General features: G+C 45.8%; 62 protein-coding genes (2 of these 62 running past the window's edge). 45 read left to right on the top strand and 17 right to left on the bottom strand.

Annotated elements, in window-relative coordinates; all coding sequences use genetic code 11:
• The 8 genes from thiO to BDD39_RS14275 all read left to right on the top strand — a co-directional run.
• On the top strand, positions 1-556 hold the 3' end of the coding sequence (gene thiO / locus BDD39_RS14310; RefSeq protein ID WP_208404413.1) for a glycine oxidase ThiO. The gene continues 584 nt to the left of window position 1, outside the view; only the last 556 of its 1,140 coding nucleotides appear in the window; the start codon falls outside the window, past its left edge; it ends in the stop codon at positions 554-556.
• Positions 553-756 carry a sulfur carrier protein ThiS gene (gene thiS, locus BDD39_RS14305; RefSeq protein WP_166911702.1) on the top strand — a complete coding sequence of 68 codons (204 nt, stop codon included), beginning with the start codon at positions 553-555 and terminating at the stop codon, positions 754-756. Before thiO ends, thiS begins: the two co-directional genes overlap by 4 nt.
• A 1-nt stretch (position 757) precedes the next feature.
• Positions 758-1,525, top strand: coding sequence for a thiazole synthase (locus BDD39_RS14300; RefSeq protein ID WP_166911700.1), 768 nt, complete (start codon positions 758-760; stop codon positions 1,523-1,525).
• The gene (locus BDD39_RS14295; RefSeq protein ID WP_166911698.1) at positions 1,522-2,547 is read left to right on the top strand and encodes a thiazole biosynthesis adenylyltransferase ThiF; all 1,026 of its coding nucleotides are present in this window, start codon (positions 1,522-1,524) and stop codon (positions 2,545-2,547) included. The genes BDD39_RS14300 and BDD39_RS14295 overlap by 4 nt, the downstream gene beginning before the upstream one ends.
• A 400-nt stretch (positions 2,548-2,947) precedes the next feature.
• Positions 2,948-4,213 (top strand): hemolysin family protein, encoded by a 1,266-nt coding sequence (locus BDD39_RS14290; RefSeq protein WP_166911696.1) that lies wholly within the window; start codon positions 2,948-2,950, stop codon positions 4,211-4,213.
• A gap of 146 nt (positions 4,214-4,359) precedes the next feature.
• Positions 4,360-5,172 (top strand): amino acid ABC transporter substrate-binding protein, encoded by an 813-nt coding sequence (locus BDD39_RS14285; protein ID WP_166911694.1) that lies wholly within the window; start codon positions 4,360-4,362, stop codon positions 5,170-5,172.
• Complete coding sequence (locus BDD39_RS14280) at positions 5,159-5,860, top strand: amino acid ABC transporter permease (protein WP_166911692.1); 702 nt, start codon at positions 5,159-5,161, stop codon at positions 5,858-5,860. The genes BDD39_RS14285 and BDD39_RS14280 overlap by 14 nt, the downstream gene beginning before the upstream one ends.
• A gap of 18 nt (positions 5,861-5,878) precedes the next feature.
• Positions 5,879-6,613: an amino acid ABC transporter ATP-binding protein gene (locus BDD39_RS14275; protein WP_166911690.1), complete on the top strand. Its 735-nt coding sequence runs from the start codon at positions 5,879-5,881 to the stop codon at positions 6,611-6,613.
• A 60-nt stretch (positions 6,614-6,673) separates the two neighbouring features.
• On the opposite strand, the gene BDD39_RS14270 is transcribed toward BDD39_RS14275, so the two are convergent.
• A complete protein-coding gene (locus BDD39_RS14270) occupies positions 6,674-6,883 on the bottom strand; it encodes an alpha/beta-type small acid-soluble spore protein (protein WP_043903683.1) in 210 nt (69 codons plus the stop codon).
• A gap of 242 nt (positions 6,884-7,125) precedes the next feature.
• Between BDD39_RS14270 and BDD39_RS14265 the strand changes: the two genes are divergently transcribed.
• On the top strand, positions 7,126-7,368 hold the full coding sequence (locus BDD39_RS14265) for a hypothetical protein (RefSeq protein ID WP_166911688.1): 243 nt from the start codon (positions 7,126-7,128) through the stop codon (positions 7,366-7,368).
• 53 nt (positions 7,369-7,421) lie between these two features.
• Here BDD39_RS14265 and BDD39_RS14260 read toward each other — a convergent pair whose 3' ends face one another.
• The 3 genes from BDD39_RS14260 to BDD39_RS14250 form a co-directional block, all read right to left on the bottom strand.
• Complete coding sequence (locus BDD39_RS14260; RefSeq protein ID WP_166911686.1) at positions 7,422-8,534, bottom strand: ABC transporter ATP-binding protein; 1,113 nt, start codon at positions 8,532-8,534, stop codon at positions 7,422-7,424.
• Between the two features lie 170 nt (positions 8,535-8,704).
• Positions 8,705-9,616: a PucR family transcriptional regulator gene (locus BDD39_RS14255; protein WP_166911684.1), complete on the bottom strand. Its 912-nt coding sequence runs from the start codon at positions 9,614-9,616 to the stop codon at positions 8,705-8,707.
• A gap of 93 nt (positions 9,617-9,709) precedes the next feature.
• Entirely contained in the window at positions 9,710-9,895 is a 186-nt protein-coding gene (locus tag BDD39_RS14250) for a hypothetical protein (protein WP_166912432.1), read from the bottom strand.
• Positions 9,896-9,999: 104 nt separating this feature from the next.
• Here BDD39_RS14250 and BDD39_RS14245 point away from each other — a divergent pair, with 104 nt between their 5' ends.
• Positions 10,000-10,401 (top strand): hypothetical protein, encoded by a 402-nt coding sequence (locus BDD39_RS14245; RefSeq protein WP_208404412.1) that lies wholly within the window; start codon positions 10,000-10,002, stop codon positions 10,399-10,401.
• On the opposite strand, the gene BDD39_RS14240 is transcribed toward BDD39_RS14245, so the two are convergent.
• The 4 genes from BDD39_RS14240 to BDD39_RS14225 are packed head-to-tail and all read right to left on the bottom strand — an operon-like array spanning position 10,358 to position 15,038.
• Positions 10,358-11,533, bottom strand: coding sequence for a YheC/YheD family endospore coat-associated protein (locus tag BDD39_RS14240; RefSeq protein WP_166911681.1), 1,176 nt, complete (start codon positions 11,531-11,533; stop codon positions 10,358-10,360). The genes BDD39_RS14245 and BDD39_RS14240 overlap by 44 nt on opposite strands.
• A complete protein-coding gene (locus tag BDD39_RS14235) occupies positions 11,530-12,879 on the bottom strand; it encodes a YheC/YheD family endospore coat-associated protein (protein ID WP_166911679.1) in 1,350 nt (449 codons plus the stop codon). Before BDD39_RS14235 ends, BDD39_RS14240 begins: the two co-directional genes overlap by 4 nt.
• Positions 12,876-13,943 carry a YheC/YheD family endospore coat-associated protein gene (locus tag BDD39_RS14230; protein ID WP_166911677.1) on the bottom strand — a complete coding sequence of 356 codons (1,068 nt, stop codon included), beginning with the start codon at positions 13,941-13,943 and terminating at the stop codon, positions 12,876-12,878. The genes BDD39_RS14235 and BDD39_RS14230 overlap by 4 nt, the downstream gene beginning before the upstream one ends.
• Before the next feature lie 6 nt (positions 13,944-13,949).
• Positions 13,950-15,038: a YheC/YheD family endospore coat-associated protein gene (locus BDD39_RS14225; RefSeq protein ID WP_166911675.1), complete on the bottom strand. Its 1,089-nt coding sequence runs from the start codon at positions 15,036-15,038 to the stop codon at positions 13,950-13,952.
• A 342-nt stretch (positions 15,039-15,380) separates the two neighbouring features.
• Here BDD39_RS14225 and BDD39_RS14220 point away from each other — a divergent pair, with 342 nt between their 5' ends.
• From BDD39_RS14220 to BDD39_RS14210, 3 genes are all read left to right on the top strand, one after another.
• Positions 15,381-15,740, top strand: coding sequence for a YlbF/YmcA family competence regulator (locus tag BDD39_RS14220; protein WP_166911673.1), 360 nt, complete (start codon positions 15,381-15,383; stop codon positions 15,738-15,740).
• A 480-nt stretch (positions 15,741-16,220) separates the two neighbouring features.
• Complete coding sequence (locus BDD39_RS14215) at positions 16,221-17,087, top strand: Cof-type HAD-IIB family hydrolase (protein ID WP_166911671.1); 867 nt, start codon at positions 16,221-16,223, stop codon at positions 17,085-17,087.
• A gap of 94 nt (positions 17,088-17,181) precedes the next feature.
• Entirely contained in the window at positions 17,182-18,687 is a 1,506-nt protein-coding gene (locus tag BDD39_RS14210) for a coproporphyrinogen III oxidase (protein WP_166911669.1), read from the top strand.
• A 99-nt stretch (positions 18,688-18,786) separates the two neighbouring features.
• On the opposite strand, the gene BDD39_RS14205 is transcribed toward BDD39_RS14210, so the two are convergent.
• Both BDD39_RS14205 and BDD39_RS14200 read right to left on the bottom strand, forming a co-directional pair.
• Complete coding sequence (locus BDD39_RS14205; RefSeq protein ID WP_208404411.1) at positions 18,787-19,011, bottom strand: hypothetical protein; 225 nt, start codon at positions 19,009-19,011, stop codon at positions 18,787-18,789.
• Between the two features lie 61 nt (positions 19,012-19,072).
• The gene (locus BDD39_RS14200) at positions 19,073-19,258 is read right to left on the bottom strand and encodes a YhzD family protein (RefSeq protein ID WP_166911665.1); all 186 of its coding nucleotides are present in this window, start codon (positions 19,256-19,258) and stop codon (positions 19,073-19,075) included.
• A gap of 144 nt (positions 19,259-19,402) precedes the next feature.
• On the opposite strand from BDD39_RS14200, the gene BDD39_RS14195 reads away from it, so the two are divergent.
• The 6 genes from BDD39_RS14195 (at position 19,403) to BDD39_RS14170 (ending at position 24,879) form a co-directional block, all read left to right on the top strand.
• The gene (locus BDD39_RS14195; RefSeq protein WP_166911663.1) at positions 19,403-20,302 is read left to right on the top strand and encodes an ABC transporter ATP-binding protein; all 900 of its coding nucleotides are present in this window, start codon (positions 19,403-19,405) and stop codon (positions 20,300-20,302) included.
• Positions 20,295-21,533: an ABC transporter permease gene (locus BDD39_RS14190; RefSeq protein ID WP_166911661.1), complete on the top strand. Its 1,239-nt coding sequence runs from the start codon at positions 20,295-20,297 to the stop codon at positions 21,531-21,533. The genes BDD39_RS14195 and BDD39_RS14190 overlap by 8 nt, the downstream gene beginning before the upstream one ends.
• A 90-nt stretch (positions 21,534-21,623) precedes the next feature.
• Complete coding sequence (gene yhaM / locus BDD39_RS14185) at positions 21,624-22,601, top strand: 3'-5' exoribonuclease YhaM (protein ID WP_166911659.1); 978 nt, start codon at positions 21,624-21,626, stop codon at positions 22,599-22,601.
• Between the two features lie 260 nt (positions 22,602-22,861).
• A complete protein-coding gene (locus BDD39_RS14180; protein ID WP_166911657.1) occupies positions 22,862-23,047 on the top strand; it encodes a sporulation YhaL family protein in 186 nt (61 codons plus the stop codon).
• Positions 23,048-23,156: 109 nt separating this feature from the next.
• The gene (gene serC, locus BDD39_RS14175; protein WP_166911655.1) at positions 23,157-24,239 is read left to right on the top strand and encodes a 3-phosphoserine/phosphohydroxythreonine transaminase; all 1,083 of its coding nucleotides are present in this window, start codon (positions 23,157-23,159) and stop codon (positions 24,237-24,239) included.
• A gap of 115 nt (positions 24,240-24,354) precedes the next feature.
• Positions 24,355-24,879: a tryptophan transporter gene (locus tag BDD39_RS14170; RefSeq protein ID WP_166911653.1), complete on the top strand. Its 525-nt coding sequence runs from the start codon at positions 24,355-24,357 to the stop codon at positions 24,877-24,879.
• Between the two features lie 48 nt (positions 24,880-24,927).
• Here the strand turns inward: BDD39_RS14170 and yhzF are convergent, their stop codons facing one another.
• The gene (yhzF, locus tag BDD39_RS16840) at positions 24,928-25,116 is read right to left on the bottom strand and encodes a membrane protein YhzF (protein ID WP_481886302.1); all 189 of its coding nucleotides are present in this window, start codon (positions 25,114-25,116) and stop codon (positions 24,928-24,930) included.
• Between the two features lie 163 nt (positions 25,117-25,279).
• Here yhzF and BDD39_RS14165 point away from each other — a divergent pair, with 163 nt between their 5' ends.
• Positions 25,280-25,885: an HTH-type transcriptional regulator Hpr gene (locus BDD39_RS14165; RefSeq protein ID WP_208404410.1), complete on the top strand. Its 606-nt coding sequence runs from the start codon at positions 25,280-25,282 to the stop codon at positions 25,883-25,885.
• Here the strand turns inward: BDD39_RS14165 and BDD39_RS14160 are convergent.
• Positions 25,878-26,219 carry a YhaI family protein gene (locus BDD39_RS14160; protein WP_166911649.1) on the bottom strand — a complete coding sequence of 114 codons (342 nt, stop codon included), beginning with the start codon at positions 26,217-26,219 and terminating at the stop codon, positions 25,878-25,880. The genes BDD39_RS14165 and BDD39_RS14160 overlap by 8 nt on opposite strands.
• 193 nt (positions 26,220-26,412) lie before the next feature.
• On the opposite strand from BDD39_RS14160, the gene BDD39_RS16500 reads away from it, so the two are divergent.
• Positions 26,413-26,592 (top strand): hypothetical protein, encoded by a 180-nt coding sequence (locus BDD39_RS16500; protein ID WP_166911647.1) that lies wholly within the window; start codon positions 26,413-26,415, stop codon positions 26,590-26,592.
• 49 nt (positions 26,593-26,641) lie between these two features.
• Here the strand turns inward: BDD39_RS16500 and BDD39_RS14150 are convergent, their stop codons facing one another.
• Positions 26,642-26,728 (bottom strand): YjcZ family sporulation protein, encoded by an 87-nt coding sequence (locus tag BDD39_RS14150; protein WP_099458908.1) that lies wholly within the window; start codon positions 26,726-26,728, stop codon positions 26,642-26,644.
• A gap of 186 nt (positions 26,729-26,914) precedes the next feature.
• On the opposite strand from BDD39_RS14150, the gene BDD39_RS14145 reads away from it, so the two are divergent.
• The gene (locus BDD39_RS14145; RefSeq protein ID WP_166911645.1) at positions 26,915-27,745 is read left to right on the top strand and encodes a peptidylprolyl isomerase; all 831 of its coding nucleotides are present in this window, start codon (positions 26,915-26,917) and stop codon (positions 27,743-27,745) included.
• A 48-nt stretch (positions 27,746-27,793) separates the two neighbouring features.
• Here BDD39_RS14145 and BDD39_RS14140 read toward each other — a convergent pair whose 3' ends face one another.
• Positions 27,794-28,216 (bottom strand): HIT domain-containing protein, encoded by a 423-nt coding sequence (locus BDD39_RS14140; RefSeq protein WP_166911643.1) that lies wholly within the window; start codon positions 28,214-28,216, stop codon positions 27,794-27,796.
• 526 nt (positions 28,217-28,742) lie between these two features.
• Here BDD39_RS14140 and BDD39_RS14135 point away from each other — a divergent pair.
• The 9 genes from BDD39_RS14135 to BDD39_RS14095 all read left to right on the top strand — a co-directional run bounded on the left by BDD39_RS14135 (position 28,743) and on the right by BDD39_RS14095 (position 39,698).
• Positions 28,743-29,480 (top strand): ABC transporter ATP-binding protein, encoded by a 738-nt coding sequence (locus BDD39_RS14135; RefSeq protein ID WP_166911641.1) that lies wholly within the window; start codon positions 28,743-28,745, stop codon positions 29,478-29,480.
• Positions 29,477-30,691, top strand: coding sequence for an ABC transporter permease (locus BDD39_RS14130; protein WP_166911639.1), 1,215 nt, complete (start codon positions 29,477-29,479; stop codon positions 30,689-30,691). Before BDD39_RS14135 ends, BDD39_RS14130 begins: the two co-directional genes overlap by 4 nt.
• Complete coding sequence (locus BDD39_RS14125; protein ID WP_166911637.1) at positions 30,688-31,191, top strand: antibiotic biosynthesis monooxygenase family protein; 504 nt, start codon at positions 30,688-30,690, stop codon at positions 31,189-31,191. Before BDD39_RS14130 ends, BDD39_RS14125 begins: the two co-directional genes overlap by 4 nt.
• Positions 31,192-31,407: 216 nt before the next feature.
• Positions 31,408-32,808: a hypothetical protein gene (locus BDD39_RS14120; protein WP_166911635.1), complete on the top strand. Its 1,401-nt coding sequence runs from the start codon at positions 31,408-31,410 to the stop codon at positions 32,806-32,808.
• 316 nt (positions 32,809-33,124) lie between these two features.
• Complete coding sequence (gene hemE / locus BDD39_RS14115; protein WP_166911633.1) at positions 33,125-34,162, top strand: uroporphyrinogen decarboxylase; 1,038 nt, start codon at positions 33,125-33,127, stop codon at positions 34,160-34,162.
• A gap of 14 nt (positions 34,163-34,176) precedes the next feature.
• On the top strand, positions 34,177-35,109 hold the full coding sequence (gene hemH / locus BDD39_RS14110; protein ID WP_166911631.1) for a ferrochelatase: 933 nt from the start codon (positions 34,177-34,179) through the stop codon (positions 35,107-35,109).
• 18 nt (positions 35,110-35,127) lie between these two features.
• A complete protein-coding gene (gene hemY, locus BDD39_RS14105) occupies positions 35,128-36,552 on the top strand; it encodes a protoporphyrinogen oxidase (protein ID WP_166911629.1) in 1,425 nt (474 codons plus the stop codon).
• 96 nt (positions 36,553-36,648) lie between these two features.
• Complete coding sequence (locus BDD39_RS14100) at positions 36,649-37,221, top strand: TetR/AcrR family transcriptional regulator (RefSeq protein ID WP_166911627.1); 573 nt, start codon at positions 36,649-36,651, stop codon at positions 37,219-37,221.
• Between the two features lie 74 nt (positions 37,222-37,295).
• A complete protein-coding gene (locus BDD39_RS14095) occupies positions 37,296-39,698 on the top strand; it encodes a YhgE/Pip domain-containing protein (RefSeq protein ID WP_166911625.1) in 2,403 nt (800 codons plus the stop codon).
• Between the two features lie 158 nt (positions 39,699-39,856).
• Here the strand turns inward: BDD39_RS14095 and yhfH are convergent, their stop codons facing one another.
• The gene (gene yhfH / locus BDD39_RS14090; protein WP_166911623.1) at positions 39,857-39,994 is read right to left on the bottom strand and encodes a protein YhfH; all 138 of its coding nucleotides are present in this window, start codon (positions 39,992-39,994) and stop codon (positions 39,857-39,859) included.
• A gap of 150 nt (positions 39,995-40,144) precedes the next feature.
• Here yhfH and BDD39_RS14085 point away from each other — a divergent pair, with 150 nt between their 5' ends.
• The 5 genes from BDD39_RS14085 to BDD39_RS14065 all read left to right on the top strand — a co-directional run bounded on the left by BDD39_RS14085 (position 40,145) and on the right by BDD39_RS14065 (position 45,538).
• Positions 40,145-40,882, top strand: a complete 738-nt coding sequence (locus tag BDD39_RS14085; protein WP_166911621.1) for an MBL fold metallo-hydrolase — start codon at positions 40,145-40,147, stop codon at positions 40,880-40,882.
• Positions 40,883-41,055: 173 nt separating this feature from the next.
• Complete coding sequence (locus tag BDD39_RS14080; protein WP_166911619.1) at positions 41,056-42,600, top strand: fatty acid--CoA ligase family protein; 1,545 nt, start codon at positions 41,056-41,058, stop codon at positions 42,598-42,600.
• A gap of 120 nt (positions 42,601-42,720) precedes the next feature.
• Positions 42,721-43,716: an ABC transporter substrate-binding protein gene (locus tag BDD39_RS14075; protein ID WP_166911617.1), complete on the top strand. Its 996-nt coding sequence runs from the start codon at positions 42,721-42,723 to the stop codon at positions 43,714-43,716.
• A 57-nt stretch (positions 43,717-43,773) separates the two neighbouring features.
• On the top strand, positions 43,774-44,778 hold the full coding sequence (locus tag BDD39_RS14070; protein WP_166911615.1) for an ABC transporter permease: 1,005 nt from the start codon (positions 43,774-43,776) through the stop codon (positions 44,776-44,778).
• Positions 44,744-45,538, top strand: a complete 795-nt coding sequence (locus BDD39_RS14065; protein WP_166911613.1) for an ABC transporter ATP-binding protein — start codon at positions 44,744-44,746, stop codon at positions 45,536-45,538. The genes BDD39_RS14070 and BDD39_RS14065 overlap by 35 nt, the downstream gene beginning before the upstream one ends.
• A 31-nt stretch (positions 45,539-45,569) precedes the next feature.
• On the opposite strand, the gene dat is transcribed toward BDD39_RS14065, so the two are convergent.
• The gene (gene dat / locus BDD39_RS14060; RefSeq protein ID WP_166911611.1) at positions 45,570-46,436 is read right to left on the bottom strand and encodes a D-amino-acid transaminase; all 867 of its coding nucleotides are present in this window, start codon (positions 46,434-46,436) and stop codon (positions 45,570-45,572) included.
• A gap of 227 nt (positions 46,437-46,663) precedes the next feature.
• Here dat and BDD39_RS14055 point away from each other — a divergent pair, with 227 nt between their 5' ends.
• Together BDD39_RS14055 and BDD39_RS14050 are read left to right on the top strand one after the other, a co-directional pair.
• Positions 46,664-47,383: an AzlC family ABC transporter permease gene (locus tag BDD39_RS14055; RefSeq protein WP_166911610.1), complete on the top strand. Its 720-nt coding sequence runs from the start codon at positions 46,664-46,666 to the stop codon at positions 47,381-47,383.
• Complete coding sequence (locus tag BDD39_RS14050; RefSeq protein WP_166911608.1) at positions 47,376-47,681, top strand: AzlD domain-containing protein; 306 nt, start codon at positions 47,376-47,378, stop codon at positions 47,679-47,681. The genes BDD39_RS14055 and BDD39_RS14050 overlap by 8 nt, the downstream gene beginning before the upstream one ends.
• Positions 47,682-47,839: 158 nt before the next feature.
• Here BDD39_RS14050 and BDD39_RS14045 read toward each other — a convergent pair whose 3' ends face one another.
• Positions 47,840-48,430 (bottom strand): SCO family protein, encoded by a 591-nt coding sequence (locus BDD39_RS14045; protein ID WP_166911606.1) that lies wholly within the window; start codon positions 48,428-48,430, stop codon positions 47,840-47,842.
• A gap of 141 nt (positions 48,431-48,571) precedes the next feature.
• Here BDD39_RS14045 and BDD39_RS14040 point away from each other — a divergent pair, with 141 nt between their 5' ends.
• The 7 genes from BDD39_RS14040 to addB all read left to right on the top strand — a co-directional run.
• Entirely contained in the window at positions 48,572-49,843 is a 1,272-nt protein-coding gene (locus BDD39_RS14040) for a M48 family metallopeptidase (RefSeq protein WP_166911604.1), read from the top strand.
• 136 nt (positions 49,844-49,979) lie between these two features.
• Positions 49,980-51,266 carry an isocitrate lyase gene (aceA, locus tag BDD39_RS14035; RefSeq protein WP_166911602.1) on the top strand — a complete coding sequence of 429 codons (1,287 nt, stop codon included), beginning with the start codon at positions 49,980-49,982 and terminating at the stop codon, positions 51,264-51,266.
• Between the two features lie 178 nt (positions 51,267-51,444).
• Positions 51,445-51,651, top strand: coding sequence for a hypothetical protein (locus BDD39_RS14030; RefSeq protein ID WP_166911600.1), 207 nt, complete (start codon positions 51,445-51,447; stop codon positions 51,649-51,651).
• A 199-nt stretch (positions 51,652-51,850) separates the two neighbouring features.
• Positions 51,851-52,393, top strand: a complete 543-nt coding sequence (locus BDD39_RS14025) for a competence protein ComK (RefSeq protein WP_166911598.1) — start codon at positions 51,851-51,853, stop codon at positions 52,391-52,393.
• A 190-nt stretch (positions 52,394-52,583) separates the two neighbouring features.
• Complete coding sequence (locus BDD39_RS14020) at positions 52,584-53,207, top strand: TVP38/TMEM64 family protein (protein WP_166911595.1); 624 nt, start codon at positions 52,584-52,586, stop codon at positions 53,205-53,207.
• A complete protein-coding gene (lepB, locus tag BDD39_RS14015) occupies positions 53,204-53,767 on the top strand; it encodes a signal peptidase I (RefSeq protein ID WP_208404406.1) in 564 nt (187 codons plus the stop codon). The genes BDD39_RS14020 and lepB overlap by 4 nt, the downstream gene beginning before the upstream one ends.
• Positions 53,768-54,083: 316 nt before the next feature.
• Positions 54,084-55,950: the 5' portion of a helicase-exonuclease AddAB subunit AddB gene (addB, locus tag BDD39_RS14010; RefSeq protein WP_166911591.1), read on the top strand. It continues 1,634 nt past the right edge of the window; 1,867 of the gene's 3,501 nt are visible here — the first part of the coding sequence; the start codon lies at positions 54,084-54,086; its stop codon lies beyond the right edge, outside the window.

Below are 55,950 nucleotides of genomic sequence, written 5' to 3'. Positions count from 1 at the left end.
GACGAATCGCGGAACGTTTGCCGCGGATGTTGTCATCATCGCATCAGGGGCATGGTCTTCGCTGCTTCTTGAACAAACGGGTCTTTCTCTTGCGATGTATCCAGTCAAAGGGGAATGCCTGTTTGTGAAAACGGAAACGTCGATCCTTCAAACGACTGTATTTGCCAAGAACGGTTGCTATATTGTGCCGAAGCGCGGAAACCGGCTGCTCATTGGGGCGACTTCGACGCCGCACACGTTTGACCGGAAAGTATCGGTCCAAGGAATGATGAGTCTGCTCGATCGCGCATGCCGTCTTCTTCCGGAGCTGGAAAAGGAGGAATGGGAAAGGGCATGGAGCGGCATCCGGCCGCAAACGGGCGATGGTCTGCCGTACATAGGAGAACATCCTCATTATCCGCGCGTTTGGGTGGCGACCGGCCACTACCGTAACGGCATTTTGTTAAGCCCGATTACGGGCGTATTGTTAGCGGATTTAGTGGAAGGAAAAGAAACAGATGTCGATCTTGCTCCGTTTTCGCTCACGCGACATCTGGCAAAGGTGGGGAAGGAATGAAGCTCATTATTAACGGTGAATCGATTCATGTTCCCGAGCAAGTGAAAACGGTCAGCGATTTGCTTGCTCATTTTCAATTGCACAACAAGCTGGCTGTTGTGGAAGTGAATTTAACGATTATCGAAAAAAGCCAGTATGACACAACCACTTTATGTGACGGCGATAAAATCGAAATTGTTCATTTTGTAGGAGGCGGTTGAGATGCTAAAAATCGGGCCATATGAATTTCAATCGAGATTATTGCTCGGAACGGGAAAATATCCAAGTTTGGAAGTGCAGAAGCAAGCAGTTGAAGCATCGGGAGCGGAAATTTTGACGTTTGCTGTCCGACGCATGAACATTTTTGAGCCGAACCAACCTAATTTTTTGGAAAATTTAAATTTAACCAAATATAAACTGCTGCCAAACACCGCGGGAGCGAAAACAGCGGAAGAAGCCGTGCGAATCGCGCGGCTCGCCAAAGCGTCGGGATTATGTGATATGATTAAAGTAGAAGTGATCGGCTGCGAGAAAACGCTGTTGCCAGATCCGGTGGAGACGCTAAAAGCAACGGAAATGTTGCTTGAGGAAGGATTTGTTGTTCTTCCTTATACTTCCGATGATGTCGTGCTGGCCAAACGGCTGCAAGAGCTTGGCTGCCATGCGGTGATGCCTGGCGCTGCGCCGATCGGTTCCGGTCAGGGCATTGTTAATCCGCTCAACTTAAGTTTCATTATCGAGCAGGCGACGGTGCCGGTGATTGTGGACGCTGGAATCGGCAGCCCGGCCGATGCGGCATTGGCGATGGAGTTAGGAGCGGACGGAGTGCTATTAAATACGGCTGTTTCCGGTGCAGCCGATCCGGTCAAAATGGCTAAAGCGATGAAATTAGCGGTGGAAGCGGGACGGCTCGGCTATGAGGCGGGCAGAATTCCGAAAAAACGGTACGCTACCGCAAGCAGCCCAACGGAAGGAATGAGTGTCGTTTGAACGAACGCTATTCTCGTCAAGAGTTGTTTGCGCCAATTGGCGAAGAAGGACAAAAGAAAATTAGACAAAAACATGTGCTCATTATTGGCGCCGGTGCGTTAGGAACAGGCAGTGCCGAGGCGCTGGTGCGCGCCGGCGTCGGCAAAGTAACGATTGTCGACCGCGATTATGTCGAATGGAGCAATCTTCAGCGCCAACAGTTATACAGCGAAGCCGATGCAAAAGAGCGCTTGCCGAAAGCGGTTGCCGCTAAGCAACGGCTTCAGGAAGTAAACTCCGATGTCGAAATCGACGCGATTGTCGGCGATGTGACGGCGCAAGAGCTTGAGGAGCTGATTACTGCAAGAACGCCTGATCTTTTAATGGACGCGACCGACAACTTTGATACGCGCATGATGATCAATGACGCCGCCTACAAATATCGTATCCCTTGGATTTACGGCGCCTGTGTCGGCAGCTATGGCATTAGCTACGCATTTATTCCCGGCAAAACGCCATGCTTTCACTGCCTGCTTGATACGGTGCCGATGGGCGGCCTGACGTGCGATACGGCGGGAATTATCAGCCCCGCGGTGCAAATGGTCGTCAGTTATCAAGTGACGGAAGCGCTGAAAATTTTAGTTGAAGACTGGGCGGCATTGCGCCACAAGCTCGTATCGTTTGATTTATGGAAAAATCAGTATACGGCGATACGCATTGATTCGGTAAAAAAAGAAGATTGTCCTACTTGCGGCGAAAAGCCGTCCTATCCGTTTCTTTCCTATGAGCAGCAAACAAAAACGGCGGTGCTATGCGGGCGCAATTCGGTACAAATCCGCCCCGCTGCCAAACGAAATTATGATTTGCAAGAGCTGGCCTCCTTGTTTGCGAAACAAGGATTGGCCGTGCATGTCAATCCATATCTTGTTTCCGTATCGCTTGGAAATGAGCGGCTTGTCGTCTTTTCCGACGGGCGAGCCTTGATTCATGGAACAAAAGATATTCAAGAGGCAAAATCGATTTATTACCGCTATTTAGGCTAGGGGCTTCAAAAAAGGAAGCCCTTTTTGCCTTGCTCTTGGCGATTGGCTAAAAGGAAGAGCATTCATCAATGTAATAAAATTGTCAAAAAGTTGTATAAAGTGTCTGCCACATAAAAAAAAGTGTTGTGTTACGATGATAATGGGGGATGAATGACGAGGAGGGAACAAAATGGAAGAGCTATCCGTCACCTTGAATATTGCTTCTTTGTTGGTGCTAGTATATTTTATCGGTTCATGCTTGATTGAGTCGTAAAAACTGCAGAGGTCACTCTGCAGTTTTTATTCTTTGCATGTTTATGCATGTTTAGAAGATAGGCATTTCATGAAAAATTTGATATGATAATCATATAAATGGATAATAATAACATAATGACGTTTTATTTAGGAGTGTGAAGATTCTTTGGGAGAGTTGCCTCTAGGGTTGTTAGGGTGGTTTTTCCTTTGCATGGTATTAAACGCTTTCTTTTCTTCGGCAGAAACCGCATTGTCGTCTGCCAATAAAATTCGCCTAAAAAACTATGTCGAAGAAAATCACCGTGGCAGTAAGCGGGTTCATTACATTATGGAAAATTTAGACCACGTCTTATTGGCTGTGCTTGTAGCCAATCGAATCACCGGCATTGTGGCGGTCGCTTTTTTAGTAGACATGGCGACAATGATGCTTGGGGAGCGCGCAGGTCTGGCCGCTGCAATTATCGTGATGACTGTACTTCTCGTGGTCTTCGGTGAAATTTTGCCAAAATCGATTGCGAAAGTGCATGCAGAATCGTTATCGATTCGTTATGCAGGCATTATTTACGTATTGATGAAGTTGCTTTCTCCTGTCACGACGTTGTTTCATATGGTAAAGGAACATGTCGCAAAATGGTTTGCTAGCGGGGCGGTTGTTCCCGCGGTGACGGAGGAAGAAATTAAAGTAATGATTGAGTTAAGCGAGGAAGAAGGAATTATTGACAATAAAGAAAAGGAGCTTATTCGCCGTTCGCTCGATTTTGATGAAATTTTAGTGGAAGAAATTTTTACGCCACGGTCTGATATGGTTGCTGTCGAAGTAAACCAGCCGATCGAGGAAATCCGCGATGTGTTTTTAGAGGAAAAATACTCCCGCATCCCGGTATATGAGGGAGATATTGATAATGTTATCGGCATTTTGTCGGAAAGCGACTTTTTTAGTGAACTGGTACAGCAAAAAGAGGTCAACATCCGTAAGTTGTTGCGCAAGCCGCTGTTTGTCGTGGAATCGATGAAAATTTCCGATTTGTTGCCAGAATTTCAAAAAAGCAAGGTGCATATGGCCATTGTTGTCGATGAGTTCGGCGGTACCGCCGGGTTAATTACGCTTGAAGATATTATTGAACAAATTGTTGGCGAAATATGGGACGAACATGATGAAGCGGTAAAAAGCATCCGGCAGATCGATGAGAACAGCTATGAGTTTAACGCCGAATTGCCGCTTGATGAATTTTGCGAAATGATGAAAATTGATACACCGGACAGCGCGTCGCACACGTTAGGCGGCTGGATATTTGAAATGTTTGAACGCGTGCCGAATGTCGGTGAAACGCTGCATTACGGACCGCTTACGTTTACGGTGCGGCAAGTGGAAAACCGTCGAATTCGCAAAGTGCTTGTTTCGTTAAACAAACCGTTGGCGGAAAATATATAAGGAGCGTAAAGCTCTTTTTTTTTTGACTAGAATAATAATGATGGAAGAAACGTTATCTTTTCTTTTCCATTGACAACTTGCCTATAGCTTTTTTATTATAACTTATGTTGCTAAAAACCAATCGGAATGATGGAGGTTTGGAATATATGAAAAAAACTTTATTGCGAAGTTTGTTCTTTTTGATGGCGGCTTCCATTTTGTTATTGGCCGCATGCGGCAATCAACAATCACAGGAGAAGCCGAATAAGCAAGAAACCGATTTATTGGCGCAGGCGAAAAAATCCGGAGAGTTGCGAATCGGGACAGAAGGCACCTACCCGCCGTTTACTTTTCACGATAAAAGCGGAAAGTTAACCGGATTCGATGTGGATTTGGCAAGAGAAGTAGCGAAACGTCTGGGAGTTAAACCGGTATTTATGGAAACACAGTGGGATGCAATGTTTGCAGGACTGGATGCGAAACGGTTCGATATGATTGCCAATGAAGTCGGAATCCGTCCGGACCGGCAACAGAAATATGATTTTTCTGATCCGTATATTACTTCTATGGCGGTGTTAGTCGTTCATAAAGATAACAAGAAAGTATCTAAATTTGAAGACATAAAAGGGCTAAAAGCGGCACAGTCGATGACAAGCAATTTTGCCGATTTAGCACGGTCTTACGGCGCGCAAATTGTCGGAGTAGAAGGATTCAATCAAGCGATCGAATTGTTAAGCTCGAAAAGGGCGGACGTTACTATTAATGATAACTTATCGGTTCTTGATTATTTAAGACAAAAACCGGACGCGCCAATTAAAATTGTGGCGAAGCACAATGATGCCTCAAAAAGCGGATTTATGTTCCGCAAAGGCAGCGACACATTAGTGAAAGCTGTCAATAAAGCGCTGGAAGATATGAAAAAAGACGGCACGTACGCAAAAATTTCTAAGAAATGGTTTGGTGAAGATGTATCTAAGTAATGTGATGATGGATCCGGAAAGAGTAAACAGATTAGTATCCATTGCACAAAGTTCCCTTCTCCCGTTAGTGAAGGGAGCTTTGTATTATACGATTCCGCTGACGGTTATTACGTTTTTTATTGGGCTGGTATTGGCAATTGCCACAGCTTTGGCGCGTATCTCTGGAATGAAAGTATTGGAAATGATCGCAAGAATGTATGTATCCGCCATCCGCGGAACACCGCTTCTTGTTCAGTTGTTTATTATCTTTTACGGACTGCCGAACATCGGCATTACCATTCCTTCGTTCCCTGCCGCTGTTATTGGCTTTTCCTTAAATGTCGGTGCGTATGCTTCAGAGATTATCCGTGCGGCGATTTTATCCATTCCAAAAGGTCAATGGGAAGCGGCATATTCGCTAGGAATGACGCCGTGGCAGGCACTGCGCCGGGTAGTATTTCCACAGGCGGCGCGAGTTTCGATTCCGCCGCTATCCAATACATTCATTAGCTTAGTCAAAGATACATCGCTTGCGTCGCTCATTCTCGTTTCGGAAATGTTTCGCAAAGCACAGGAAATTGCCTCGATGAACTATGAATTCTTGTTATTATACACGGAAGCGGCAATCATTTATTGGATTATTTGCTTTGTCCTATCGATTGTGCAAAACCGAATCGAAGATCGCTTAAATCGTTATATTGCAAGATAACGTTAAGGAGATATGATGATGATTTCTGTTCAAGGCTTATATAAGCAATTTGGTGACATAGAAGTATTAAAAGGAATCGATATCACGGTGGAAAAAGGAAAAGTAGTGGTCATTATCGGTCCATCGGGGTCAGGGAAGACGACGTTTTTGCGTTGTTTAAACGTGCTGGAAACGCCGACGAAAGGGAAAATTTCGATAGCAAATAGGCAGCTTGATTTTTCGAAGCCTGTGACGAAGCGCGAGATTCATGAATTTCGCCGATTAACAGGAATGGTGTTCCAAAGCTATAATTTGTTTCCCCATATGACTGCGCTTGAAAATGTCATGGAAGGACCTGTTACGGTGAAACGGGAAAAGAAAGAACATGCGCGCGAAAAAGCGATGGAGTTATTAGCGAAAGTGGGACTTCGCGATAAAGCGCACCATTATCCATTTCAACTGTCTGGCGGGCAGCAACAGCGCGTCGGGATTGCGCGGGCGCTTGCCATGGAGCCGGAAGTCATGCTTTTTGATGAACCGACATCAGCATTGGATCCGGAACTTGTCGGTGAAGTGCTGAAAGTCATGAAAAGTTTAGCAAATGAAGGGATGACAATGATTGTCGTCACTCATGAAATGAGATTTGCAAAAGAAGTAGCCGACGAAGTAATTTTTATGGATGGAGGAGTCATCGTAGAAAGAGGGACTCCAGATCAATTGCTCGTTGCTCCTCAAAATGAACGGACAAAACGATTTTTACAATTAATTAGGTAGCAGGACGAAAAAGCCCCAGGCAAGGTGCCTGGGGCTTTAGCCATGTATATGAAGTTGTTATTAGCGAGCGCCGAATTGGCCGCCAAGTTGTTGTTGAGCCATTGCGACAAGACGCTTTGTAATTTCGCCACCAACAGAACCGTTAGCGCGAGAAGTGGTGTCAGGACCAAGGTTTACACCAAATTCTTGAGCGATTTCATACTTCATTTGGTCGATTGCTTGTTGCGCACCAGCAACTAACAATTGGTTAGAATTGTTGTTACGTGCCATGTGTAATCATCTCCTTGTTTCATTTTTGATGGCTGGGTTTGCTGGATTTGCACCAGCACCGCATGCTATCAAGCATGCTGCCAAGCTTGGCTGAACCCAACGGGTTATTTGGTTGATGGTACTAATAGTTTGAGACGTTTTATTTTCATTATTCATTTATTGCTTATGGTAATTTTTAACGTTTTACCGTTGCCGAATTAGGGAATATGTAAAATAAGGGATTGTCTTTAGGAGGAAACAGCATGAACATTTGCCCGCTATGCAACGGATTGCGTAAGGTGACGGTATATTGCCCCCATTGTCAACAGCCGATGGAGGATCAAGGAAAGGTAACCGATTATTTTGAGAACTATAGTCCTTATATGGATATCGATATGATGAAATTAGTGGATGGCTATCCGTACACATTAGCCAACCACGAATGTGTGCATCTGTTTTACTGTCCATGCTGCAGGCAGGAAGAAGTGCGGTTTATTAAAGAATAGGCTCTAGCGCTATCGCTAGAGCCTGTGCAGTATTTATAAGGGAGATAATATCGTTATTTTTCATCAGCAGGACGGATTCGTTTTTCCGTTTCAATATCGAAAAAGTGTGCTTTGTTCATATCTAAGGCAAGGTCTAATTGGTGACCTGGCTTGATTTCCGTGCGGGCGTCGATGCGCGCGACAAACTCTTGCCCATTAATATTGGAATAAATCATCGATTCCGCTCCAAGCAGTTCGGCTACCTCAACGTGAGCGGTAATTTTCGTATTTGGCGACGCTTCAATGAAGAGTGGCTCATCATGGATATCTTCCGGGCGAATGCCTAAGATGACTTCCTTGCCGACGTAGCCTTGATCGCGCAGCACTTTCATTTTCCCTTCCGGAACGCCGATGCTAATATTGCCGACAACAAACTTGCCGTCCTGCAGCGTTCCTTTAATAAAGTTCATTGCTGGGGAACCGATAAAGCCGCCGACAAAAATATTTTCCGGCTTTTCATATACTTCTCTTGGCGTGCCGACTTGTTGAATAACCCCGTCTTTCATCACGACTAGCCGTGTAGCCATCGTCATCGCTTCCGTTTGGTCGTGGGTGACGTAAATCGTTGTCGTTTCCAAACGTTGGTGCAATTTCGCAATTTCGGAACGCATTTGTACGCGCAGTTTGGCATCCAAGTTGGAAAGCGGCTCGTCCATTAAAAATACTTTGGCGTCACGAACGATGGCGCGGCCTAGTGCGACGCGTTGCCGCTGACCGCCGGACAGCGCTTTTGGCTTACGGTCCAAATATTGTTCCAGACCAAGAATGCGAGCTGCTTCGCGGACGCGTCGTTCGATTTCCGCTTTCGGGAACTTGCGCAATTTTAAGCCGAATGCCATGTTATCATAAACGCTCATATGCGGATAAAGCGCATAGTTTTGGAACACCATCGCAATATCGCGGTCTTTTGGCGGAACATCATTCATCCGCTTTCCGTCGATATACAAGTCGCCTTTTGAAATTTCTTCAAGGCCGGCAATCATCCGCAATGTCGTTGATTTTCCACAGCCGGACGGACCGACAAAAACGATGAATTCTTTGTCTTGAATATGTAGGTTGAAATCTTTTACCGCTGTGACATTGTTATCGTAAATTTTATAAATGTGCTCTAAACGAAGCTCTGCCATTGTCATGCACCCCCCTGTCTGAAATCGTTTTCAACTACTTTAAGCATACAGAGAAATGGAAAGATTCGTAAATGGACAACTTGCACAAAAAAGAGCCGGCGTTTTTGGCAAGATGACGAACAGTTAAAAAGAATGGGATTTGATGTGAGTGTGCCTGTCATTCATTAGCATCAGCAACGTTTATGATCTGTATATTGCTGCAACAATATTGCCAAATAAACGGCTACCGCCCCTTTAAAATGTTTAATATCGATCCCCGTTTTTTCAATAAATTTATCAATGCGGTATTGCAGGCTGTTGCGGTGCATATATAATTTTTTCGCGGCCAGGGAAACGTTGAGATTGCATTGCAGAAATGTTTGCATGATCCGCAGCCATTCATCGTCCAATGTTTCGAGAAAAGGAAACGATTTTTTGATTGTTTCCAGTTCGGGATGGCCATGAATCAGCAAAAGCGGAATCACATCTTCCATTTGATAGACCGTCTGTTCCGGCATATATGCCTGGGCTAACTCGAAGCAACGCTTTTCATAGCGAAATGACTCGTAAAGCTGATCGTCGTACGGATGGATTTGTCCGATAAATAAATGAATGGTAGCGTAAAAATCGGTTGCCAGTGTATCGATAATATCAGCAAATGGCAAAGACTCTGCCGCTTGCTTTTGCTTTTTTTCAATAATGACGCCGCGGTGTTCATGCTCCCAAACGATCGTAATCGGGTCAGGGAACAATCCGCTGACGACATCGTGGAAGTCGTCTTTATTTGCGACTGAGCGTTTGGTTAGAAAGTGAATAAAACGGCAATACGGAGGCAGGGAGGAGAGATGCTGCAGCATCGTCGCGTCTCCGTGCACGATCCAGCGCTGCCATGCCTGCTCTTCTTCGCTCATCGTATGATTTGCGTCAAGAATAGGGGCGAGAAAGATCGATAATAACTGTTTTTCCTGTTTGGATAAGCGTTGTTTATCGATGCCGATTTTATCTCCCTCTTTTGTATAAAACCATTCATATCTAGCGGCGTCGGCGACCTGTTCGTTAATGACGATCGCGTCTTTGTAATAAGATTTTAGCCGTTTGAGCATCGGTACGTTTCCTTTCTTTTTCATGTTAATTTCATTATAATACAAAAAACCGATTTTCCCCGCGACAGGGAAAATCGGTTTTTTGCATGATTATTATGTTGTTTCATGAGGCGGCTCTTCTTTGACTAAGTCGCGCGCCTCTTCGATATTGACGGCGTCTCCGCGTCCGTGGACATAGCCGCCCGCCATGCCTTCATTAATCATTCGATCGATATCCAAATAGTATTCGTCGCGGCCTTCATATTTAGAATCTTGGCGCTCTTTTTCATTTCGTTCCATCATGATGTTCCCTCCTTGTTTTTTAGTTTGTGTGAAAAAAGCATAGAATATCCACATTCGTCATATATATGGCAAAAGATAGGACAAGTAAGGAGGGAAAGGCGATGATACGCATGGTGAAACAACTGTTGCAGGTTACCGCCACGTCCGCCCAAATGGCGGAACGGCTCATGGAAACAGTGGAGGAAATGTGGCGGCAGCAATTTATACGATATTTAGAAGATGCCAAGCGGCAATATCAACTTTGGCAATACATTCATTATTTGCTTGTCGGGACATATGAAGAAAGCGAAAGGGAAGAGGCGGTCCATGCTTTTTCTTCTGAACTGCTGCACAGGCTCTGTCTGCACGAATGGAAAAAAGCAATGTTATGCCGGAAAGCAAGAGAAGAGCTGTCAGGAGCCGCGCAAAAGGCGACCGATCACGTTTTGCAGCAAGCGATGCAATACAGCCGCTTATTTTTTACGATGGCGCAAAGCCAGCTAGTTCAGCAAATAGAGAGATAAGTTGTTTCGCGCCGCTTTGCCGAATATCCGGTTCGTCAAAAATCATCGGTTTGGCGTTGAGCTCATATACGTACAATGTGCCGTTTTTGCTGACGCCGATATCGGCGGAAAACTCGCCGACAAAACCGAAACGGCCGCTTATTTCTTTTCCGCAGGCGGCAAGGAGACTGTGCAGCGCTTTTTCGTCGACGCGCTGCTTTACTTCGGAATATGGCAAAATCGTTCCACCGTTGAAGACGTGGGTCGTCAGCTGCTGCGTTTGTGCCAACCGGACGCCGATGCCGCTGATGATATAGCTGCCGTGTTTATAATGAACGAGAACGCGCAAATCATAGCGTCGCCCGTTCCATGTGTCGGCATCGATCGCTTGCTGGGCAATGTAGCGTGTCTCCTCCAAAAGCGGCGCCAGTTCGTCAAGGGAGACGATCGTTTTTTGGCCGTTGATGTGCTCGTAAAGAATGGTTTTCGATAACAGAGAATTGGTGAGGCGGAAAATCCCTTTTCCTTTTGCCCCGTCGTTTGGCTTCACATAGACGCTTCCGTACGTTTGCAGCATGTTTCGGATGTCATCGATATGCAACGCTGGCACCGTATGCGGCAAATGGGATCGCAACCGTTCATTTTTCGCGAGCGTCTCATATACTTCCCATTTTGTAAAAAAAGTACGGTTAAAAAAGGGGATGCGGAGCCTTTCGAAAAGAGAAACGGTCTGTTGGAATACAGCTGATTTTTCTTCCCGCCTGCTTTTGATGCGGTTATAAAACACATTGGGAAGCGGGGCGGTAACGGGTACCCATCGATCGAACGCTGGAACGAATACATATCCGTGAACGGTATGTTCACCAATCGCGCTGATCGGACACACGACGCCGATTCCCCCGGCTTCTTGCAGGCAATGGGAGATCAGTTCGATATAGCGCTTTTTTCTGTTGAGCAGGGCCGGAATGGATGATTCACTAACCATGATGCCGACGAGTGGCCCGATTTTTCCGTTTTTCTCTTTTATCGAAAAGGAGAACGATGGCGTATCGTTAGAAAACGACAGTAATCCATTGCAACCAAACGTGTAGGTGCGGCCGCGGTCTTGATGAAACCATATGTCTCTGTCTTGACTGTAGTGAACGACGGTCATTGCAATAACGCCTCTGGCTCGGCAATGATTTTTTTGCTTAAATAGACAGCATAAGCAAGGGAAAGCATCGCGGTCCGCTCATCATCTTGCTTTAGCTTTGGATGTTTAAAAATCGATCTTCCCGGTTTGGAATTGGCTTCAAACATCCAGATACGATGCTTTTGGTCAAGACCGATGTCAAAGCCAATTTCGCCGATCGTGATGCCCATCTGCTCTTCAAGGCCGCGGCTTAGCGTGAGAGCAACGTCATGCAGCCGCTTGAGAATACGCTGGCGGACGGAGGCATCAGGAAAAATTTCTTCCATTGTTTTCACAATGCCGCCGTTGTTCATATGGGTGGTTACGCTTCGCTTTCCGGCGATTTTTGCCGCGATCGCACTTACTTGCCAAGCGCCTTGCTCATTTTTATTCGTATGAATGCGGAAATCGACTTTTCTGCCGTTGACTTCAATGAGTTGAATCCCTTGCTGGATAATATAATGATCCCATTTTTGATGTGAAAATAGGTGTTGCCATAGCGAAGATAATGTCGGAAAGGTGCGTATCCGGTTGTATCCATGTTCGTCGCGAAACCGGCATTCGTATTGGCCATTTTTCTTTACAAGATGGTAAATGCCAAAACCAAGGCTGCCGTTGGCTGGTTTTAAATATGCTTCGCCATAACGGTCTAAAAAGTATTGAACAGTTTCCGCGGTAGGATGAAGCGAAGTATCGGGAAGATAGGGCCGGGAGTGCGGATGCTCTTTTAACAGGCAGTATACTTCCCATTTATTGAAAAAGTTTTCATTAAACCAAGGAATGCCATATTGATTTTTTAGCGTTTCTTTAATCATTTGGAATGTTTCGCTGTTTTCAATGCGGCGGTTTGGCAGGCGGTTATAAATGACGGTCGGCAGCGGTACTTCCCGCTGCATCCAGCCGCTTTCCGTATAAAAATAGCCGGTTACCGTTCCGGTTTCCCAATGGATATGATGGGCGCCAAACAGAAAAGCAAACCCGCCGACTTTCTTCTCTTGGGAGAGCAATTTCGCAAAGAAGAAGCTCCGTTTTCCAACAGGACGAAGCGGCGATTTCGTAAACCCGGCGGTAAAAATGCCAACGAGCGGACCGAGATGAACGGTATCGTCATCGAGAATGAGGTGGACGTCCGCGGCAAACGGAATGTACAAGCGCTTTACTACGTCACTTGTCACGATAATGTGTTTGTCTAAAAGAGGAGAGGAAACAAATCGGCAAGGGGTAGAGACGCTTCCAAACGCCGCCATCGTCTGCCCGGAGAGGGAAACGGCGGATGGAAGATAGATTGTATTTTCTTCTTTTTCCTGAATCATTAATGAATAGGTCATAAGATATTCACCTCGTTGGCAAGAAACAAACAATATTGCAGCGGCGCTTCATATACGTCGTCCTTTTTGTCAGGATGAAGCACGTCCACAATCTTTCTTCCTGGCTTGGAATTGACATCGATGATCCATACAGCGCCTTCTTCCGTAATGCCAATATCAATCCCTAATTCGAAAAGAGGGCCGAATTGTTCATCCATGTAGGATGGAAGGGCACGAATAATGGTTTCGATGCCATCGATAATCAAAACACGTGGTGAAGCAGGAAAGGAACGAATCCATTCGGAAAAATCACAAACGTCGGCACCGGCGCGGACATTGGCAATAAATGTCCCCGGCCGCCCGACCCGCACGGCGCGGCACCGCTCTATCCATTTGCCGGTTCCATCTTTTTGGAACAGGAAACGGACGTCAAATGGTTCGTTTGCTTTTGTCTGCAACGGCAAAAACGGCTGGATCAAATAGGAATGGTGCTGCAATAATGCAGTGGTCCATTGTTCCAGTTTGCTTTTTTGTTCGACCAAAGCGGTGGTTTGCCCGGATGCATCGCAAATATGAAGCTTCCCGTCCATTTTTTGGATGACATAAATGCCACGACCGCCCGCTCCGTGTTCCGGTTTGCAAATGATCGCTTGCTCGCGGCGAATCATGTGCAAAATGTCGGCAGCCGACTGCAAACGGGCAGTTTTCGGCACGTACGGGGACAGCAGCGGATGCTCGATCATTTTCTCATATACGTCCCATTTGCCTGGGAATCCGTATCCTAAAAAGACAAGATCCGGCCGTTGTTTCAGCCATTGCATGATTGGCTTGCATTTTTTCGAACGGATATCGGAACGGTAAAAGCAGCGGTCGTATAAAAACGATGGAATATCAAATGTGCTTTCTGTCCATGCTTGCCTTTTTTCATCAAAAGAGCGGCCATGGACTTTTTCCGTTAGCGGGTCGATATCAAGTGGAGTAAAGCGGTAGACGGCAATGCCGTAACGGCTGGCTCGCTTTGCGATTTCCGTACAGTATTCCATTTCTTGTTGTTCCTCAATCGTGATAAATCCAAGAGAGATCAAGGCGACTCACTCCTTTTCGTCGATCAGTGACAGACAATAGTCGATAACGGCTTTCGCCGATGGGCGAATAAAGCGTTTCGATGCCACCATGTCGGTCTGTTTCGATGGTTTCGTGTTCACTTCAATAATCCATGGTTTATGTTCTTGATCTATCGCTAGATCAATGCCAAATTCCCCATACAATCCTTCCGTTTCACTGGCTAAAACAGTCGCCGCTTCGATGGCGATGTCTTTTAGCAGCATTTTTTGTTGAAATGCTTTCTTTCGCTCATACCATTGTTGCAGTACCTTGTCGATTGGAACGATTTCCCCGCCGCGGGCAAGGTTGGCGACAAACTGTTCTTGCTTCGCCATACGTGCGATGGCCGATGTCACCCGCCATTCGCTGTCATGGACGCGGTGGCACAAGAGACGGAAATCGATCGGCCGCCCGTCGATCGTTTTCATATCGATTCCTTGCTGAATGACTGCCGCTGACTTTAGCCGCTCTTTTAAGGAGGCAAACAGCGCCGAAGTAGAAGCATATTGCTGCACCGCGTCTTTCATTGACGTCGAGTAGTCAAGGAGGAACCCGTTTTCCTTTTTTTCAATGCGAAAAATATGCCGGCCTTGACTGCCGTGAATCGGTTTAATAAATACGACGGGGAATTGTGTGAAAAAGCTGTCAAGCGTTTGCTTATCCCTGAATAATTCCGTTTTCGGCAAATAAGGATGCAAGTACGAATGGTTTGCTAAATATTGATGTACTTCCCATTTATGCAAAAAGCGATGATTAAACATAAGAATGCGCTCGTCTTTCAGTTTTTCGATCAGCTGATCAAATAAATAGGAATGTTCGGACTTTCGTGAGTGGAGGCGGTTATAGATTACGTTCGCAGGGGGGACTTCCGTTTTTCTCCATTCCCCCTCGATCCAGCGGTAGCCGCTCTTTTCGTTCTTTACATACATCGACAAAGACGTCACATAGAAAATCGACTGGCGCTGCATGCTATAATTCGCTAATTCCTCGCAAAAATCGTGAATCGATCCGAAATGAACGTGCGAATCCTTCTCGAAAATTTCTGTCAACACGGCGACCGTTGGCGGCTGGTTCATCGTTCTCCCTCATTTGCGCTTTCGTCATGCAAGCCCTATAAAAGTTAGGCAAATGTTTATATCGTATCGTATGATGTTTGCCTAATTTTGGTGATTACCTTATAGGCGTGAAAGGGGAGAAACATGGAAACTATTTTTATTTGCTATTAATGATTGCGGTCGGGGGGCGCTGATGGCGGAGTGACGAACTTTCAAGCTGATTATGTATTTAGGTGCGCTGCTAGGAGGGATCATCGGTTTATGGCTGTAAGATTTTCCTTTGTTTTTTGTTAGTCATATCGCTTTTTTCCGGTGCATACGTTATGATAGTGATACGTTACTTTTCTATTAGGAGGCTTTTTTATGTCCAATCAACTATATGCCATTGCCGAGCAGCTGGAGAAAGCGATCCGCGCAAGCAGCGATTTTCAGCAGTTAAAGCAGGCGTACGAAGCGGTGCGCCACGATGAAACGGCATACCGCCTATTTACCAATTTCCGCGATGTGCAAATGCGGCTTCACGAAAAACAGATGACCGGAGCGGAAATTTTGCCGGAAGAAGTGGAACACGCGCAAAAAGCGATGATGCTCGCCCAACAGAACGCAAAACTCTCGCAGCTGATGGCGCTCGAACAGCGGATGAGTATGGTCTTGGCTGACATCCAGCAAATTGCGATGAAACCGCTCGAGGAGCTGTACCGTTCTTTCATGGAAACGGAATGATGCCCGAACACTCATATTGAGTGTTCTTTTTTTGTCCGTTTTATCATAGCTATGAAGTGATAGGAAGAAAAGCGGAGGGCGCCTGCTTATCGGCGACACGCGCTGGAGGACCCACGAGGAGGCTGTCGCCGCCGCAGTGGGGCCGAAGCGTCGCGAGCCGATGGCGCCCGAAGCTAGACAAGGAAGAAAAGCGGAAGCGCCGAGATTAGCCTTCGAAGCCAAATGTTCTTCACCCGCAGGGGTGCTTGACACCCCGAGGGGGAAGGTTATTTGGCGAAGAAGGCTAGGCGCTGAAGCTAGACAAGGAAGAAAAGCGGAGGGCGCCCCAATTTCGCCTAAAGGCTGCCCACGTCCTGTGGGCAACGGCGAAATGTCGCCATCCTGGCTCCGCGAAACGCGCTGGAGGGCGGAGCGAATAGCGGCTGGACGCAACAAAAAAGCGAGCAAGATCGACTTTTTTCACAAAAGGGGGAGACAGCGGTGGCTTATAAATTGCTTGCTCTTAATATTGACGGAACGCTTTTAAAAAACAACGGCCGGTTGCAGAGGGAAACGAAGGAAGCGGTCGAATACGTAAAACAAAAAGGAGTATATGTCACGCTTCTGACAAGCCGAAATTTGCTCGCGGCAAGGAAAGTCGCAAAGGCGTTAAAATTAGAGAGCGACCTCATTACGTTCCAAGGCGCCATCATCGGCAAATCATTGAATGAAAAAATGTTTGAAGCGCTTATTCCCGAAGAACGGACGTTTAATATCGTACAGGTTTTGGAAAATTTTAATTGCAATATTCGCTTGTTACATGAACGGTATTCGCTCGGCAACCGGAAAAAAGTGCAAAAAAATTTAGTCGTCAGAACGGTGCTATCATCCGGCGATCCGTTTTTTTACCCGACGCAGTTTGTCGATTCGATTGGCGACGTGCTGATGGATGAGCCGATGGCTGTTCCGAAAATCGATGTGTATTTCGCCAGTGACGCGGAGCGGGACGAAGCCGCCGCTGTGCTGGCCAAAGCGTTTCCGACTATTGATATGATTATGCAGTCAAACGGGAAAATGGAAATTGTCCCGCAAGGAGTGTCCAAACTCGCTGGCTTGCGGCGTCTTGGACATCATTTAGGCATTTCTTTAAGAGAAATGGTCGTCATTGGCGATAGTCTCGACGACATTCCGGCGATCGAAGCGGTCGGTTTGGGTGTTGCGATGGGAAACGCACCAGCGGAAGTGAAAAAAGTCGCCGACTGGGTGACGCGCTCGAACGAACAGCTCGGCGTCGCCTATATGATTAAAGAACATTTCCGCAAACAGCAGCGCCCGGAATTTTTGCGGAAGCTGAAAATGAAGCGATAAATGAAAAAGCTGGGATGGATGGATCCCAGCTTTTTTACTTGACGAGCAAAAAACACTTTCTGTACACTTAAGTAAGCTTGACAGGGAAAAGGTGATGTCATTGCGCATTCAAATTCAAGGATTACACGATATCGAGCGCTTTCAACGACCGCTGGAAGTGATTACAGGGTTGTTTTATGAAGAATATGAATTGACATTCGCGTCTGTTTCGGACGCGGATATAACGGTGGTATTTTCCATTAGCGGGAATGAGTGTGTCCGTGTTTATGGGATATTAACAGAACCGTCCACCGGCAACAGATATGAAGCGGATCATGCACGGGACCTATCATGTTTTCAAGAGGAAAAAGAACGGTGGAAACAAGTGAAGTACGCCGTATTTCATGTCTACCTGACGCTGCTGCAGCAATACACCGGCCTCATCCAGCAGTGGGGCGTACTGACGGGAATCCGCCCCGTCAAATTATTGCATAAAATGCTATGCTCCGGACTTTCGAAAGAGGAAGCACACCGTCAGCTTCGCGAAGACTATTTAGTCACTGATGAAAAAATTGCCCTTATGCAGGACATCGTCGACCGCCAGCTTACGGTCGTGCCGGATTTATACGATCTCGCCCATGAAGTAAGCATTTATATCGGCATTCCGTTTTGTCCGACGAAATGCGCCTATTGCACGTTCCCAGCCTATGCCATTAACGGGCGCCAAGGCTCCGTCGATGCCTTTTTAGCCGGACTCCATTATGAAATGCGCGCAATCGGCCGCTTTTTAAAAGAGCGGGGCATCAACATTACGACGATTTACTACGGCGGCGGCACGCCGACGAGCATCAGCGCCGATGAAATGGATCGGCTGTATGCGGAAATGTATGAATCGTTCCCAAATGTCGAACGCGTCCGCGAAATCACGGTTGAAGCGGGGCGTCCCGACACGATTACGCCAGAGAAGCTGAACGTTCTGAAAAAATGGAACATCGGCCGCATTAGCATTAATCCGCAATCGTACATTCAAGAAACGTTAAAAGCGATCGGCCGCCACCATACGGTCGACGAAACGATTGAAAAATTCCATCTCGCCCGCGAGATGGGGATGAACAACATTAACATGGATTTAATCATCGGCCTTCCGGGAGAAGGGATAAAAGAATTTTCCTATACATTGGCGCAAACGGAAAAACTCATGCCCGAATCATTAACGGTGCATACCCTTTCCTTTAAACGGGCGTCGGAAATGACGAAAAACAAAGCGAAATACAAAGTCGCCGACCGCGACGAAATCAGCGAAATGATGAAAGCCGCCCAAGACTGGACGAAGCGGCACGGCTACGTTCCGTATTATTTGTACCGGCAAAAAAACATTCTCGGCAACCTTGAAAATGTCGGCTACGCGCTTCCGGGCCAAGAAAGCATCTACAATATTATGATTATGGAAGAACAGCAATCGATCATCGGACTTGGCTGCGGCGCCTCAAGCAAATTTGTCCATCCGAAAACGCGGAAAATTACCCGCTTCGCCAATCCGAAAGAACCGAAAGTGTACAACGAGCACTTCGTTCATTATACAGAGGAAAAACTGAAAATGATGGAAGAGTTGTTTAGATAAGCGGAACGGACGGGCTTCAGACAAATGTCTGGGGCCTGTTTTTTGTAGTTTATAAAAGAAAGGATTTTTTCGAATATATCATAAACGAAGAGGGAGAGATCATTCATTAAAGAAATTTAGGATAGCAATAGCCATCATCATAAGAAAAAATCCGACAATCACATACCCAATCCATCTAATCCCTTTCGGCTGTGAATCGAGCCGAAAGCTCTTTCGGCTCCATACGCCGCCTGTGATCCTTTGCAAATCTTCGGTAGGTGCAAAGACTTTGTCCTCATCATGGTGAAGCGGTTCCGCCCGTTGCGTTTCGTGCATATCTTTCATTGTTTTCACCGTCCTTTTTGTTCAAAACCCGATTGCTTTCGGCAACCGGGCTTTATTCATATCAGCGATGGAATAAAATCAGTTTTCCGCTTGATGTTACGCAGCGGTGCGTTTTATCGTGACAGTGATGTTCGCGCAATTTTTGTTCGCCGATCTTTTTCGCTTCTTCATCGTTCACGGCTTCGAACGTTTCGTCCAACAATTTCTCCCCGTTTTTCTCAAATGCCGTTAACGTATACGTTGGCATAGTAGTGTCCCCCTTTGCTGAATGGTGATTCATATTATTATTTTGCTATTTTTAAAAAAATTCCTTCTAAATGATGAAACTTTCCGCTATGATAAACGTGTATTATATTCGTGGAAATTTTATCTAAAATTGGGGGGAGTGAGAATGGCATTACAGTTAGAGCATGTGACCAAGCGTTTTGGCGCGGTGACCGCGGTCAACGATGTCACGTTAACGATCCCAGAAGGAAACTTGTTCGGATTTCTCGGCGCGAACGGGGCGGGAAAGACGACAACGTTTCGCATGATTTTAGGCTTGCTCGAACCGACGGAAGGAACGATTACGTGGAATAGTGAAAAAATCGATTACTCGAAAAGCCATCTCATCGGTTATTTGCCGGAAGAGCGCGGATTGTATCCGAAGCTGAAAGTAAAGGAGCAGCTTATTTATTTAGGCAGGCTTCGCAGCTTAGATAAGGCGACGATTATGAAAGAAATGGAGGCGTGGCTCGAGCGGTTTAACGTGCCGGAGTACGCGGAAAAGCGGGTTGAGGAACTGTCAAAAGGGAATCAGCAAAAAATTCAATTTATCGCCGCCGTGTTGCATAAGCCGAAACTATTAATCTTAGATGAACCGTTCAGCGGACTGGATCCCGTCAATGTCGAGCTGTTAAAAGAAGCGGTCATTGATTTAAAAAACAATGGAACAACGATTGTCTTTTCAAGCCACCGCATGGAACATGTCGAAGAGTTGTGCGAGCATCTTTGCATTATGCACCATGGTCGGCCAATCGTATACGGGTCGTTAAAAGAAGTAAAACGGTCCTTTGGCAAAAAGAACATTATTATTCATGCCGATATGCCGCTTGATGAGCTGGCAGAGTTTCCGGGAGTCGTCAAAATGAAGCGGACAGCGGAAGGCGTGCATTTGCAAATCGAAAACGAAGATGTGTCGCAAAAAATTCTTTCCCATATTGCCACCAAAGGATTTATTCGCAAGTTTGCGCTAGAAGAGCCTTCATTAAACGATATTTTTATTGAAAAAGTGGGTGCGGCGTATGAATAAGTTTTGGATTGTGCTGGGGCATACATATGCGACAAAGCTGAAAGCGAAATCGTTTATCATCACAACGATTATTACGAGCCTCTTTGTCTTTGCGATGGCGAACATCCAGCATATTATTGAATTTTTTACCAAGGATGAAAAAACAACGGTGGCAGTTATCGATACGTCGGGAGCGTTTTATGAACCGCTTGAGGCACAGCTGAAACAAGGAAAACACGATAATCTCAAGTTAAAAAAGGTGACCGGCTCGGAAGAAAAGGCAAAGGCGGGCGTCCGCAACGGCAAGTGGGATGCGCTCCTGATCCTTTCGGCTGACGATAAACAGCTGCCAAAAGCGACGTATTACGCAAACACGATTGCAGACAGCGATACTCCAAGCGAGCTTGAGCAAGCGCTCCAGCAGCTGAAAACAACGCTGGCGACAGCGAAGCTCGGCCTTAAACAAGAGCAGATTGCACAGCTATATGAGCCGGTGCCGTTTGAAAAAGTGGCATTGGAAAAAAACGCGAAAACGGAGGAAGAGTTGAATCAGGCGCGCGTTCTCGTTTACGTGCTGTTATTTGCGATGTATATGTTTGTCCTCATGTACGGCGGCATGATTTCAACGGAAGTGGCGACGGAAAAATCGTCGCGTGTCATGGAAATTTTAGTTTCCAGTGTCTCACCGATACAGCAATTATTTGGGAAAATCATTGGAGTCGCGCTCCTTAGCTTAACGCAATTTGTGATTTTATTTACGGTCGGTTTCGTGGCGCTAAAAAGCAGCGGACAAGAATTGTGGAAATTCCTTGGTTTTGACCACCTTCCTATATCGACATTTGTGTATGCAATTGTTTTCTTCCTTTTAGGTTACTTCTTATACGCGACATTATTTGCCGTGCTTGGTTCGCTCGTCAGCCGCGTGGAAGATGTGCAGCAAATGATTACGCCGGTGATGATTGTTGTCATTGCCGCGTTTATGATTGCGATGTTTGGATTAAACGCTCCAGAATCATCCTTTATTACGGTGACATCATTTATTCCGTTTTTCACGCCGATGATTATGTTTTTGCGTGTCGGATTGCTTCCTGTTCCATTTTGGGAAGTGGCGCTCAGCCTCGTTCTGCTCGTTGCGACGATCGGATTGCTTGCCTTTTTCGGATCGAAAGTGTACCGCGGCGGGGTGCTGATGTATGGGAAAGCTGGTTCCTTGAAGGACTTGAAAAAAGCGGTGCAGTTGACGCAAAAGTAAGGCCTTGCCTAAAGCAAGGTCTTCTTTTTGGCGTTTGTGCAATTGTGGTATACTTAACTATACGCAAATACGGAAACGGAGGAGAAGAGGTTGGCCAAAGGAATCGTTCATTATGAGGTTGGCGAGCAAGTCGATGTGTATTTGCTTATTAAATCGGTGGCAAAAGGAATCGCCAGTAACGGGAAGCCGTTTTTAACGCTTATTTTGCAAGATAAAACGGGAAATATTGAAGCGAAGCTTTGGGATGTATCGCCAGAGGATGAACACGTATACGTGCCGGAAAGCATCGTGAAAGTGTTTGGCGACATTCATAATTACCGCGGCAAAATGCAGCTGAAAATCCGCTCGATTCGTCCCGTCCATGAAGGGGATGCCGTCCGCGTTTCTGATTTTCTCGAAACGGCGCCGTTGAAGAGGGAAGAGATGATGGGGAAAATTACCGAATACATATTTGCGATGCAAAATCCGAACATTCAGCGGATTACGCGCTATTTATTGAAAAAGTACGAGCAGAAATTTTTTGAGTACCCGGCGGCGACGAAAAATCATCATGAGTTTATTTCCGGCTTGGCGTACCATGTTGTTTCCATGCTCGAATTGGCTAAAGCGCTTGCCAATTTATACCCTTCATTAAATAAAGATTTGTTGTATGCCGGTGTGATTTTGCATGATCTCGGCAAGGTCATTGAGCTGTCCGGCCCGGTGTCCGCTTCGTATACGCTCGAAGGCAATTTGCTTGGCCACATTTCGATTATGGTGAGCGAGATTAGCAAAGCGGCCGAGCATCTTGGCATCAGCGGCGAGGAAGTCGTCATCCTGCAACATATGGTGCTTTCCCATCACGGCAAGGCGGAATGGGGCAGCCCGAAGCCTCCGATGGTGAAGGAAGCGGAAATTTTGCATTACATCGACAATTTGGATGCGAAAATGAACATGATCGACCGTGCTCTGGAAAAAGTGAAGCCAGGTGAATTTACGGAGCGCATTTTTGCCCTTGATAACCGCTCGTTTTATAAACCGATCTTTTCTTCTGTTTCAAACGAAGAAAAGAAGGGGAATGATAAGTAGCCCCGCACAAAGGTGATGATTGAGCTGATTATAGAGATTGAAAGATGCGGAATATGAGCGAAAAAAAGAGGAATCGAAGCAGTAAAAAAGAGTTGCGGCAAAAAAGGAAATAGAATTGCGCTGTCTCGATACGAAAAAGGCGGTATTGCCGCCTTTTTCTTTATGCATAGATCACCGGTTTCGTGCGTATAGTTTAGTAAGACAAGCTAAAGAAGACATGGAACGATGGAACGCTTTGAAGCAGGTAAGGAGGGGGATATATGCTTAGCTTGCCATGGTGGACTTACTTAGTTGTTGCCGGCATTATTTTTAGCGGCTATATGACGGTAAGAACAGCGGCAAAAGAGCGTGAAATCGATGAAGCGTTTATTGAAAAAGAGGGAGAAATTTATATGGAGCGCATCCGCAAGGAGCGGGAGCGGCGCCAGCAGGCGAAGTCCTTGTAATAAGCAAGGACTTTTATTTTTTTTTGAAAAATTCCCTTTATTTTTTTCAATTTCGTGTTAGGATAATATTAACTATTACACACTAAAGAGATAAAGCGGGGGATGAAACATGAAGCGAGCCTATAATTTCAACGCCGGGCCTTCCGCCCTGCCGCTTTCCGTGTTAGAGCGGGCGCAAGCCGAGCTTCTTAACTTCCAAAACACGGGAATGTCGGTGATGGAGCTAAGCCACCGCAGCAAAGAATACGACGCGGTGCACAACAGTGCCAAAGAGCGGCTGAAACGGCTGATGAACATTCCAGATACTCATGACGTCTTGTTTTTGCAAGGCGGAGCGAGCCTGCAGTTTTCGATGGTGCCGATGAATTTGCTTGGGAAAGATCAAGTCGCGAATTATGTGCTGACGGGAACATGGTCGGAAAAGGCGCTCAAAGAAGCGAAAAAAATAGGGCAAACGCATATCGCCGCTTCTAGCAAAGAAGCGAATTACACGTACATTCCGAAGTTAGAAGACATTCACCTCTCCGAAAACGTGGCGTATTTACATATTACCTCGAACAATACGATTTTCGGCACGCAATGGCATGAATTTCCTGATGTGCCGGTCGATCTTGTCGCTGATATGTCAAGCGACATTTTAAGCAGGGAAATCAATGTGGGACAGTTTGCTTTAATTTATGCCGGAGCGCAAAAAAATCTTGGTCCGTCCGGCGTAACGGTTGTTATTATTCGCAATGACTTATTAGAGCGCATTCCAGACAATTTGCCGACGATGCTCGATTATCGCACGTACAGCTCGAGCAATTCGCTGTACAATACACCGCCGACATTTGCGATTTACATGCTTTCGCTTGTGCTTGAATGGGTGGAAGAAGAAGGCGGTGTGAAAACGATTGAAGCGCGCAATCAAGAAAAAGCGGCCATTGTATACGAGGCGATTGATGCCAGCAACGGTTTTTATGCGCCGCATGCCGAGAAGGAAAGCCGCTCGCTTATGAATGTGACGTTTACATTGCCAAATGAAGAATTAACGAAGAAGTTTTTGGCGGAAGCGAAAGAAAAAGGTTTTGTCGGACTGGCGGGACACCGCTCGGTCGGCGGCTGTCGCGCCTCGATTTACAACGCTGTTCCGTTGGAAGCGTGCGAGGCATTGGCGGCATTTATGCATGATTTCTACCGCCGTTTTGCCTGAAAATTTTACTTCACTTTTACACTGCAAAGTGATATAATGATAAAAAATTCTCGCAATGCGTGCTAATGCACGGGGGAAGAGGAGCCTAGAAAAGGAGAGATGAGGAGAGATGAGCATGAATACGAGAGTATTAGTTTCTTTGGCGATGTTAGTAGGAATCGGGGCGGTATTGCACGCCGTCATTCCGGGAATTTTCTTCGGAATGAAGCCGGATATGATGTTGACGATGATGTTTTTGGCGATTTTATTGTTTCCAGATGTCAAAGCTGTCGGAATTGTCGGGATTGTCACGGGAATTATTTCTGCCTTGACTACCAATTTCCCGGGAGGACAAATTCCAAATGTCATCGACAAAATCGTTACCGCCTTTGTCGTTTTCGCCATTATATTAGCGGTGAAAAAATACAGTCAAACCGTCGTTTCCGCGGCGGTGCTGACGGCGGTTGGAACAGTGGTTTCCGGCACGGTTTTTCTGACGGCCGCGCTGTTGTTGGTCGGTTTGCCGGGCAATGCCACGTTTTCCGCCTTATTCCTCGCCGTCGTCCTGCCGGCGACCGTGATTAATACGATTGTGATGGTGATTATCTACCCAATTGCATCATCGATTTTCAAACGGATGAACATAACAGCGCACGTGTGAATGGTAAAAAACCCGATCATCATCTTGGTCGGGTTTTTTGCTATCACCTTATCCGTGCCGGAGAAGCCAAGCGGTGATAAAGAAAAAAAACGCTATTCCAATATAGATGACGGCGCGCTGTTTTAAGAGGTTTTTTGGGGGGTACATTTTTGCTTTTGCTAATGAAAAAAGCGTATGGATAAAGACACAGAAAAATAAGAAACTCACGATAAAAAAAAGTGACCGCACATATATCATCGCATTCTCCTCCTATGTTTACTATATGCTGGCACTTGTACCACTATGAATATGTATAAATTATCACAAAAATAAAAAAATAAACATTTTTATCTTTATTACTTTTTATTTTACTGATATAATAGAAAGTAAAAAATACGGTGAGGAAAGAGTGGGTGGAAGGATGAAAACGACAGAGCAACATTATTCTATAAAAGAGGCGATGCTATTTAGCCAACGAATTGCTCAGTTAAGCAAGGCGCTTTGGAAATCAATTGAAAAGGACTGGCAGCAGTGGATTAAACCGTTTGACTTAAACATTAATGAGCATCACATTTTATGGATCGCCTATCATTTTAAAGGAGCATCAATTTCGGAAATTGCTAAATTTGGCGTCATGCATGTTTCTACAGCGTTTAATTTTTCAAAAAAATTAGAAGAAAGAGGCTTGCTTTCCTTTTCAAAAAAGCAAGACGACAAACGCAATACGTATATTGAGCTAACGGAAAAAGGGGAAGAAGTGTTGTTAAAGTTAATGGAAACGTATGACCCGACGAAAAATGCGGTGTTTAACGGGGCCTTGCCGCTGCGCGAGTTGTATGGAAAATTTCCAGAAATTTTAGAAATGATGTGTATCATTCGCAACATTTATGGCGATGATTTTATGGAGATTTTTGAAAGGACATTTGAAAACATTAAAGAAGATTTTATTGAGCAAGATGGAAAGCTAGTGAAACGAAATGCAAAAACGGAAGAGAAAGACAAAGAGTTGACCAGTCAATCTAGCTAACTGTTTTTATTAATTTTTTTAATTCGGTCATTAGCGGAACGAACATCTGCTGCGCAAGAAGGGCGTCCACAGTTTGCTCAAGCGGAAGGCTTGGATGAAGCATTCCTGCAAACTGAACGAGAAGCGGGGTGAAAATCGTCAATCCTTCCGCTTTTTGTTTTTCATATTCTTCGCTTAGCTGTTGGCAAAGGGAAAGCACTTCTTCCACTTCTTCTTTTGTTAAGTTTGCTTTAATTACTAGATAATAAAAAGGTTTTTTTGTTTTATCAATCATTTCCATCAGCAATGATTGGTGGAATTCCAGCTTGGCGATTCGTTCCTCTAGCGTTCCCATATATGTACCCCTTTTGTATAACATAATGGACAAGTTGTTACGTATATTTTACCGAATTTACGAAAATCAACCAATAAAAAAATTTTTGGTGTCGGAAGGATTTTACTGTGAAAAAGCATATTGATTTATAGCATGAAACATTGTAAATTAAAAACCATGAATATGTTTGCTTCGATAAGGAGGGGAACATGATTTGGCGCTTTACTTTATACCCCTTGCCGTAATTATTTTGTTTCTTATTAACCAACTAACATCAAGCCTTTGTACACAAAGGCAAATCCCGGAAGAAAAACAGCCGAGCGTCTTTCGAACAATTAATGTCCTTATTACTATTTTATTAATTTCTTCATATTTTGAGGTGCTATTTACATAAAAAAGCTGACAGCCTGCGCTGCCAGCTTTTTTGTGGACGCTGCCCGGCATTAGAATAAGCATGCACATCCAACGATAATCAATAAAATAAACAACACAACAATTAACGCAAAGCCTCCTGCATAAGGTGCGCTCATCATAACACCTCCTTTCAAAAAGGAGCGGTTCCGCCTGAATGATTCACCATCATCATATGTCAGACAAACGCACATGTATGGGCGGATGACTAAATTGGAAAAAGGTTTTTTTCTTTCCGGAAAATATGTTATAGTTATTGTTGTAATTTTTTTTGCAAAAAAAATGGTGTAGGAGTTGTGAAACAAATGAGAAAATGGATGATTGCGGTAGCTGTTGCCTCTGTGTTTGCTTTGTCGGCGTGCAATAACGGTGATTCTGAAGTCATTGTCAAAACGAAGGACGGCAATATCACAAAAGAAGAATTTTACAATGAAATGAAGGCACGCGTCGGCAAAGAAGTAATTCGCGACCTTATTGATGAAAAAGTGTTAAGCAAAAAATACAAAGTCACGGACAAAGAAATCGACAAACAAATCGAAAACTTAAAAGAAACATATGGAACGCAATACGATTTAGCCGTTCAGCAAAATGGCGAAAAGGCGATTCGCGAGATGGTGAAATTGGATCTGCTGCGGCAAAAAGCGGCAATGGAAGATATTAAGGTGACGGATAAAGAATTAAAGGAATATTATGATAACTATAAACCGAAAATTCGTGCCAGCCATATTTTAGTGAAAGACGAAAAAACGGCGAAAGAAATTAAAGCGAAGCTCGATAAAGGGGAAGACTTTGCAAAGCTGGCGAAACAATATTCGCAAGATCCTGGCTCGGCGGCAAATGGCGGCGATTTAGGATGGTTTGGTCCAGGAAAAATGGTGAAAGAATTTGAAGATGCGGCTTATAAGCTAAAAGTAGGACAAGTGAGCGATCCAGTGAAAACAGACTACGGCTATCACATCATTAAAGTGACCGCTAAAGAGAAGAAAAAGCCATTTAACGAAATGAAAGATGAAATTGAATTTGAAGTAAAACAAAGAAAATTGGATCCGACGAAAGTACAGTCGAAAGTAGAACAATTGGTAAAAGACGCGAAAGTCGAGATTGAAGATAAAGATTTGCAAGATGTGTTAAAATAACGGCCAAAAACAACGAAGGAAGCGGGGAGGTAGACCGCTTCCTTTTGCTTATGCCAATCCCTTTTGAATCGTTGTCGCAATCGTCTGCAAATCGTCAAACGTATAATCGCTGGCATGCGATTTCCACACGGCTCCAAAACCATCGCCTTTGCCGTAGCGCGGGATGAGATGGACATGGTAATGAAAAACGGTTTGTCCGGCTTGCTCCCCGTTGTTGTTTAGCAAATTGAGGCCGATTGGAGCCAATTGCTTCTTAATCGCGTTTGCGATTTTCGGCACGGCGCTGAAAACGTGGCTGGCAACGTCTGGAGTGAGTTCAAAAATATTTTCTTTATGTATTTTTGGAATGACAAGCGTATGGCCTTTTGTCACTTGGCTGATATCAAGAAATGCCAGCACATGTTCATCCTCATATACTTTTGCCGCAGGAATGTCACCGTTTACAATTTTACAGAAAATACAATCGCTCACTAGAAAAGCCACCCTTCCTATTTTTTTCTTCCATTTTACCATAAAAAAAATCGGGATGTAATCATGATTGATTACATCCCGACTGGTGAAAAGGGGTGAGGTTAGCATTAATCAAAATGGCGTTTGATGAACACCTCATTTGCAAGAAATTGGTTAAAGAGTGAGCTTTCCTTTGTTCAAGATGACCATCCCCTTGTTGGTTGCGTAGAGGTTCGTTGCTTCACAGCAATGGCAAGATGGTCCTACCTTTCGCAAACACTCCATTTATAAAGGAGTTTCGTACTATCTCACTTTTTACAACGGTGTTACTTCGACAAATTGTCTTTTGTGAACACCTCATTTCAAGTGGATCATTCACCAAATCCCTTTTGGTTGGTTCCTCATCCCCTCTTCGCTATTTATCATGCCCAGGGTGGGACAATATATGCGAAAGGGAGATAGATAATTTTTGGAAAAACATTGACCGCTTTGATACAATGAAACAATGAAAGCGTAATTAGCAATTTAGATGGAAAGGAAGCGAACGATGGCGCTTTTAGAAGTGCAGCATTTATATGGAGGATATACAAAGCAAAACGTGCTCGAAGACATTTCGTTTACCGTCGACCGCGGGGAGATCGTCGGTTTAATCGGTTTGAACGGCGCGGGGAAAAGTACGACGATTAAGCATATTATCGGGCTGATGGAGCCGCGAAAAGGAGTTATTACGATTAACGGCCAAACGTTTTCCGAACATCCGGAGGCATACCGCTCTCAATTTACCTATATTCCTGAAACACCGGTTTTATATGAGGAATTGACGCTGGAAGAGCATTTGCGCCTAACCGCCATGGCTTATGGACTCGACGAGGCGGAATATGAACGGCGCTTGCCTCCGCTGTTAAAAGAATTCCGTATGGAAAAAAAACTAAAATGGTTTCCTGCCCATTTTTCCAAAGGGATGAAACAAAAAGTGATGATCATGTGCGCATTTTTAGTGGAGCCGCACCTTTACATTATTGACGAGCCGTTTCTCGGCTTAGATCCGCTCGCCATTCATGCATTGCTTGAGCAAATGCAGCGAATGAAGCAAAAAGGAGCAGGCATTTTAATGTCGACGCACATTTTAGCAACGGCGGAAAGATATTGCGATTCGTTTGTCATTTTGCATAATGGAAAAATCAAAGCGAAAGGGACTCTCGAAGAGATGCGCGACCAATTCGGTTCAAAAGCGGAAACGTTGGATGAATTATATATTGAATTAACAAAGGAAGAAAGCGTATGATGGACGGAAGACAGTTGTGGCGAGACCGGCTTGGACAGGAAATGCGAAACATGCGGCGGTATTTGCGCTATATGCTGAATGACCATTTATTGTTCGTATTGCTGGTAGCTCTAGGGGGAGGAGCGCTTGCCTATCATCATTGGGTGCAAACACTGCCGTCGACATTTCCTTACGCCATAGCGGCAGCACTCGTCTTTTCCTTCGCCTTGACCTTTGGCTCGATACGCACGTTGTTTCGGGAAGCGGATATCGTGTTTTTGCTGCCGGCGGAAGCAAAGCTTCGCCCTTATGTACAGCGGGCTTTTGCCATAAGTGTTCTTTTGCAAGGATATGGTCTGCTTTTACTTTTGCTTTTGATGGCGCCGCTTCATCTTCGCTTTTCCTCCATTTCTTTATGGTTGTTTTTTCTCGTATTGTTTATTTTAAAAGGATGGAATTTATGGATCAGCTGGAAAGGAAATTATTTTATTGAACCGTCCTTTCACCGTCTCAGCATGGCGGTCCGCTTTGGCATGAATGCCCTTTTGCTTTACTTTTTGCTTATTGGCGCACCTGTTCTGTTTTTGCTTGTTTTAACGATGATTGCCATTGGCGTCACCGTTTATTTGCAACAGGCGACAAAACGAAAAGGCTGGAAATGGGAGCGAATCATTGCTCAGGAAGCAAAAGCGGTGCGCGCATTTTACCGTATCGCCAATTTATTTACCGATGTTCCGCAATGGAAAGAGGAGGCGAAACGGCGGCGTTGGCTCGATTTTATCGTCAAGATGATTCCTTATGGGCAGCAAAATACGTTTCTTTATTTGTATGTGAGAACATGGATTCGTGCCGGTGGATATTTAGGCCTGTATATCCGCTTAATTACCTTAGGCTGCCTATTGCTTTACATTATTCCAAACGAATACGGAAAAATGGCGGCGTCGTTCTTTTTCCTTTACATAACTGGCTTTCAATTATTCGCCTTGCTTGATCATCATCGGGCCATCCTATGGATGCGGCTGTACCCGCTTGAGAAAACGGTGCAAGTTCAAGCGGTGTGTCGGCTTCTCTTTTTGTTATTGATTGTGCAAAACAGTGCATTCCATTTGTTTTTGACTTGGATTGCCGTCCGCCCGCTCTGGATTGCGTCATGGATAGCGGGAAATGTGTTTAGTTATTGGCTCATATTTCATTATTTGGTGAAACGCCATCATCGGGAGGGAAAACGATGAACAAAATGTATATCACGACGGGAACGAAAGACTATTTGCAACAGCTGAAAAATAGTCATCCAGGTGAAACGATGCTGCTGCTTGAGGGAGAAGAGGATGCGGTGTTGCTTCATGAAACGGCAGGGGAAACCGTGTTTCAGGAACCGCGCGTGTATGAAGTGATCGATGCCGTGGGTCCGTTGGCTGGTGCGTTTGTTGTATGCAACAACATTCCGGTTAACGATGAAGGCCGCCCACTTTTTGAGCACCGTTTTCAACAGCGGGCAAGGTTGATTGAGCAAGAACCGGGCTTTGCCGCCATACGCGTGCTTCGGCCGCTCTCAAATGATACGTATATTATCATGACGCTGTGGGATGGGAAAGAACATTTTGAACGTTGGCAGCGCTCGCAAGGGTTTGCCAAGGCGCATCAGCAAGGAAAGGAAACAAAACCAGCGGGTCCGCGGCTATTTCCGCGTCCGTCTTATGTAACGACATACGCAGCGGCAAAAGAAGGATGATAATGGATTGGTGCCCTCGATTTTGCTTGGGGGCGCTTTTTTATATTCGCTAACGCGTTTCGTTCAACTGGGCCAATTCTCGCCCTTTGTCTTTTTTACGGCAGAATGTGGCACATGTTTCACACCTTTATTCCCCTTTCATATGCTGTAGTACATCCAAGGTAGGTAAATGTCCCATTTACCGAGTTGGAAGTATAGAGGAAAGGGGAAATATTCATGGGTGTCGAGTTGACAGCGCTGCATTGGATTTACTTGGCGTTTATTGTGCTCGTTATTGGGTTTATGGTAGCCCGAAAAGATACATCGCTTGTTTGTATTGTCGGGATCTTTTTATTGGCAGTGACGGCGACTCACTCTTTGAGCGCGGCGATCAGCGGGGTGTTTAACAGCTTTATTTACGCGATTACAGAGCTGTTGCCAACGATTTTAGTCATTTCGATCATCGTGGCTATGAGCAAAGTCTTGACGGCAACAGGGATTAATGATGTGATGATTTCGCCATTTACCCGGTTTATTCGTACGCCAGGATGGGCATACTGGACGATCGGGATACTGATGATGGTGTTTTCGTGGTTTTTTTGGCCGTCTCCCGCGGTGGCGCTGATGGGAGCGGTGTTGCTGCCTGTAGCTATTCGCGTTGGGCTGCCGGCGTTAGGGGCGGCGATGGCGATGAATCTATTCGGTCATGGCATCGCCTTATCGGGAGATTTTGTGATTCAAGGAGCGCCGAAGCTGACTGCGGATGCTGCCGGACTGCCAGTTTCCGATGTGATTTCCGCCAGCGTTCCGCTCGTATTGGTCATGGGAGTTGTCACAACGATTACGGCCTTTATTCTGCTGCGCCGCGATATGAAAAGAGGGCTTTTTGCCAACGAAGAACATGAAATCGCCGTCACGGCCGATTCTGCTTTAGAAAAAACAAGGCAACTTCTGTCCAACCAAGTAAAAAAACTATTAGCGATTATGATACCGGTTTTGTTTGTCCTCGATGTCGTCGCGATGTTTTATTTGCACTTGCAAGGCGGAGATGCAACCGCTCTCATTGGAGGAACAGCGATTTTTATTTTAATTTTCATCTCTATTTTCGCCCATCGCCAAGAAAGCTTTGAGGAAATTACTAATTATTTCATTGAAGGGTTCCAATTTGGATTTAAAGTATTCGGACCAGTAATTCCAATCGCTGCATTTTTTTATCTTGGTGACGCGGGATTTATTAAGATCATCGGAGAATATTTGCCAAAGGCGTCGCAAGGGATTGTAAACGATTTAGGCATCGCGCTGGCCCATATCGTGCCGCTGAATAATGAGATCGGTGCGGTGACGTTAACGGTTGTCGGGGCGATTACCGGTTTGGATGGTTCAGGGTTTTCCGGAATTTCATTGGCAGGATCTGTCGCTCATTTATTTGCGACCGCGATTGGCGGCGGCACCGCTACATTGACCGCGCTTGGGCAAATTGCCGCGATTTGGGTTGGCGGCGGTACATTAGTTCCTTGGGCGCTTATTCCAGCTGCCGCTATTTGTGGTGTCGACCCATTTGAGTTGGCACGGCGCAATTTGATACCGGTCGCCGTCGGGCTTGTTGTTACGACGATCGTTGCGATGTTTCTTATTTGACACAAATGCACAAGCTGTCCCCGTAAGTGCGGGACAGCTTTTTGTTATAATAATAAAGAAAGTCCGCAAGCGCTTGCCGGCATAGAAGGAAGCGCATCTAAAACAATGGAATGCAAAATCATGCAGTTTGGGAAAGCAGGGGCGGACGTATTGTGCATAAATCGTCAATTTTTTGACAGTTTCTTTGGTTCACTATACATTAAGAAAAGAAACTTGTATAGTTGTAATTGTGATTTTATTTGTTAAACAAGTTGTTTAGCTAGTAAAACAGGCATTTGTAAGGATCAATTGTTGAAGTGAAGAAAGGCGGATGGAAATGGGAAAACCAGTGAAGGATACATTTTTGCGCGCTTGCCGCGGCGAAAAAACAGAGTATGTTCCTGTTTGGTACATGAGGCAGGCAGGACGGTCACAGCCGGAATACCGGGCGCTGAAGGAAAAATATTCATTGTTCGAAATTACGCATCAGCCGGAACTTTGCGCTTATGTAACTCGGCTTCCGGTCGAGCAATATGATGTGGACGCGGCCATTTTATATAAAGATATTATGTCTCCGCTGCCGGCGATTGGCGTGGAAGTGGAAATTAAAGGCGGGGTCGGGCCGGTCATTGCCAATCCGATTCGCTCGCTCGCCGATGTAGAAAAACTCGGAGAAATTCATCCGGAAGACGATGTGCCATATGTATTGGAAACGATTAAACTGCTGACCACAGAGCAGTTAAACGTGCCGCTGATTGGTTTTGCCGGCGCGCCGTTTACGCTAGCAAGCTACATGATTGAGGGAGGGCCATCGAAAAATTATCATAAAACCAAGGCGTTTATGTACTCGGAGCCAAAAGCTTGGTTTGCGCTCATGGACAAGCTGGCCGATATGACGATTCGCTATGTAAAGGCGCAAATTCATGCTGGGGCGAGTGCGATTCAAATTTTTGATTCGTGGGTCGGCGCGGTCAATGTCGAGGATTACCGCACCTTTATTAAGCCAGCAATGGCGCGGATTTTTGCCGCGTTGCGCGAAGAAAACGTGCCGCTCATTATGTTTGGTGTGGGTGCCAGCCATTTAGCGCTCGAGTGGAACGATCTGCCTCTCGATGTGATTGGGCTCGATTGGCGTCTGTCGATTCGCGAAGCGCGCCAAAAAGGAATTACAAAAGCGCTGCAAGGCAATTTAGACCCAGCTGTGTTGCTTGCTCCTTGGGAAGTGATTGAAAAGCGGGTGAAGCAAATTTTAGACGAAGGCATGGAGCAGCCGGGATATATTTTCAACTTAGGCCACGGCATTTTCCCGGATATTCAGCCGGCAACGCTAAAACGGCTAACGGCGTTTATCCATGACTACACAGCGGGAAAATAAAGAGGTGTGAAAGCATGGCAAAAAAACAAATCGGATTATTAGTAATGGCATACGGAACTCCGTACAAAGAAGAGGATATTGAGCGGTACTATACCCATATTCGCCACGGGAGAAGACCGTCTGACGAGCTGCTCGAAGATTTAAAGCAGCGCTATAAAGCGATTGGCGGCATTTCGCCGTTAGCGAAAATCACGCTCGAACAGGCGAAGCAGCTAGAGCATCGGCTCAACGAGATACAAGATGATGTGGAGTTCCATATGTACTTAGGGTTAAAACATATTGAGCCGTTTGTAGAGGACGCGGTAAGAAAGATGTATGAAGACGGAATCAAAGAAGCGATAAGCATCGTCCTTGCTCCACATTTTTCTACGTTCAGTATTCGCTCGTACAATGAACGGGCAAAAGCAGAAGCGGAAAAATTAGGCGGACCTGTCATTTATCCGATTGACAGCTGGTATGATGAGCCGAAATTTATTGCGTATTGGGTCGAAAAAATAAAAGAAGTGTTTGCGTCGATGCCGGAAGAGGAGCGGGAAAAAGCAGTGCTCATTGTATCCGCGCACAGCCTTCCAGAGAAAATTATTGCCGCCGGCGACCCGTATCCAAAGCAGTTGGAAGAAACAGCGAAGTGGATCGCTGAAGAAGCGGGTGTGAAACATTATGCAGTAGGTTGGCAAAGCGCCGGCAATACGCCGGAACCTTGGCTAGGGCCGGATGTGCAAGATTTGACGAGACAACTGCACAAAGAAAAAGGGTACACCTCGTTCGTCTATGCTCCGGTCGGTTTTGTCGCTGATCATTTAGAAGTGTTGTATGATAATGATATTGAGTGCAAACAAGTGACGGAGGAAATTGGGGCGAACTATTATCGTCCGGAAATGCCAAATGCGAATCCGGAATTTATTGACGCATTGGCGACTGTTGTATTAAAACGTATCAAACATTGATAAAGAAGGCGATGAACAGTGAGTGACGGAAAACGTACGGTAGTGATTATCGGAGGAGGCATCACAGGCGTTACTGCCGCTTATTATTTGCAAAAGACGATAAAAGAGCAACAGCTTCCGCTAGAATGCAAGCTGATTGAGGCGACGCATCGTCTCGGCGGCAAAGTGCAAACGGTGATCCGCGATGGGTTTGTCATTGAGCGCGGTCCTGATTCGTTCTTAGCGCGCAAAACGAGCGCTTCCCGCCTGGCGCATGAAGTAGGATTGGAAGACGAAATCGTCCATAACGCGACAGGAAAATCATACATTTTAGTCAATGGCAAATTATATCCGATACCAGGCGGAGCAGTGATGGGAATTCCAACCAAGATCGGTCCGTTTATCACGACAGGACTGCTTTCACCGCTAGGAAAATTGCGGGCTGCGCTGGATTTTGTATTGCCGCCGACGAAAGTGGAAGGAGACTTATCATTAGGTCAATTTTTCCGCCGCCGTTTCGGCGATGAAGTCGTTGACAATTTAATCGAACCGTTGCTGTCCGGCATTTATGCCGGTGATATTGACCAAATGAGTTTAATGGCGACATTTCCTCAATTTTTTCAAGTCGAGCAGAAGCACGGCAGTTTGGTGCTAGGAACGAAACGAACCACTCCAAAGACGCAAAAAGAGCGAAAAGGAGCGTTTCAAACGTTAAAAACTGGGCTGCAATCCTTGGTCGATGAGGTGGAGAAACGGTTGGAACCAGGCAGCGTTATAAAAGGCGTACGGGTGGAACAGGTAAAGCGGGACGGAGCGAAATACCGTTTGCGTTTAAGCACTGGCGAGGAATGGAAAGCGGACAGCGTCATCGTCGCAACATCGCACTCAACGGTTCCGGCAATGTTTGGCGATTACCCGTTTTTTGCGCCGTTCCGGTCGGTGCCAGCCACATCGGTGGCAACCGTTGCGCTAGCTTTTCCGGAAAGCGCCATCGAACAAGATATTGACGGAACAGGTTTTATCGTTTCCCGCCGCAACGATTATACGATTACCGCCTGCACGTGGACGCATAAAAAATGGCCTCATACCGCACCGCCGGGAAAAGCGTTGCTGCGCTGTTATGTCGGCCGTCCGGGCGATGAGGAAATCGTTGAGCAATCGGATGATGAGATCGTCCGTGTCGTCATGGATGATTTAAATAAAATTATGCGCATTAACGGACGTCCAGAATTTTTTGTCATCTCGCGCTGGAAACGGGCGATGCCGCAGTATACGGTTGGCCATAAAGAACGGCTGGCGAAAATAAAAGATAAGATGGCAGCGGAACTCCCTGGCGTGTTTTTAGCGGGATGCTCTTATGAAGGATTGGGATTGCCGGATTGCATCGATCAAGGAGAAAATGCGGTTCGCGCTGTGCTCGATTATTTACAACGAAATACGAAACAATTTGCCGAGGTTAACTAAAAATCACGTTAACCTCTTTCTTTTTCTTGGCACATATGCTATGATTAATACGAAATGACCGAATTGTCCATTTAGTCAATTTTGAAAGATGAGGAATTGCTTATGGATCGAAAACGGCAAATTATCGAAGCAGCGGCACAATCGTTTTCCCAATTTGGCTACAAGGCGACAACGATGGAACAGATCGCCAAGCTCGCCAATGTCGGGAAAGGAACGATATACACGTTTTTTAAAAACAAGGAAGATTTGCTCGATGAAATTATTTCTTGCTTGATGGTGGAAATAAAAGAAGCGGCAGAGCAGGCGATGGATCCCGATCTTCCTTTTTCCGAAAACGTCCATCGCGCTTTATACCGCATTTTGGAGTTTCGCCAGCGCCATCAGCTGACGGCGAAGCTGCTTCAAGAAGTGCGGAGCATTGGGACGTCCGCGGTTCATGAAGTGTTGAAAAAACTGGACCGGGCGATTATCGACTTCATTCGCGAAAAAATCGACATGGCGATCCAAAAAGGCGAAATCCGTCCATGCGATTCCGAAATTACCGCTTTTTTAATGTTAAAAGCGTATATTGCCCTCATTGTCGACTGGGAAACGGATCATGAGCCGCTGCCAAAGGAAAAAATCGCGGAATTATTTGAACTTTATTTTCTGAAAGGATTGTCCAATTAGATAATCCTTCTCTTTTTTATCAAAAAATGACCAAATGGACAAAATGGTCACTTGTACAACAAAGGAGGGAAACAATGAGAGGCATCTCGTTATTGTGGAAAGAAGCACAGGCCATTGTTCGCAATCGAAAAGTGCTCATTCCTATCATCGCCATTTTGTTCATCCCGCTATTATACAGCGGCATGTTTTTATGGGCATTTTGGGATCCGTACGGCCATTTGGACCGATTGCCGGTGGCGGTTGCCAACAATGATAAGGGTGCGGAATTCCATGGTGAAAAATTAAAGCTTGGAGAAGAATTAGTCAAAAACTTAAAGGAAAATAAAAAGTTCAGCTGGCGTTTTGTGTCAGAGAAAGAAGCAAAAAAAGGATTGGAAGACCAAAAATATTACATGGCAGTCATTATACCGGAAAATTTTTCGGAAAACGCGGCGACATTACAAGACAAACAGCCGAAGCCGCTGAAACTGATTTATATGCCAAACGAGGGATTTAACTTTTTATCGGCGCAAATCGGTGATTCGGCGGTTGAAAAAATTAAAGAAGAAGTCGCTAAAAACGTCACGAAAACATATGCAGAAGCAATGTTTGACAACATAAAAAAAATGGTGAAAGGACTCGATCAAGCCAGCGATGGAGCTAATCAGTTGCATGGCGGCGTGATGCAGGCAAAAGACGGGGTAGTTGCGCTGCAAAACGGCCTTCACTCCGCCAAAGAAGGAAGTGAAAAGCTGCATCAAGGTACACGTGCCGCGAAAGAAGGCGCCAAAGAGCTATATAAAAATTTAAAATTGTTGGCGGAAAAGTCGCTGACATTTGAAAACGGACTGCAATCGGTGAGCAGCGGTGCCGATCAGATTCATGTGGGGCTTCAGCAATTGCAAGGCGGATTTGCGAAAATGCAGGATGGCCATTCGCAATTGCTAGCGGGAGCGAAACAGCTGGAAACTGGCGCACAGAAGCTATCTGGCGGTTTGCGTGAATCGCTTAATGGGATAAAGCAGATGAAAGAAAAAATGCCACCGTTAACAAAAGGAGCAGAGCAGTTGCAAGAAGGCGCCAATCAGCTTGCTGCGAAGATGGAAACGTGGAAGCAAGGAGCCGATCAAACGAAAACAGGAGCGGCACAAGTAAGCCAAGGGCTTGAGCAGGCTGTAGCGCAATTGGATGCGATGATTGCACAGGCGACAGACCCGAAAGAAAAAGCGTTATTGCAAACAATGAAACAGAATTTGCAGCCCCTTGCGGAAGGAAGTAAGCGAGTTGTTGCGGGAATAGAGCAATTAGATACTGGTGCATCAGCGTTGAAAGCGGGCGCTGATCAGCTTGCCGGCGGGGCCGCTCGTCTTCATCAAGGCCATGTAGCGCTGAGCGCCGGCGTGGAACAACTGTTTGCCGGCCAGCAAAAGCTGAGCAGTGGCGCAGATGCGCTTGCTGCTGGCCAAGCGAAAGTGGTGCAAGGGCTGACAACATTCGGCGAAAAATTAGGAGAAGGGAAAGCTGGAGTAGATCGGCTCGCTGCGGGCAGCGGTCAATTGTCATCCGGTCTGCATCAGCTTGCGCAAGGGTCCGGCAAATTGACAGATGGCACCAATCAGCTTGCCGCTGGTTCGGGGCGGCTTGCTAACGGCATGACGGCATTAGAAAGCGGCGTTTCCACACTGACAGCGGGAGTGGATAAACTGTCCAACGGTTCTGACCAACTGGTGAACGGCATGAACAAGTTGGACAATGGTTCGAAGGAATTGGCTGACAAGTTAAAAGATGGTGCGAAAAAAGCGAACAACGTAAAAGCCAATGATGATGTATATAACATGTTTGCCGATCCGGTGAAAAAAGAAAATCAAAAAATTCATCATGTTCCAAATTATGGAACGGGTTTTACGCCATATTTCCTATCTTTAGGATTGTATGTCGGCGCGCTTCTTTTATCGATCGTATTTCCACTGCGCGAACCGGCCGATGTGCCAAAATCGGGAATCGCCTGGTTTTTCAGCAAGTTCGGCATTTTAGTAGTGATCGGCATTCTTCAGTCGCTGTTAGTGGATGCGGTATTGCTTGGCGCGCTCGGTATCCATGTGCAAAGCGTGGCTAAATTTATTCTATTTACGATCATCACAAGCATGACGTTTATTTCTATAGTCCAATTCCTTGTGACATTGCTTGGCGATCCGGGGCGGTTCATTGCGGTTGTGATCTTGGTTTTGCAGCTGACAACAAGCGCAGGCACGTTCCCGCTTGAGCTCATTCCGAAAACGCTGCAACATTTTAACGCTTGGCTGCCGATGACGTACTCCATCTTCGGATTTAAAGCGGCCATCTCTACTGGCGATTTCGCCTTTATGTGGCACAACGCGGCGATTTTGGGGATGTTTGCGGCGATTTTCATCATTGGAACGGTCATATACTTTACCGTTCAGCATCAACGCCAGTTTTATACGCTATTGAAAAATAAAACGGAAGCTCCTGAAGCCTAATGCTTTAGGAGCTTTCTTTATAAAAAAAAAGAAAGATGCTTCTTTTTGCACGAAGCATCTTTATGGCTGTGGGCAGAAGGGGTGATCTGCCTACAGTTGGGGATCGATAGTCGCAAATAAAGTTGGCATCCGTGACGCAAGGGATGATGCCAGCTTAATTATTGATGATAAGTGACACCAAGACAATCAGGGCATGTGTTCCCATAGCACTCATGTTGCTCTTCAATTTCTTTGCCGCATTGCATGCATTTTTTTGGTGGTAGATTTTTGAAAAATTCTAACACTTTCACTAACATTTTGATCGCCTCCGTTGTTTTGTTACTTGTATTGTATTATAACAGAATTGATTTTGTCAATAACTGTTTTAAAACAATTTTCAACAAAGATGCAAAACAAATGAAATTGGTGTATGATGGTAAAAGATGAATACATAAAGGAGGAGACGTATGAAAGTTACCGTCATCGGCTATTGGGGAGGATTTCCGGCAGCTAATGAAGCAACATCCGGTTATTTATTTGAACACGACGATTTTCGATTGCTCGTTGACTGTGGAAGCGGTGTCTTGTCCAAACTGCAAAATTACGTGCCGGTAGAAAAACTGGATGCCGTCGTCGTCTCTCACTATCATCATGATCATGTTGCCGATATCGGTCCGTTGCAATATGCGCGCCTCATTAAGAAAAATCTCGGTATGGATCTGCCTGTGCTGCCGATTTACGGCCATCCATATGATCAAGGAGAATTTGCCCGTTTAACACACGAAGGGATGACGAAAGGAATCGCCTATCATCCGGAAGAACCGCTTCAAGTGGGGCCGTTTCACATCACGTTTATGAAAACCGTGCACCCGGTGACTTGTTATGCGATGAGAATTGCAGCGGGAGAAGCGACGGTCGTGTATACGGCGGATTCCAGCTATTTGCCGGAATTTGCGCCATTTGCGAAAAATGCTGACTTGCTTATTTGTGAATGCAACTTTTACGCTGGACAAAACGCCGCACCTGCTGGCCATATGACAAGCGAAGAGGCGGGCGCCATTGCCCGCGACGCCGACGTAGCGGAACTGTGGCTCACTCATTTGCCGCATTTTGGCGATCATACGCAGCTTGTCGAAGAAGCTGGACGGCAATTTTCTGGAAAAATACAGCTAGCGAAAACAGGGCTTGTGTGGGAAAAAGAATGATATAAACGTTGACATTCGTATCCTCGGGTTAACGGTGACATTTGGAGCTTTAGCAAGGAGGGCATGCTTTTTCTTGCCCTCTCTTTTTATTTTTTTTATAATTAGTTTAGTTAGAATTTTTTTAATTATAAAATGAATGATAATTCATTCATTATTTTGGGGGAGGGAGTTTTATGAATTTATCGTCACGGCTGGCAGAAGTAGCAGTGCAGCTGCCCGACAAACCAGCGTATGTATTTGAAGGGGAACGCAGTACATACGGGGAGCTGAATGCCTCTGTCTCGAAATTCGCAAGCGGCTTATATAATATGGGGATCCGCCAAGGCGATCATATTGCGCTGTTGCTTGGAAATTCGCCGCAGTTTGTTATCGGCTTGTACGGAGCATTGCGGTTAGGGGCGACGGTTATTCCGATTAATCCGATTTATACGCCGGATGAAATCGGATATATTTTATTGAATGGGGATGTAAAAGCGGTCATCGCGCTCGATTTGCTTGTTCCATTGTTTGCCCAGGCGCAAGGACGCCTGCCGCTTCTTAAGCATGTGATCATTTGCGAGACGCCGCAAGGGAAGGAAAAAGGGATTTTGCTGCCGGAACAAATGAAATCGTTTACAAATGTCCTGCAATCCGGCGATGCGCATTTCCAAGGTCCGGAGCTGCAAGATGACGATGTCGCCGTGATTTTGTACACGTCGGGAACGACCGGAAAGCCGAAAGGAGCGATGCTGACGCATAAAAATTTATATAGCAACGCCCAGGATATTGCCAATTACTTGAAAATCAATGAAAACGACCGTGTCATTGCGACGCTGCCGATGTTCCACGTGTTTTGTTTGACGGTGGCCCTGAATGCGCCGTTGATGAACGGCGGAACCGTCCTCATCGTTCCGAAATTTAGTCCGAAGAAAATTTTCCGGCTTGCCCGCGAGCAACAAGCGACCATTTTTGTCGGCGTGCCGACGATGTATAATTTTCTATATCAATATGAGGGAGGAAGCGCGGAAGATTTCCGCACATTGCGCCTCTGCATTTCCGGCGGTTCATCGATGCCGGTCGCACTGTTAAAAAATTTCGAGCAAAAATTTAAAGTCATTGTCTCGGAAGGATACGGCCTATCAGAAGCATCGCCGGTTACGTGCTTTAACCCGCTCGATCGTCCGCGCAAACCAGGCTCGATTGGGACAAGCATTATGAATGTGGAAAACAAAGTGGTCAACGAATTTGGCGAGGAAGTACCGGTAGGGGAAGTCGGTGAGCTCGTTGTCCGCGGTCCAAACGTGATGAAAGGCTACTATAAAATGCCGGAAGAGACCGCCCATGCGCTTCGCGACGGCTGGCTTCATACCGGGGATTTAGCGAGAATGGATGAGGAAGGATATTTTTATATTGTCGATCGCAAGAAAGAAATGATTATTGTCGGCGGCTATAACGTTTATCCGCGTGAAGTAGAAGAAGTGCTGTACAGCCATCCGGATGTGGTCGAAGCGGCGGTGGTTGGCGTGCCGGATCCCGATTATGGCGAAGCGGTAAAAGGGTTTGTCGTTTCGAAAAACCCGCAATTAACGGAAGAGGCGTTAATCGAGTATTGCCGCCAGCATCTTGCCAAATATAAAGTTCCTAGTTCGATCGAGTTTTTAGAGGAGCTTCCGAAAAATACAACCGGAAAAATTTTGCGCCGCGTCCTAAAAGAACGGTTAATTTCCTCTCATTCATGAAAGTACCGAATTTTCGGTACTTTCTTTGTTTTTTTGAATAATACCATTGAAAATAGACTCATAAATTTATATAATTTAATGCATAAAAGCTAAAAAGTAATAAAGTAATAAGGGGATGGGATGATGAAAAAAAGGATGCAGCGTTTGGCGATGTTATGCTCGGCAAGCTTTTTGCTCCTTAGCGGCTGCGGGGCAAAAGAAACGAGTGAAAACAAAGGGGGAACAGAAAAGAAAACGTATCATATCGGCGTGACGCAAATCGTCGAACATCCTTCGCTCGATGCAGCTTTTAAAGGCTTTAAACAGGCGCTAAAAGACAAAGGGTTATCCGTTTCCTATGATGTGCAAATCGCGCAAGGAGACATGAATAACAATCAGACGATCGCGAATAACTTCGTATCGGAGGGTGTGGATTTAATTTTTGCCAATTCGACGCCGAGCGCCCAAGCGGCGTTGAATGCGACAAAAGAGATTCCAATCGTGTTCACTTCCGTTACAGACCCGGTTGGGGCGAAGCTGGTGCAATCGATGGAAAAGCCGGGCGGCAATGTGACAGGGACGACCGATACGCATCCGGATGCGATTCCAAAAACGGTGCAATTCATCGACAAGTACATCAACGGCAATCGCATCGGCATGATTTATAACGCCGGGGAGCAAAACTCCGTCGCCCAAGTCGATGCCGTTAAAAAAGCGATCAAAGGGACGGATTTGCAAATTGTTCCCGTTTCCGTATCGACATCTGCGGAAGTAAAACAGGCGGCGGAATCGCTTGTCGGGAAAGTGGACTGCATTTATATCATTACCGATAATACCGTTGTCTCCGCGCTCGAGTCGGTCATTCAAGTGGCGGACGACCATGATATTCCGCTGTTTGTCGGTGAATTGGATTCGGTGAAGCGCGGTGGCTTTGCCGCTTACGGGTTTGATTATTATGACATCGGCTATCAAGCTGGGGAAATGGCGGCGCAGATTTTAAAAGACGGCAAAAAACCGGCTGATTTGCCAGTACAATATCCGAAAAAATTAAAACTGTTGATTAACAAAAAAGCAGCGAAAGAAATGGGCATCAAACTGAATCCGGAATGGGATTCGATCGCGGAATATACAGAATAAACGCAGATCCCTCCTTGGCATCAAGGAGGGATCTATTGCAAAAAGGTGGGGACACGCATGTTAACAGCGATTTTTAGTGCTATGGAAGCAGGATTCATCTATGCGATTATGGCACTAGGTGTATATTTATCATTTCGAATTTTAGATTTTCCTGACTTAACGGTGGATGGCAGCTTTGTCACCGGGGCGGCCGTCGCCGCCGTGCTCATTATGAACGGAACGAATCCGTTTTTCGCTTCCGCCGCCGCATTGATTGCGGGATTTATTGCCGGGGCGGTTACCGGGCTTTTGCATACAAAAGGAAAAATTAATCCATTATTATCGGGTATATTGATGATGATTGCCCTTTATTCTATTAATCTGCGCATTATGGGGCGCTCGAACGTGCCACTTTTACAGCAGGAAACGGTCATGACGATCATCACCGAGGCTTGGCAAAAAACAGGGATAGACAATGTGCTAAATGGTGCCATTGCTTTTGCCGGATTTCAGCCGCGGACATGGGCGATATTCATCACGATGGCGCTGCTTGCTGTCGTCGTCAAGCTGCTGCTCGATCTGTTATTGAAAACGGAAATAGGGCTGGCGCTGCGCGCGACCGGAGACAATCAGCCGATGGTGTCGAGTTTTTCAGCCAATACCGACTGGCTCATCATTTTCGGCCTCGGGTTATCGAACGCACTCGTTGCCTTTTCCGGCGCGCTCGTTGCCCAGTATGGAGGATTTAGCGACGTCGGCATGGGGATCGGGATGATCGTCATCGGACTGGCCTCGGTCATTATCGGGGAGGCGCTGTTTGGTACGCGTTCGATTGCGCGCGCTACATTGGCGGTCATTGGCGGCGCGATTGTCTACCGCATTATTTTGGCGCTTGCATTGCGGGTGCAGTTTTTGGAAACGGGAGATGTGAAGCTCATTACCGCTGTCATTGTCATGATTGCTCTAATCGTTCCAAACATCGCCGCCGCGCAAAAAGAAAAGCGGCGGAAAAAGCGGAAAATGGAAGAACAAGCAAGGGGGGAGCACGTTGCTCGAGCTCAAACAGATTACGAAAGTATTTAATGAGGGAACTATAGATGAGAAAGTGGCGCTGCAAGCGATCAATTTAACGCTCGCCCCCGGCGATTTCGTCACGATTATCGGCAGCAATGGCGCAGGAAAATCGACAATGATGAACATTATTTCCGGACGGCTGTTTCCCGATGCGGGCGTGGTGCGGATCAATGGCCAAGATGTGACGGCCATGAAGGAGCATGAACGCGCCCGCTATATCGGCCGCGTATTTCAAGATCCGCTTGCCGGCACAGCGCCGAATATGACCATCGAGGAAAACTTGGCGCTTGCCTATAACCGCACGAGGCGGCGTACGTTAAAATTCGGCGTGACAAAACAAAAGCGGGATTTTTTCCGCGAGACGTTAAAGACGCTTCACTTGGGACTGGAAAACCGATTGAACGCCAAAGTCGGAATGCTGTCCGGAGGGGAGCGGCAGGCGCTGTCACTGTTAATGGCGACGTTTACAAAGCCGGATTTGCTGCTTTTGGATGAGCATACAGCCGCACTGGACCCGGCGCGCGCCGAGCTTGTTACCGAGTTGACGAAAGAAATCGTTGAAAAATATCAGCTGACGACGCTGATGGTGACGCACAATATGGAGCAGGCGCTTCGACTTGGCAACCGTCTCATTATGATGGACAGAGGGCAAATTATTTTCGAAGCGAGCGGCAAGGAAAAACAAGCATTGACGGTCGAGCGGCTGCTGCAAGAGTTTCAGCGCATCCGCGGCAGCCAATTCGCCAGCGACCGAGTCGTGCTAGGATAATAGATAAAGCGGGGAGTCGATCCCCGCTTCATTATTTTCCGCTTTGAACGGCAAGCCCCGCCGCTTTCTCGTAGGCGGCCTGCAGCTTTCTCGTCACCTCTCCCGGCTTGCCATTGCCAACGGCTTGTTCTTCGACTTGGATGATTGGAATAATTGATGACGTGGTGCTGGTGAGAAACATTTCGTCCGCTTCGGCGATATCATTAATAGAAAACGCTTCTTCTACAAACGGAATGCCAAGCTCGCTGCAAAATTGTTTTACTTTCATGCGAACAATGCCGTTTAAAATGCGCTCTGTCGCCGGATGGGTGTACACGTTTCCATCTTTGACAAGGAAAATGTTTGAGGAGCTGCCTTCGGTAATGATGCCGTCACGGTGAAAGATGGCTTCAAACGCTTGTCGCTCCACGGCTTCTTGTTTCGCGAGCACGTTTGGCAGCAAGTTTAAACTTTTGATGTAGCAATATTCCCAGCGAACGTCTTTTGTCAGAATCGTCCGCACGCCCCGTTCGATTTCTTCTGTTTTTCTTGGCATTTCCCGAATATAGGCGTACAAATTCGGACGATTCTCGGTCGGAAACGCGTGGTTGCGCGGGAAGCTCCCTCTTGTCACCTGAAGATAGAGAATCGCGTCTTTTTTCACATTGTTTATTTCCCGCAGCAGTTCCAGCTTTTCCATCAGCACATCTTTTTCAAAAGGAATAGAAAGGCGAATCGCCGCCGCGGAACGGTATAGTCGGTCGATATGCTCCTCAAGCAAAAAATATGTTCCTTGATAGATGCGCGCGACTTCGTAAACACCATCGCCAAACTGCAGCCCCCGTTCTTCCATTGGGTAGGTTACTTCATGACGGGGGAGAAATTGTTTTTCCGTTAGTACGTACAGCTTTAATGTCATCGGTTTCAGCTCCTTTTTTAGTATTATAAAAATTGAATTTATTTTCAGTATATCACGAATAAAAAAGGAGCTGCTTAATTCCAGAGCTGAAAATTACAGATCAAGGCTTATTTGATGTCGAAAGGTTTCAACATATTCCGGTCAAAGCACGATAAATTGATCATTGCGAAAAATAAATAATTTTTAGATAATATTACAAAAGGCTAGACGGAAACGGGGGATTCATCGTGGAAACGACATTGGCAGCGGGCAAATCATCGCTGTTTCGCCAGGGCGTGCAAGCAGGCGTGAGCATCGCAATTGGCTATATGCCGATTGCGCTGACGTACGGGCTGCTTGCCAAAACAACGGGATTAACGCTCGCGGAAACGGTGCTGATGAGCGTCATTGTGTTTGCTGGAGCTTCCCAGTATATTGCGTTAAACTTGCTTTCCATTAGCACGGGAACGTTTGAAATTGTGCTGACCACGTTTATTTTAAACATTCGCCATTTTCTCATGTCCGCTTCACTGAACGAAAAAGCGGAGCCGGATTTGCTCTGGAAAAAGGCGCTTTATGCGTTTGGCATTACGGACGAAACGTTTTCCGTGGCGGCGATGAAAGAAGGGTCTGTGACCGCTTCTTACATGTTTGGGCTTATTTTGATGTCATACGGCAGCTGGGTGGTGAATTCGGGCATCGGCCATCTTGTCGGTGCCAGCTTGCCGCAAAGCTTGCAAGAGAGCATGTCGGTCGCGCTATACGCAATGTTTATCGGCTTGCTTGTACCGTCTTTGAAAAAACAGCGGAAAACGATGTGGCTTGCCGGGATGGCCGCAGCCATCAATTCACTATGCACGCTTGTGTTGCATATTTCCAAAGGCTGGTCGGTTGTGATTGCGACGTTAGCGGCGGCGATCGTCGTGCAATGGCTGGCGAAAGAAAGAGGGGAAGAAGGGAATGCATAGCACAATCGTTTGGATGATTATCGGCATGGGGGTGGTGACATACATTCCGCGCATGCTGCCGCTTGTCGTGTTGCAACGCGTCAAGCTGCCGCCGTTTTGGCAAGGGGTGTTAAAAAACGTTCCATCCGCGACATTAGGAGCGCTTATCGTTCCAGGCATCTTTTTCATTCACGAAGACATCTGGTTTGGCATTCTTGGGTTTATAAGCGCATTTGTAGCGGCATGGCTCGGCGCGAACGTCATTCTTGTCGTGCTTGTGTCTGTCGCGGTATTAAGCGTGTATGCGCTGCTTGGGTAATAAGGGGATAGGATCATATATACGGAAATGAAGAAATAAAAAAGTGGCAGGCGCCTGTTCGAATCCGAATAGGCAAGCCTGCCTTTTTTATAATGGATGAAAAGAAAGAGCCAAGAGCTTAACAGAACGAGCCAGACGGCACCGTTTTGTTTCTGCCGTTATTGGAGTTCGTCCATAATTGCATCATACACTTCCTGTACGTGAAACCGCTCTTTGCCCATTCCAAACTGTTTAATGACATGACCGTTTTTGTCCAACAAGTAGGTTAATGTCGTATGAACCAGCATGCCGTTGCCGGGGTCGCGATATTGAAAGTCGAAAGCGTCGGCCACTTTTCTCGTATCGGCTTCGCTTCCGCGCAAAAACATCCAGCCTTGCTGGGCGTTGGTCACGCCGAAGGTTTTGGCGTACGCTCGCAGTTTTTCAGGAGTATCGCGCTTCGGGTCAATCGTAATCGTGATAAACTCGACCTTTTTGCCAAAAACATGTGCTTGTTCCAGTTTCGAACGCAATTTCGTCATTTGAAAGGTTGTATTTGGACAAATATCAGGGCAGTTTGTATACATAAATTCCAACAAGCGGATTTTTGGCTTCATCTCGTTGAAATGATATTCATTTCCCCAAGCTGTTTCCATCACTACATCATTAGGCAGCTTCATTTTTGCCTGTTTGTATACGGTGAAATAAAGGATGCCGGCACCGACGCAAATAATAAATAAGCTGGCCAACGATAAATACAATTTTTTCACGATAATCACTCTCCTATGCTTATCATACAAGAAAATAATAACAGATACGAAAGATATTTATGACACTTCTTTGACGACGTTCTTAATGAAAGAAAAAATGCCTACAATAGAAATACTAGTGTTGTTAAGGAGGAACATGGCATGAAAAAATTAGTCTATTGGGCGCTTGCCATTTATGTGTTGTACGGGATCGGCATGGCATGGTATTTGCTCGTTGTCGCCGATATATCGATCCCGCCGCAGTGGAAAGGAACAAGCGCGGATCCTGCCACATTTCTAACGCCGAAAGAGCTAGAGTTAAGCGGGGAATATTCGCGGTGGAAAGATTTGTTGTTTTTTCTTTCTATTCCGTACGAATGGATAATCTATTTTGGACTGTTGGCATTTGGTGCCGCCCAGGCGCTGCGAACATGGATAGAGCAGACGGCAAAATGGTTTCCTGTACAATCGGCGCTGTATGCGTTTTGGCTGTCTTTGATCATCACGGCGCTTTCGCTGCCATTTGATTTTGCCGGCTATCATCTTTCCCGTGCCTATGGCGTCAGCACGCAATCGGTAACAAGTTGGTTTCGCGATAGGCTGACCGATTTTTTCGTTCATACTGTGCTGCTTGTCTTCATTGCGGCGGTATTGTATTGGCTCATCCGGCGCTTTGGGCGGCGCTGGTGGCTATATGCGTGGATGCTGTGCGTGCCGTTCATGATCTTTTTTCTATTTATTCAGCCAGTTGTCATTGATCCGTTATATAACGATTTTTATCCATTGAAAGATAAAAAGTTAGAAGCAAAAATTTTGGGGCTGGCAAGCGAAGCGAACATTCCTGCCGAGCATGTATTTGAGGTAAATATGTCAGAGAAAACGAATGCGTTAAACGCGTATGTTAACGGAATTGGTTCCCACGCGCGCATTGTGTTATGGGATACGACATTGCAGCGCTTAAATGAAGATGAAGTGCTGTTTATTATGGCCCACGAAATGGGGCATTACGTGATGAAACATATTTATTGGTGGCTTGCCGGTTATATCGTTTTAGCGTTTTTTGGACTTTGGCTCGTAAGCAGAATGATGAGATGGATTGTCGCCAGATGGGGACGATATATGGGAATCCGCCAGTTGAGCGATTTCGCATCTTTTCCATTGCTGTTGCTTCTAGTCTCATTGCTCAACTTTGCTGCCAGTCCGCTTGTAAATGTGGTGTCGCGATATGAAGAGCATGCGGCGGATCGATATGCGATCGAGCTAACGGGAAATAAAGAGGCGGCGATTTCTTCGTTTCAAAAGCTGACGAAAGCAGGGTTAAGCGAAGTCAATCCGCCGTTTGTTGTAAAAATATTCCGCTATACGCATCCGACGATGTTAGAGCGGATCGTCTTTTTAGAAGAGTATGCGCCCCCTTTGCGAGAAGGGCGGTGACAAAGCAGAAAGGGTTCCTTTCTGCTAATTTATTTAAAAAATTTTAAAAAAACTGTTTTCTTTTTTGTTTTCCTGTTATATAATAAATGCGTACAGACCGATTATGTATTATAACAATAGAGATGGGGGAAGAAAAATGGCGAGTTTTACAGAACGTGTCAAACAATTAGAAGAAAGCTGGAAAAATGAAGAACGCTGGAGAGGAGTTGTCCGTCCGTACAGCGCGGAAGATGTCATTAAATTGCGCGGTTCGATTGACATCGAATATACATTGGCACGGCGTGGAGCAGAAAAACTGTGGAAATTGTTGAATAGCGAAGATTATATTAACGCCTTGGGAGCGTTAACTGGAAATCAAGCTGTTCAGCAAGTGAAAGCGGGATTAAAAGCGATTTACTTAAGCGGCTGGCAGGTGGCGGCGGATGCGAACCTTGCCGGGCAAATGTATCCAGACCAAAGCTTATATCCATCAAACAGTGTTCCGCATGTAGTGAAACGGATCAATCAAGCGTTGCAGCGCGCAGACCAAATTCAATATTTAGAAGGAAGCGGCGATATCGATTATTTCGTGCCGATTGTTGCCGACGCGGAAGCCGGATTCGGTGGCCAGCTGAACGTATTTGAATTAATGAAAGCGATGATTGAAGCAGGGGCAGCCGGCGTCCACTTTGAAGATCAGCTTTCCTCGGAGAAAAAATGCGGCCATTTAGGTGGAAAAGTGCTGCTTCCAACGCAAACAGCGGTACGTAATTTAATTGCGGCACGTCTTGCAGCAGATGTCATGGGTGTACCGACTGTGTTAATTGCTCGTACAGATGCGAATGCAGCGAATTTAATTACGAGCGATATTGACCCTCGCGATCAAGAGTTTATTACTGGCGAACGGACACCGGAAGGTTTTTACCGCACGAGAGCAGGACTTGACCAAGCGATTGCACGCGGCTTAGCGTATGCGCCATATGCGGACTTAATCTGGTGCGAAACAAGCGAGCCAAACTTAGAAGAAGCACGTCGTTTCGCAGAAGCGATTCATGAAAAATTCCCGGGCAAATTACTCGCTTACAACTGCTCGCCATCCTTTAACTGGAAGAAAAAATTGGACGACGAAACGATTGCCAACTTCCAAAAAGAGCTTGCAAAAATGGGTTACAAATTCCAATTCGTTACCCTCGCCGGTTTCCATACATTAAACTACAGCATGTTCGAATTGGCACGCGGATACAAAGAGCGTGGTATGGCAGCATATGCAGAATTACAACAGGCGGAATTTGCCGCAGAAAAATATGGTTACACAGCGACAAAACATCAACGCGAAGTTGGTACTGGCTACTTCGACGAAGTAGCGCAAGTGATCTCCGGCGGTCAAGCATCGACGATTGCGCTAAAAGGTTCGACCGAAGAAGAACAATTTACAACAGCATAAGGAAAAATAAGGGGGGGTTAAAGAAAAGGGCACGCTTGATCGAAGCGTGCCCTTTTGTGTTGCATGTTACGAATAAGACCGAAGCCAGCATAGAAAGCGTGCAACAATAAATACTCCTTATGCCTTTGTATAATTTGGTAATAACATCGCATCCTAAACATAGGAGGCGATCATTCATATGGAAAAAGAACAGGAAAAAAGAGAAATGCCATTTGAACCGACGTTGCATTCAGAATTTCGCATGAGCACGGATTTCCATTTCCAGCAGGCGTTTATGAATGAGGAAACATATGCGGGAGATTCAGCCGGAGAGCACACGGCAGTCGAACAGGCGAATGAATATTTGGCGGCAAAGGAAATTCATCAAGTATTTCATAATTCATGAACAACTTCCCAATCCGGCATACCCGTGCTTTCGCATTAGAGAAAGAAACTTTTTTGGGCCTATGACTTTGGTCATAGGCTCACCGTATGGTTTTATAGAAAAAATAGTTTAACAATTCTTGAAAATATAGAAAAATATAACTATTAATGGTATGATGGAATCGGATACAATGTAGTAATAAGAGAGGGGAGAAAGTAGAATGAAGGTAAATGAGTTTGTCGTCCTCGATAAATTTATTATTAGCCGTTATACAATGGCGATTTTGCCGCATCACTCACACGGTGATTCCTATGCGAAGGTGATCGAGGAAGACGGAGAGTATATCGTGAAATTGAGGCCGATCGATATTATTAAACGTAGCTGCGATTACTATGGCTGCAGTTTTCGTGGCCGCAAAGAAGGGACGAAAGCTGTGATCGGCATCACCCATAAAGCTCCCATCGCGATTGAACCACTCAACGAAATTTACGTATTCCCGACCATTTCCCCAAATGATTCCCGCTGCGCTTGGCTGTCACACATTCACGTATATAAATATGAGCCTACCAAACACGATCAGACCATCGTTTATTTTACCAATGAAAAAAGCATGTTGCTGGATGTTTCCTATCATTCCTTTGTCAATCAGCTCTATCGAACCGCCCAGCTGAGAACGAAGCTGTCGGAGCGTATGGAGGCAAGGGAACGCAAATTGCAATATGTATTTCGCATGAATCGCTCGAAAGATTGGCAGCAGCAATGAATCATCGCTATAAACGATACAAGCCTTAGACCAATCGCTTTTCCCGCGCCCGAAACAGAAGACAATGAACGTGCTATGCGCTAATAATTAAAATATTCCAATCATTATCATTGTAAAGATTAGTTCAAATTCCCTGTAGAAGTGTGTAAAATAAATATATAAACATCAGGAATTTGAATGGGGAGTATACATGGACATCGAGACAATAAAACAATGGTTTACTCTAGAAAACGTGCTATCGGTGCTAGAACAATACCGATCCTTTGGGATGCTTCCAGGGATTGCGGCAACATTGTTGGAATCATTTTTTCCCATCTTGCCAATGTTCGTGTTTGTGATGGCTAATGCGGCTGCATTTGGCTTATGGAAGGGGTTTTTGATTTCTTGGACTGGCGCCTGCCTCGGTTCGATTCTCGTTTTTTGGCTGACGCGAAAAATCGGGCAGAAACGTTTTTTCCGTTTTGTCAGCCGCCATCGCAAAGTTAAACAGTTTATGCATTGGATAGAAAGACATGGTTTTGGGCCTGTGTTTTTGTTATATTGCTTTCCCTTTACTCCGTCAGCTGTGGTAAACATTGTTGCGGGGCTGTCGAGAATCAGTAGGCAGCAGTTTATTTTGGCCGTATTATTAGGAAAAATGGTTATGATTTTTACGATCAGCTTTATTGGATATGATATTGTGGCGCTCGTGAAACAGCCGCTTCGCACGGTTGCGATTGCCGTCGTCATTATATTGTTATGGTATGCCGGAAAAAGGGTGGAGTCGAGGTTTTCGCTTACCGAGAAACAGCTTAATGAGGGAGACGCGGAATGACGGGTGATGGAAAGATGAAGAAAAACGAAAAATGGTGGCGCAGGCTGGCTCTTTTTGCCGGAGTGTTTACGGTCGTTTTCATTCGGTTTTTCTGCTTCACCAATTATATGGTGGAGGGGAAATCGATGATGCCGACCTTGCAGGAAGGAAATTTGCTCATTGTCAACAAACTAAGTTATCAAATCGGGCATATTCATCGATTTGATGTGATCGTCTTTCATGCCAATAAAAAAGAAGATTACGTCAAACGCGTCATCGGGCTTCCTGGCGATCAAATCGAATATAAAAACGATGTGCTGTACATTAACGGAAGAAAAGTCAATGAACCATATTTGCGGCCGTATAAGCAAAAGTTGATTGACGGAAAGCTGACGGGCGATTTTACGTTAGAGGAACTAACAGGGAAAAAAAGGGTGCCAGAAGGATGTATTTTTGTTCTTGGCGATAATCGGCTAAGCAGCTGGGATAGCCGTCATTTTGGATTTGTCAAAATCAGTCAGGTGGTAGGGAAAGTAGATTTACGCTATTGGCCTGTGCGGCAGTTCGCCGTCCGGTTTTAACTGTTGCGGGAAAGAGGATGATTGCGCCTAAGTAGAATGGAAAACGAAGAAATTTCTTGCATTGATGGGAACGTAGATAGGCTAGACGGGTTTGCTATGTTATTTTCATATCGATGGAAAGAAAAGGTATTCAGCGATGCAAACTGCACGTGGATACCTTTTTCTTTCGAAAACTGGAAAATAACACGTATTGCGTTGGCATCGCATTCCTTTTACACTGGTTGCGTAGGAATGGAGAGGGAAGCGAACTTTTTTCTTCCTAAACACGAACATATGTGCTAAAATAAAGGGAATAATGGAAAATGAAGGTGATACTATGTCGCTTCGATTTCTGCTAGGAAGATCAGGAAGCGGAAAAACGGCAACGTGCTTAAATGAAATTCGCCGCAAATTGCAAGAAGAACCGAAAGGGAACCCGATTATTTATCTTGTTCCGGAACAAATGACGTTTCAATCCGAATACGCGTTTATACATACACCTGGGCTTGGTGGAATGATCCGAGCGCAAGTATTTAGTTTTACACGGCTGGCGTGGCGGATTTTGCAGGAAACGGGCGGAATAAGCCGATATCATATTAGCGATGTCGGCATGCAGATGATGATCCGCAAAATTGTCGAACATCGTAAGCAGCAATTGCAATTATTTGGGAGAGCGGTTGATAAAACAGGATTTATTCAACAGCTTTACGACATGATTACGGAGTGTAAACGGTACTGCCTTACTCCACAGCAGCTTCGCCAACATGCACAAGAGCTGGAGGAACATCGGGGAAAGCCCGCTGAAAAAGTGCTGGCGGATAAGTTAAACGATATATCGATGATTTATGAGGAACTGGAAAAAAGTTTAGCCAATCACTATATCGATTCGGAAGACTATTTGCGGCTGCTTGCGGAAAAAATTCCACAATCGCGCTACCTACGCGACGCCGAGATTTATGTGGACGGGTTTCATCAATTTACTCCACAGGAGTATATGGTGCTTGAGCAGCTGTTGATTCATTGCCGCCGCGTCACTGTTTCGTTAACGGTGGATGCCCCTTATGACGAACGGTTGCCAAATGAATTGCATCTGTTTTATTTGACGGCAAAAACATATCATGATCTCCGTGAAATAGCGCTACTAAATGGGATTGCGATCGAAGAGCCGGTGATGCTAGGAGAAAATAGACGTCATCAAGAAGCGGCGCTTGCCCATCTCGAAGCGCATTATCATGATCGTCCTGCTGTTGTCTATTCAGAAAAGGCTGACGCGATTTGCGTGTATGAAGCGGCAAACCGCCGTGCGGAAATCGAGGCGATTGCGCGTGAAATCGTCCATCTTGTCCGCGACAAAGGCTACCGTTATTGCGATATCGCCGTGATCGTCCGCAATACGGAAGCATATCGTGATTTTATCAAAACGATTTTTTCCGATTTTCATATTCCATATTTTATGGACGAAAAAGAACCAATGCACCATCACCCATTGATTGAATTATTGCGGGCGAGCATGGAAATCATTGCTTCGCGGTGGCGTTATGAAGCAGTGTTTCGCGCGATTAAGACGGATTTGCTGTTTCCGGTCGGAGAGGATGTAGCCGCGCTGCGCGAAGCGATGGACAAGCTGGAAAATTACGTGCTTGCGTACGGTGTGAAAGGGGACAAATGGACGAACGGCGAACGGTGGACATACCGCCGCTATCAGGCATTGGAAGGATTAGCGATCCCGCAGACGGACGAAGAGAAGCAATATGAAGAAACGCTGAATCAATGGCGCGAGATGGTGACATCTCCGCTTCTGCGGTTAGAACGCCGCATGCGCCGGGCAAAAGATGGACGAGGTCTTTGTGAAGCGGTTTATCTATTTTTAGAAGAATTGCAAATTCCTAAAAAGCTAGAGAACATGAGCAAAGAAGCGGAGGAGCAGGGAAAGCTTGTCGAAGCAAGGCATCATGAACAAGTATGGAACGCGGTCATCGATTTGCTCAACCAGTATGTGGAGATGCTAGGCAGTGAAGCGCTGCCTGTTACGGAGTTTGCCAAAATTATCGAAACCGGGCTCGACCGTCTTGAATTTGCGCTTGTGCCGCCGGCAATGGATCAGGTGATTATCGCGCAGTTCGACCGTTCACGCTTGATCGATATCAAATGTGCATTTGTGATCGGGGTCAATGACGGGGTGATTCCGGCCAAAGCAAAAGAAG

It is taken from the genome of Saccharococcus thermophilus (assembly GCF_011761475.1).
Classification (GTDB): domain Bacteria; phylum Bacillota; class Bacilli; order Bacillales; family Anoxybacillaceae; genus Saccharococcus; species Saccharococcus thermophilus.
The sequence above is the reverse complement of the archived record's forward strand: the minus strand, read 5'-3'. Positions and strand labels throughout refer to the sequence as shown.

Bases quoted from the DNA above. Each gene is read 5' to 3' on its own strand.
- BDD39_RS14190 (WP_166911661.1), top strand. From the start codon at position 20,295: ATGAATAAGTTTTGGATTGTGCTGGGGCATACATATGCGACAAAGCTG.
- BDD39_RS14255 (WP_166911684.1), bottom strand. From the start codon at position 9,616: ATGCTCAAACGGCTAAAATCTTATTACAAAGACGCGATCGTCATTAAC.
- BDD39_RS14125 (WP_166911637.1), top strand. From the start codon at position 30,688: ATGAACAAAATGTATATCACGACGGGAACGAAAGACTATTTGCAACAG.
- hemH (WP_166911631.1), top strand. From the start codon at position 34,177: ATGGCAAAAAAACAAATCGGATTATTAGTAATGGCATACGGAACTCCG.
- BDD39_RS14240 (WP_166911681.1), bottom strand. From the start codon at position 11,533: ATGACCGTCGTTCACTACAGTCAAGACAGAGACATATGGTTTCATCAA.
- BDD39_RS14150 (WP_099458908.1), bottom strand. From the start codon at position 26,728: ATGAGCGCACCTTATGCAGGAGGCTTTGCGTTAATTGTTGTGTTGTTT.
- BDD39_RS14130 (WP_166911639.1), top strand. From the start codon at position 29,477: ATGATGGACGGAAGACAGTTGTGGCGAGACCGGCTTGGACAGGAAATG.
- BDD39_RS14020 (WP_166911595.1), top strand. From the start codon at position 52,584: ATGGACATCGAGACAATAAAACAATGGTTTACTCTAGAAAACGTGCTA.
- BDD39_RS14170 (WP_166911653.1), top strand. From the start codon at position 24,355: ATGAATACGAGAGTATTAGTTTCTTTGGCGATGTTAGTAGGAATCGGG.
- BDD39_RS14225 (WP_166911675.1), bottom strand. From the start codon at position 15,038: ATGAACCAGCCGCCAACGGTCGCCGTGTTGACAGAAATTTTCGAGAAG.
- BDD39_RS14120 (WP_166911635.1), top strand. From the start codon at position 31,408: ATGGGTGTCGAGTTGACAGCGCTGCATTGGATTTACTTGGCGTTTATT.
- BDD39_RS14280 (WP_166911692.1), top strand. From the start codon at position 5,159: ATGTATCTAAGTAATGTGATGATGGATCCGGAAAGAGTAAACAGATTA.
- BDD39_RS14085 (WP_166911621.1), top strand. From the start codon at position 40,145: ATGAAAGTTACCGTCATCGGCTATTGGGGAGGATTTCCGGCAGCTAAT.
- BDD39_RS14260 (WP_166911686.1), bottom strand. From the start codon at position 8,534: ATGGCAGAGCTTCGTTTAGAGCACATTTATAAAATTTACGATAACAAT.
- BDD39_RS14075 (WP_166911617.1), top strand. From the start codon at position 42,721: ATGATGAAAAAAAGGATGCAGCGTTTGGCGATGTTATGCTCGGCAAGC.
- BDD39_RS14210 (WP_166911669.1), top strand. From the start codon at position 17,182: ATGTCATTGCGCATTCAAATTCAAGGATTACACGATATCGAGCGCTTT.
- BDD39_RS14160 (WP_166911649.1), bottom strand. From the start codon at position 26,219: ATGGGAACGCTAGAGGAACGAATCGCCAAGCTGGAATTCCACCAATCA.
- BDD39_RS14135 (WP_166911641.1), top strand. From the start codon at position 28,743: ATGGCGCTTTTAGAAGTGCAGCATTTATATGGAGGATATACAAAGCAA.
- BDD39_RS14180 (WP_166911657.1), top strand. From the start codon at position 22,862: ATGCTTAGCTTGCCATGGTGGACTTACTTAGTTGTTGCCGGCATTATT.
- BDD39_RS14235 (WP_166911679.1), bottom strand. From the start codon at position 12,879: ATGACCTATTCATTAATGATTCAGGAAAAAGAAGAAAATACAATCTAT.
- hemE (WP_166911633.1), top strand. From the start codon at position 33,125: ATGGGAAAACCAGTGAAGGATACATTTTTGCGCGCTTGCCGCGGCGAA.
- thiS (WP_166911702.1), top strand. From the start codon at position 553: ATGAAGCTCATTATTAACGGTGAATCGATTCATGTTCCCGAGCAAGTG.
- BDD39_RS14300 (WP_166911700.1), top strand. From the start codon at position 758: ATGCTAAAAATCGGGCCATATGAATTTCAATCGAGATTATTGCTCGGA.
- yhfH (WP_166911623.1), bottom strand. From the start codon at position 39,994: ATGTTAGTGAAAGTGTTAGAATTTTTCAAAAATCTACCACCAAAAAAA.
- BDD39_RS14200 (WP_166911665.1), bottom strand. From the start codon at position 19,258: ATGCCAACGTATACGTTAACGGCATTTGAGAAAAACGGGGAGAAATTG.
- BDD39_RS14265 (WP_166911688.1), top strand. From the start codon at position 7,126: ATGAACATTTGCCCGCTATGCAACGGATTGCGTAAGGTGACGGTATAT.
- BDD39_RS14220 (WP_166911673.1), top strand. From the start codon at position 15,381: ATGTCCAATCAACTATATGCCATTGCCGAGCAGCTGGAGAAAGCGATC.
- BDD39_RS14145 (WP_166911645.1), top strand. From the start codon at position 26,915: ATGAGAAAATGGATGATTGCGGTAGCTGTTGCCTCTGTGTTTGCTTTG.
- BDD39_RS14080 (WP_166911619.1), top strand. From the start codon at position 41,056: ATGAATTTATCGTCACGGCTGGCAGAAGTAGCAGTGCAGCTGCCCGAC.
- yhzF (WP_481886302.1), bottom strand. From the start codon at position 25,116: ATGATATATGTGCGGTCACTTTTTTTTATCGTGAGTTTCTTATTTTTC.
- BDD39_RS14070 (WP_166911615.1), top strand. From the start codon at position 43,774: ATGTTAACAGCGATTTTTAGTGCTATGGAAGCAGGATTCATCTATGCG.
- BDD39_RS14095 (WP_166911625.1), top strand. From the start codon at position 37,296: ATGAGAGGCATCTCGTTATTGTGGAAAGAAGCACAGGCCATTGTTCGC.
- BDD39_RS14205 (WP_208404411.1), bottom strand. From the start codon at position 19,011: ATGAAAGATATGCACGAAACGCAACGGGCGGAACCGCTTCACCATGAT.
- BDD39_RS14270 (WP_043903683.1), bottom strand. From the start codon at position 6,883: ATGGCACGTAACAACAATTCTAACCAATTGTTAGTTGCTGGTGCGCAA.
- BDD39_RS14050 (WP_166911608.1), top strand. From the start codon at position 47,376: ATGCATAGCACAATCGTTTGGATGATTATCGGCATGGGGGTGGTGACA.
- BDD39_RS14195 (WP_166911663.1), top strand. From the start codon at position 19,403: ATGGCATTACAGTTAGAGCATGTGACCAAGCGTTTTGGCGCGGTGACC.
- BDD39_RS14165 (WP_208404410.1), top strand. From the start codon at position 25,280: ATGAAAACGACAGAGCAACATTATTCTATAAAAGAGGCGATGCTATTT.
- BDD39_RS14245 (WP_208404412.1), top strand. From the start codon at position 10,000: ATGATACGCATGGTGAAACAACTGTTGCAGGTTACCGCCACGTCCGCC.
- BDD39_RS14040 (WP_166911604.1), top strand. From the start codon at position 48,572: ATGAAAAAATTAGTCTATTGGGCGCTTGCCATTTATGTGTTGTACGGG.
- BDD39_RS14250 (WP_166912432.1), bottom strand. From the start codon at position 9,895: ATGGAACGAAATGAAAAAGAGCGCCAAGATTCTAAATATGAAGGCCGC.
- dat (WP_166911611.1), bottom strand. From the start codon at position 46,436: ATGACATTAAAGCTGTACGTACTAACGGAAAAACAATTTCTCCCCCGT.
- serC (WP_166911655.1), top strand. From the start codon at position 23,157: ATGAAGCGAGCCTATAATTTCAACGCCGGGCCTTCCGCCCTGCCGCTT.
- BDD39_RS14025 (WP_166911598.1), top strand. From the start codon at position 51,851: ATGAAGGTAAATGAGTTTGTCGTCCTCGATAAATTTATTATTAGCCGT.
- BDD39_RS14285 (WP_166911694.1), top strand. From the start codon at position 4,360: ATGAAAAAAACTTTATTGCGAAGTTTGTTCTTTTTGATGGCGGCTTCC.
- BDD39_RS14275 (WP_166911690.1), top strand. From the start codon at position 5,879: ATGATTTCTGTTCAAGGCTTATATAAGCAATTTGGTGACATAGAAGTA.
- BDD39_RS14030 (WP_166911600.1), top strand. From the start codon at position 51,445: ATGGAAAAAGAACAGGAAAAAAGAGAAATGCCATTTGAACCGACGTTG.
- lepB (WP_208404406.1), top strand. From the start codon at position 53,204: ATGACGGGTGATGGAAAGATGAAGAAAAACGAAAAATGGTGGCGCAGG.
- aceA (WP_166911602.1), top strand. From the start codon at position 49,980: ATGGCGAGTTTTACAGAACGTGTCAAACAATTAGAAGAAAGCTGGAAA.